At 43.4% G+C, this 57,671-nt stretch carries 51 protein-coding genes (1 of these 51 only partly in view); 39 read left to right on the forward strand and 12 right to left on the reverse strand.

Going from position 1 to position 57,671, the window contains the following annotated elements; genetic code table 11:
• The 8 genes from EV207_RS04595 to EV207_RS04630 all read left to right on the forward strand — a co-directional run.
• Positions 1-1,396 carry the 3' portion of an aldehyde dehydrogenase family protein gene (locus EV207_RS04595; RefSeq protein ID WP_132744123.1) on the forward strand. 77 nt of this gene lie to the left of the window's left edge, so 1,396 of the gene's 1,473 nt are visible here — the last part of the coding sequence; its start codon lies beyond the left edge, outside the window; the stop codon is at positions 1,394-1,396.
• Positions 1,397-1,417: 21 nt separating this feature from the next.
• Positions 1,418-2,797 carry an aminotransferase family protein gene (locus EV207_RS04600; protein ID WP_132744125.1) on the forward strand — a complete coding sequence of 460 codons (1,380 nt, stop codon included), beginning with the start codon at positions 1,418-1,420 and terminating at the stop codon, positions 2,795-2,797.
• Positions 2,798-2,889: 92 nt separating this feature from the next.
• Entirely contained in the window at positions 2,890-3,717 is an 828-nt protein-coding gene (locus EV207_RS04605) for a MoaF C-terminal domain-containing protein (protein ID WP_132744127.1), read from the forward strand.
• Between the two features lie 42 nt (positions 3,718-3,759).
• Positions 3,760-5,184, forward strand: coding sequence for an APC family permease (locus EV207_RS04610; protein WP_132744129.1), 1,425 nt, complete (start codon positions 3,760-3,762; stop codon positions 5,182-5,184).
• 5 nt (positions 5,185-5,189) lie between these two features.
• Entirely contained in the window at positions 5,190-5,714 is a 525-nt protein-coding gene (locus tag EV207_RS04615; RefSeq protein WP_165886832.1) for an SDR family NAD(P)-dependent oxidoreductase, read from the forward strand.
• Positions 5,715-5,952: 238 nt separating this feature from the next.
• Positions 5,953-7,104, forward strand: coding sequence for a M24 family metallopeptidase (locus EV207_RS04620; RefSeq protein ID WP_132744133.1), 1,152 nt, complete (start codon positions 5,953-5,955; stop codon positions 7,102-7,104).
• 23 nt (positions 7,105-7,127) lie between these two features.
• Complete coding sequence (locus tag EV207_RS04625; protein ID WP_132744135.1) at positions 7,128-8,693, forward strand: BCCT family transporter; 1,566 nt, start codon at positions 7,128-7,130, stop codon at positions 8,691-8,693.
• A gap of 18 nt (positions 8,694-8,711) precedes the next feature.
• Complete coding sequence (locus tag EV207_RS04630) at positions 8,712-9,407, forward strand: TetR family transcriptional regulator (protein ID WP_132744137.1); 696 nt, start codon at positions 8,712-8,714, stop codon at positions 9,405-9,407.
• A 148-nt stretch (positions 9,408-9,555) separates the two neighbouring features.
• Here EV207_RS04630 and EV207_RS04635 read toward each other — a convergent pair whose 3' ends face one another.
• A complete protein-coding gene (locus tag EV207_RS04635; RefSeq protein WP_341539791.1) occupies positions 9,556-10,446 on the reverse strand; it encodes a LysR family transcriptional regulator in 891 nt (296 codons plus the stop codon).
• Positions 10,447-10,613: 167 nt separating this feature from the next.
• On the opposite strand from EV207_RS04635, the gene EV207_RS04640 reads away from it, so the two are divergent.
• The 12 genes from EV207_RS04640 to EV207_RS04695 all read left to right on the forward strand — a co-directional run bounded on the left by EV207_RS04640 (position 10,614) and on the right by EV207_RS04695 (position 24,302).
• A complete protein-coding gene (locus EV207_RS04640; RefSeq protein ID WP_132744141.1) occupies positions 10,614-11,426 on the forward strand; it encodes a sulfite exporter TauE/SafE family protein in 813 nt (270 codons plus the stop codon).
• 242 nt (positions 11,427-11,668) lie between these two features.
• Positions 11,669-13,126 carry an NAD-dependent succinate-semialdehyde dehydrogenase gene (locus EV207_RS04645; RefSeq protein WP_132744143.1) on the forward strand — a complete coding sequence of 486 codons (1,458 nt, stop codon included), beginning with the start codon at positions 11,669-11,671 and terminating at the stop codon, positions 13,124-13,126.
• A 39-nt stretch (positions 13,127-13,165) separates the two neighbouring features.
• Positions 13,166-14,560, forward strand: coding sequence for an aminotransferase family protein (locus EV207_RS04650; RefSeq protein ID WP_207902917.1), 1,395 nt, complete (start codon positions 13,166-13,168; stop codon positions 14,558-14,560).
• Positions 14,561-14,601: 41 nt separating this feature from the next.
• On the forward strand, positions 14,602-15,954 hold the full coding sequence (locus tag EV207_RS04655; protein ID WP_132744145.1) for an APC family permease: 1,353 nt from the start codon (positions 14,602-14,604) through the stop codon (positions 15,952-15,954).
• Between the two features lie 18 nt (positions 15,955-15,972).
• Positions 15,973-17,337 carry an aspartate aminotransferase family protein gene (locus EV207_RS04660; protein ID WP_132744147.1) on the forward strand — a complete coding sequence of 455 codons (1,365 nt, stop codon included), beginning with the start codon at positions 15,973-15,975 and terminating at the stop codon, positions 17,335-17,337.
• 13 nt (positions 17,338-17,350) lie between these two features.
• Positions 17,351-18,211, forward strand: a complete 861-nt coding sequence (locus EV207_RS04665; protein WP_165886833.1) for an SDR family oxidoreductase — start codon at positions 17,351-17,353, stop codon at positions 18,209-18,211.
• 33 nt (positions 18,212-18,244) lie between these two features.
• Entirely contained in the window at positions 18,245-19,018 is a 774-nt protein-coding gene (locus EV207_RS04670; protein ID WP_132744151.1) for an SDR family NAD(P)-dependent oxidoreductase, read from the forward strand.
• Positions 19,019-19,112: 94 nt separating this feature from the next.
• Complete coding sequence (locus tag EV207_RS04675; protein WP_132744153.1) at positions 19,113-20,330, forward strand: ROK family transcriptional regulator; 1,218 nt, start codon at positions 19,113-19,115, stop codon at positions 20,328-20,330.
• A 130-nt stretch (positions 20,331-20,460) separates the two neighbouring features.
• Positions 20,461-21,150 carry a GntR family transcriptional regulator gene (locus tag EV207_RS04680; protein ID WP_132744155.1) on the forward strand — a complete coding sequence of 230 codons (690 nt, stop codon included), beginning with the start codon at positions 20,461-20,463 and terminating at the stop codon, positions 21,148-21,150.
• A gap of 41 nt (positions 21,151-21,191) precedes the next feature.
• Complete coding sequence (locus EV207_RS04685; protein ID WP_132744157.1) at positions 21,192-22,025, forward strand: MBL fold metallo-hydrolase; 834 nt, start codon at positions 21,192-21,194, stop codon at positions 22,023-22,025.
• Positions 22,026-22,118: 93 nt separating this feature from the next.
• Positions 22,119-22,961, forward strand: coding sequence for an MBL fold metallo-hydrolase (locus EV207_RS04690; RefSeq protein WP_132744159.1), 843 nt, complete (start codon positions 22,119-22,121; stop codon positions 22,959-22,961).
• Between the two features lie 30 nt (positions 22,962-22,991).
• A complete protein-coding gene (locus EV207_RS04695) occupies positions 22,992-24,302 on the forward strand; it encodes an MFS transporter (RefSeq protein WP_132744161.1) in 1,311 nt (436 codons plus the stop codon).
• 57 nt (positions 24,303-24,359) lie between these two features.
• Here the strand turns inward: EV207_RS04695 and EV207_RS04700 are convergent, their stop codons facing one another.
• From EV207_RS04700 to ggt, 9 genes are all read right to left on the reverse strand, one after another.
• Positions 24,360-24,800, reverse strand: a complete 441-nt coding sequence (locus EV207_RS04700; RefSeq protein ID WP_132744163.1) for a hypothetical protein — start codon at positions 24,798-24,800, stop codon at positions 24,360-24,362.
• Positions 24,797-25,618 (reverse strand): DUF3100 domain-containing protein, encoded by an 822-nt coding sequence (locus EV207_RS04705; RefSeq protein ID WP_132744165.1) that lies wholly within the window; start codon positions 25,616-25,618, stop codon positions 24,797-24,799. Before EV207_RS04705 ends, EV207_RS04700 begins: the two co-directional genes overlap by 4 nt.
• A gap of 96 nt (positions 25,619-25,714) precedes the next feature.
• The gene (locus tag EV207_RS04710) at positions 25,715-26,893 is read right to left on the reverse strand and encodes a M20 family metallopeptidase (RefSeq protein WP_132744167.1); all 1,179 of its coding nucleotides are present in this window, start codon (positions 26,891-26,893) and stop codon (positions 25,715-25,717) included.
• Positions 26,894-27,029: 136 nt separating this feature from the next.
• Positions 27,030-28,568, reverse strand: a complete 1,539-nt coding sequence (locus EV207_RS04715) for a solute symporter family protein (protein ID WP_132744169.1) — start codon at positions 28,566-28,568, stop codon at positions 27,030-27,032.
• Positions 28,565-28,900, reverse strand: a complete 336-nt coding sequence (locus EV207_RS04720; protein ID WP_132744171.1) for a DUF485 domain-containing protein — start codon at positions 28,898-28,900, stop codon at positions 28,565-28,567. Before EV207_RS04720 ends, EV207_RS04715 begins: the two co-directional genes overlap by 4 nt.
• Positions 28,901-29,092: 192 nt before the next feature.
• Positions 29,093-30,289, reverse strand: a complete 1,197-nt coding sequence (locus EV207_RS04725) for an MFS transporter (RefSeq protein WP_132744173.1) — start codon at positions 30,287-30,289, stop codon at positions 29,093-29,095.
• A gap of 164 nt (positions 30,290-30,453) precedes the next feature.
• Positions 30,454-30,747, reverse strand: a complete 294-nt coding sequence (locus tag EV207_RS04730; protein WP_132744175.1) for an antibiotic biosynthesis monooxygenase — start codon at positions 30,745-30,747, stop codon at positions 30,454-30,456.
• A gap of 129 nt (positions 30,748-30,876) precedes the next feature.
• Positions 30,877-31,455 carry a TetR/AcrR family transcriptional regulator gene (locus tag EV207_RS04735; protein WP_165886834.1) on the reverse strand — a complete coding sequence of 193 codons (579 nt, stop codon included), beginning with the start codon at positions 31,453-31,455 and terminating at the stop codon, positions 30,877-30,879.
• A 149-nt stretch (positions 31,456-31,604) separates the two neighbouring features.
• Positions 31,605-33,404, reverse strand: a complete 1,800-nt coding sequence (gene ggt, locus EV207_RS04740) for a gamma-glutamyltransferase (protein ID WP_132744179.1) — start codon at positions 33,402-33,404, stop codon at positions 31,605-31,607.
• A 181-nt stretch (positions 33,405-33,585) separates the two neighbouring features.
• Here ggt and EV207_RS04745 point away from each other — a divergent pair, with 181 nt between their 5' ends.
• The 15 genes from EV207_RS04745 to EV207_RS04815 all read left to right on the forward strand — a co-directional run bounded on the left by EV207_RS04745 (position 33,586) and on the right by EV207_RS04815 (position 49,624).
• On the forward strand, positions 33,586-34,893 hold the full coding sequence (locus EV207_RS04745; protein WP_132744181.1) for a hypothetical protein: 1,308 nt from the start codon (positions 33,586-33,588) through the stop codon (positions 34,891-34,893).
• Positions 34,894-35,060: 167 nt separating this feature from the next.
• Positions 35,061-35,252, forward strand: a complete 192-nt coding sequence (locus tag EV207_RS04750; RefSeq protein ID WP_132744183.1) for a DUF3311 domain-containing protein — start codon at positions 35,061-35,063, stop codon at positions 35,250-35,252.
• 8 nt (positions 35,253-35,260) lie between these two features.
• Positions 35,261-36,751, forward strand: coding sequence for a sodium:solute symporter family protein (locus EV207_RS04755; RefSeq protein ID WP_132744185.1), 1,491 nt, complete (start codon positions 35,261-35,263; stop codon positions 36,749-36,751).
• A gap of 47 nt (positions 36,752-36,798) precedes the next feature.
• Positions 36,799-37,980 carry a M20 family metallopeptidase gene (locus EV207_RS04760; RefSeq protein ID WP_132744187.1) on the forward strand — a complete coding sequence of 394 codons (1,182 nt, stop codon included), beginning with the start codon at positions 36,799-36,801 and terminating at the stop codon, positions 37,978-37,980.
• Between the two features lie 163 nt (positions 37,981-38,143).
• Positions 38,144-39,613, forward strand: a complete 1,470-nt coding sequence (locus EV207_RS04765) for an aminoacyl-histidine dipeptidase (RefSeq protein ID WP_132744189.1) — start codon at positions 38,144-38,146, stop codon at positions 39,611-39,613.
• Positions 39,614-39,940: 327 nt separating this feature from the next.
• Positions 39,941-40,468 carry a hypothetical protein gene (locus EV207_RS04770; protein WP_132744191.1) on the forward strand — a complete coding sequence of 176 codons (528 nt, stop codon included), beginning with the start codon at positions 39,941-39,943 and terminating at the stop codon, positions 40,466-40,468.
• Between the two features lie 524 nt (positions 40,469-40,992).
• Positions 40,993-41,178, forward strand: a complete 186-nt coding sequence (locus EV207_RS04775) for a hypothetical protein (protein WP_132744193.1) — start codon at positions 40,993-40,995, stop codon at positions 41,176-41,178.
• A 284-nt stretch (positions 41,179-41,462) separates the two neighbouring features.
• On the forward strand, positions 41,463-41,684 hold the full coding sequence (locus EV207_RS04780; RefSeq protein WP_132744195.1) for a hypothetical protein: 222 nt from the start codon (positions 41,463-41,465) through the stop codon (positions 41,682-41,684).
• Positions 41,685-41,869: 185 nt separating this feature from the next.
• The gene (locus EV207_RS04785) at positions 41,870-42,985 is read left to right on the forward strand and encodes an NAD(P)/FAD-dependent oxidoreductase (protein ID WP_132744197.1); all 1,116 of its coding nucleotides are present in this window, start codon (positions 41,870-41,872) and stop codon (positions 42,983-42,985) included.
• A gap of 45 nt (positions 42,986-43,030) precedes the next feature.
• Positions 43,031-44,050 (forward strand): potassium channel family protein, encoded by a 1,020-nt coding sequence (locus tag EV207_RS04790; RefSeq protein ID WP_132744199.1) that lies wholly within the window; start codon positions 43,031-43,033, stop codon positions 44,048-44,050.
• Positions 44,051-44,450: 400 nt separating this feature from the next.
• Positions 44,451-45,221 carry a C40 family peptidase gene (locus tag EV207_RS04795; RefSeq protein ID WP_132744201.1) on the forward strand — a complete coding sequence of 257 codons (771 nt, stop codon included), beginning with the start codon at positions 44,451-44,453 and terminating at the stop codon, positions 45,219-45,221.
• Positions 45,222-45,535: 314 nt separating this feature from the next.
• Positions 45,536-47,575: a molybdopterin-containing oxidoreductase family protein gene (locus tag EV207_RS04800; protein WP_132744357.1), complete on the forward strand. Its 2,040-nt coding sequence runs from the start codon at positions 45,536-45,538 to the stop codon at positions 47,573-47,575.
• An 863-nt stretch (positions 47,576-48,438) separates the two neighbouring features.
• A complete protein-coding gene (locus EV207_RS04805) occupies positions 48,439-48,750 on the forward strand; it encodes an ArsR/SmtB family transcription factor (protein ID WP_132744202.1) in 312 nt (103 codons plus the stop codon).
• A gap of 6 nt (positions 48,751-48,756) precedes the next feature.
• Positions 48,757-48,999 (forward strand): cation transporter, encoded by a 243-nt coding sequence (locus EV207_RS04810; RefSeq protein WP_132744204.1) that lies wholly within the window; start codon positions 48,757-48,759, stop codon positions 48,997-48,999.
• A 358-nt stretch (positions 49,000-49,357) separates the two neighbouring features.
• Positions 49,358-49,624 (forward strand): hypothetical protein, encoded by a 267-nt coding sequence (locus tag EV207_RS04815; RefSeq protein WP_132744206.1) that lies wholly within the window; start codon positions 49,358-49,360, stop codon positions 49,622-49,624.
• Positions 49,625-49,740: 116 nt separating this feature from the next.
• Here EV207_RS04815 and ald read toward each other — a convergent pair whose 3' ends face one another.
• Both ald and EV207_RS04825 read right to left on the reverse strand, forming a co-directional pair.
• Positions 49,741-50,871: an alanine dehydrogenase gene (gene ald, locus EV207_RS04820; RefSeq protein WP_132744208.1), complete on the reverse strand. Its 1,131-nt coding sequence runs from the start codon at positions 50,869-50,871 to the stop codon at positions 49,741-49,743.
• Between the two features lie 125 nt (positions 50,872-50,996).
• Positions 50,997-52,223, reverse strand: coding sequence for a PucR family transcriptional regulator (locus tag EV207_RS04825; RefSeq protein WP_132744210.1), 1,227 nt, complete (start codon positions 52,221-52,223; stop codon positions 50,997-50,999).
• Positions 52,224-52,643: 420 nt separating this feature from the next.
• On the opposite strand from EV207_RS04825, the gene mprF reads away from it, so the two are divergent.
• The 4 genes from mprF to EV207_RS04840 all read left to right on the forward strand — a co-directional run bounded on the left by mprF (position 52,644) and on the right by EV207_RS04840 (position 57,206).
• A complete protein-coding gene (mprF, locus tag EV207_RS04830) occupies positions 52,644-55,214 on the forward strand; it encodes a bifunctional lysylphosphatidylglycerol flippase/synthetase MprF (RefSeq protein WP_132744212.1) in 2,571 nt (856 codons plus the stop codon).
• Positions 55,215-55,443: 229 nt separating this feature from the next.
• Complete coding sequence (locus tag EV207_RS23660; protein ID WP_279389166.1) at positions 55,444-55,575, forward strand: hypothetical protein; 132 nt, start codon at positions 55,444-55,446, stop codon at positions 55,573-55,575.
• An 18-nt stretch (positions 55,576-55,593) separates the two neighbouring features.
• Positions 55,594-56,292 (forward strand): ABC transporter permease, encoded by a 699-nt coding sequence (locus tag EV207_RS04835; protein ID WP_132744214.1) that lies wholly within the window; start codon positions 55,594-55,596, stop codon positions 56,290-56,292.
• 2 nt (positions 56,293-56,294) lie between these two features.
• Positions 56,295-57,206 carry an ABC transporter ATP-binding protein gene (locus EV207_RS04840; RefSeq protein ID WP_132744216.1) on the forward strand — a complete coding sequence of 304 codons (912 nt, stop codon included), beginning with the start codon at positions 56,295-56,297 and terminating at the stop codon, positions 57,204-57,206.
• Positions 57,207-57,671 lie beyond the last annotated feature (465 nt).

The raw sequence follows: 57,671 nt of genomic DNA on the forward strand, positions 1-57,671 counted from the left end.
TCCCAGTACTGGAGAAAGCAATGGGTCGATTTCCGAAGGAGATAAGGAGGACATAGATCGGGCGGTAAAAGCTGCCCGCAAGGCATTTGAATCTGGGCCTTGGCGAGACATGGCTCCTAGTGACCGAGGCAGGCTGTTAAATCGGGCCGCTCAAAAAATGTGGGAGAATGCCGATTTTCTTGCTGAAGTGGAGTCAAGCGACAGCGGTTTGCTGATTAATGAAACAAAAAACATTGCGATACCCGGAACGATTGACGTCTTAGAGTTCTACGCCGGGCTGGCCAATAAAGTGCAAGGGGACACACTCGCCTCCCCCGGCAATCGCTTGAACTATACATTGAAGGAGCCAATAGGGGTTATTGGAGCGATCGTTCCATGGAATTTCCCGCTCATGTTGACGATGTGGAAGCTGGCTCCTGCGCTTGCTGCGGGGAATACGATCGTTATCAAGCCTGCTGAACAGACACCGATCAGTATTCTTGAATTAGTCAAGCTATTCCAAGAGGTTGGTATCCCTGATGGTGTCATTAATGTTGTCCCTGGCTTCGGACAAAAGGCGGGCAATGCCTTAGCCTCTCACCCGGGTGTTGATAAAATTGCCTTTACGGGTTCTACGAAAACAGGCCGATTGATTATGCAGTCAGCTGCCCAAAATTTAAAACCAGTGTCATTAGAACTCGGCGGAAAGTCGCCTAATATCGTATTTGAAGATGCAAATCTTGAGAGCGCGGTGAACGGGGCGATGTTTGGCATTTATTTCGCTCAAGGACAAGTATGTGCAGCCGGGTCTCGATTATTTGTCCAGGATGCCATCTATGACAAGTTTATGGATCTCTTCTTGAAGAAAGTCCAGTCACTGCGTGTCGGGTCTTCACTTGATAGCACGACACAAATGGGCCCGCAGGTTTCTGAACAACAATTAAAGACCATTGAACGTTACGTTGCGGCGGGCTTAGATGAAGGGGCGAGCTTATTGACAGGCGGCAAACGAAAAGAAGGAGCAGGCAACGGTTATTTTTACACACCGACCATTTTTGAAGACGTCACAAATCAAATGACCATCGCCCGTGAAGAAATTTTCGGACCCGTCGTCTCAGTCATTCGTTTTAGAGATGAAGAGGATGCTTTGGCTAAAGCCAATGATACGATTTACGGTTTAGCCTCAGGTGTTTGGACGAATGATATCAAGCGAGGTCACCGCATGGCACGGCACCTAAAGGCTGGCACAGTCTATATCAATACGTACAGTATGCTTGACAGCGCAGCACCCTTCGGGGGAACGAAGCAAAGCGGATTCGGAAGAGAGCTAGGTATTCAAGCAATGGATATGTACACACAAACGAAGCATGTATGGGTTGATCTGAGCGAACAAGGCTTGAACTGGTATGGATTATAAAAAAATAGGAGGATTTATATTATGAGTGAAAAGGTATCTATCAAAAAAACAAAAATGGAATCGCTGTCTGAGCTAGACAGAAAGCATTATTTGCATCCGACAACACCGGCAAAAATGCATTTTGAACAAGGCCCGTCAATTATTGTCTCGGAAGGTAAAGGAATAAATATAAAGGACGTGAAAGGCGATGAGTATATCGATGCCATGTCCATGCTTTGGAACGTGAATTTAGGCCATGGCCAAAAGGAATTGGCGGATGCCGCACAAGAACAGATGATGAAGCTGGCATACAGTTCGTCATTTTTCGGTAATTCACATGAAACAGCTATTCAATTGGCCGAAAAGTTGGCTTCACTGACACCTGATGATTTGAATGTTGTGTTCTACACCTCTGGCGGATCAGAATCAAACGACACGGCTTTTAAATTATCAAGGTATTACTGGCAAATTAAAGGTCAGCCCGAGCGGACAAAAATCATTGGATTAGAGCGGGCCTACCACGGTGTAACTATGGGTGCGACAAGTGCCACTGGCGTGCGTGAGTTCCAAAACTTTGTTAATGCCAAAGCGCCTGATTTCTTCCATGCCAAAGCCCATCAAACGAACTGTGAATTAGGCGATAAAAGCGACCCAAACTATGAAGGCTGTATAAGGGATATTGTTGAAAAAGAAGGGCCAGACACGATTGCGGCGGTCATCTTAGAACCCGTTCAAGGAGCGGGCGGGGTTCTCTTTCCGCCTGAAGGGTACATGCAAGCTGTAAGAAAACTTTGTGATGAATTTGGCATTTTGATGATAACGGATGAGGTTATAACCGGCTTTGGACGGACAGGAAAAATGTTCGGCGTCAATAATTGGGATGTTGTGCCTGACATGATGACCGTGGCAAAAGGGATAACAAGCGGCTACTCGCAATTAGGCGCTGTTATCATGAAAGAAAAAATCAGAGATGAAATTGTGAAAACAGACGATGTCTTGTTCCACGGCTTTACCTACAGCGGTCATCCTACCGCCTGCGCTGTTGCTTTGAAAAACCTTGAAATTCTTGAAAGGGATAACCTTGTTGTCAATGCCAAAAATATGGAGAAAGTACTGAAAGACGGAATGGCATTTCTAGAAGAAAAACATTCTATTGTGACAAAAACAAGAGCTTTAGGCCTTTTAGGTGCGTTTGAGCTTTATGAGGACCCTGCGAGCGGTAAGCCGTTCGATCCTTCCATTGCCGCTGCACATAAGGTTGTTGATGAATGCTTTAAGCGGAAACTCATCCTCCGAACAGCAGAATGGGATGGCGATAATATCGTTGCCATTGCGCCGGCACTTATTGTTAATAAGCAAGAGATTGAGAACATCATTAGTATTTTGGATGAATCGATCACTGCTTTTGAAATGACTTTATAATATAAAAGCTAGTATGTAAAAAAGGGTGGAGGAAGTAAAGGCTTCCTTTCCTCCTATTTTCAACATTAAAGGCGAGAGGAGAATGTGCCGTTATGGGAGTTAAAGATAAAGACTTTATTAGTGTTGGCGAGCTTTCTGTTGGATTCAGCGAAAATATGATGCAACCGACAAACAGACTAGTTGGCAAAGATTTCTCTCTTTATTCGGAAGGCGGCAAAAAGTATAGGTTATCTGTCGTTGATATCGAAACGCTGAAATGTGTGATTGAAGATGGGGACAATGAAGAGAAAGTCATTTGCGCCTATACAGCGGTTATGCCGAGGGAAGATATTTATTTTATTGATTTCATTGTTTCATATGGTGAGACGACTTCAATGTCTATTGTCCTTGATTACCGCAAAAAGATGGCTACTGTCATTTCTAGCATTCTTCCAGCAGCAGATGAGCTTTCCATCCCAATCATTGAACGGGCCAAACAGGGGAAGCCGCTGACATCAGTTAATGTTTCAATTGAACATGCGTCAATGGACAGTCCCTGGACTGAGTACACCCCCAAGCACGAGCCGACAAGCGATTTAATCGGAAAGACGATTGAATTTGTTTATAGTTCCAAGGATGCCTATCAGCACACTTATTTAAATGAGGATTCATATACTTGGCATTGCATAGCCGGGAATGAAAAAGGTTTGTGTGACACGGATCAGTGTTTCTATTATAAGCTTGATGATAAATTATATTTATTTATCTGGCTGGAAAAAGTTATTCCAACTGCAGGTATTGTTATTGAAGATCTTGATGTTATGCGTTCTTATGGGAAAATCTACGGCTATGAGAGCCATCAAGTTGGCCGTGTGTCAAACTTCCCCGTTGGATCATATGCGAAGATAATTAACAAAGTGAGCAGCAATCGTCAATTATAGGCAGATTGCTAAAAATTTTTTATCTGTTAGGGGTTTAAGAAAATGGATAATCAATTGAAACGAACGATAGGATTATGGCCTATGGTTGCAACTGCGGTGGGCATCGTTGTTTCCTCTTCAGCAATGGTTTCCTTGGGACAAGGCTTCGGTATAGCGGGACCGGGCTTTTTAATCCCAATGGTCATTGCGATGGTTTTAAACTTATTTGTTGCCTTTTCATTTGCAGAACTCGCATCCATTATTCCGCGGGCTGGCGGAATTAATCATTATACACTTCCTACAATGGGACCTTTCATCGGCATGGTTTCTGTCCTTAGCGGCTATGTTTTGGTTAATATGTTTGCCGGAAGTGCGGAAGCTCATATTGCTGGTACGGTTATTCACGGCATCTTTGCTCCTGATGTTTCTCCGCTTGTCATTTCAGCCATTTTCTTAATTATTTTGTCCATAATTAATATACGCGGGATAGAATTCTATAGCTGGTCACAAATGATTTTAACAGGGGGCATGATTGTCTCACTAGTTATTATTGGAATTATTGGACTGACAGGCACCGGCAGTGGCGAACCGTTGAAAACATCAATAGACTTTAACTCGATGGGATGGGGTGTCGTTGGTTTATTCGCACTAGCATTTTGGTTGTTTGTAGGTATCGAGTTTGTTTGCCCAATGGCGGAGGAAGTCAAAAAACCAAAGTTATACATCCCTTTATCTATGATTCTAGGTTTATTAATTATTTTAGTTGTGGATTTGATTTTTGGAAACGCTGCCATTAAATATGTGCCATTAAATATATTAGCGGGATCAGAGTCTCCGCATGTTAAAGCAGCAACAGCCATTTTAGGAAAGACAGGTCAAATCTGGATTGGAATTGTGACCGTTTTTGCAACAGGAAGTACGATCAATACGCTTATTTGTTCTATTCCGCGAATGCTCTACTCTATGGCACAAAAAGGGCAAATGCCGCAAATATTTGGCAAGCTGAATAGATGGGGAAGCCCTTGGGCAGGGATCGTATTTTTGTCAAGTCTTTTTCTGGTTTTTCTTATTGGGATTTCAGGATCCGCTTCGATTACGACCTTTATATTAGCGGGGGCATTTTGTTGGATGATCACCTATATTGTTGCTCATTTAAATGTCATTATCATGCGTGTCAAATATCCAAATGCAGCGAGAACTTTTAAATCACCTTTAGGACTCACCTTCCAAATTATTGGAATATTTGGGATTATATATATGATGTTTAATATATTCCCTGACCCAGCAGTTAAACAGCAAATTTATATGTATGCCGTGATATTTCTGTTGATCACGGTTGTATATTCCGCTATTTGGGTGAAGTTTGCAATGAAGAAGAAACTGTTTGAAACGACGCCTATAGAAGAGCTTTTAAAAGAAGGCTCTGATTCATCAGAGGGATATATAACCCTTGCCGAAAATAAAAACAAGACTGACGTTCAGGGGTGATTAAAGTGAATGGCAATCAGGACAATGAACAGCCTAGTCTTGAAAATTGGGAAAAGGTCATTCGCATTAATCTAACCTCGGGGTTTGTAGTCGCAAAAGCCGCATTGCCTCACTTGATGCAAACACAAGGATCGATCGTGACGGTCGCGTCTATTGCGGGAATAAGATCGGGACCAACACTTTCAGCTTATTGTGCATCAAAAGCAGGCGTCATTGCACTCACTCAGTCTATTGCAGTTGATTATGCCGAACAAAAAGTCAGAGCCAATGCAGTATGTCCCGGCTGGGTAAAAACAGAGATGGCCAATGAAGAAATGGCCAGTTTAGCTAAAGATACTGGTGAAACATTGGAACAAGCTTATAAGCGGGTGACGAAGTTAATACCAGCCCGTCGTCCATCGAACCCGGAGGAAATAGCAAACGCTATTGCATGGCTTATTTCACCCGAAGCCTCTTTTATTACAGGTGCAGTGGTTCCTGTTGATGGCGGATCGTTAACAGTTGATGTTGGCATGACTGCGTTCATGTAGGCAGCTGGTTAGAATAAAAAGTTTTCTATGGGGGATAGCGAAAGCCTCGGGCCCGATACACATTGGGTAAGAGGATTTCGCTTTTTAAGTATGCTCAAGCGATTAAAAAAAAGTTACGGCCATCTACGTAATTCATTTCAACTATTTCAATAGTTATGTTAGTATTATCATATTCATTATATGAACATGTTCATATAATCTGAAAAGGGAAAATCCTATCAAATGAAAGGGGCTAATCATGCAAACAGCAAAAAAAGAAACAGTGGAAAAGCGGTTGAAGGCTCTAAGACAGCGGATGGACAAAAAGGGGATTGATGTATCGTTATTTTGGGATCCGGATAATGAATATTATTTAAGCGGATTTCGGGCCATTTCGTATTCCCGGCCAATTGTATTGCTTGTATACAAGGATAAAACACAGTACATCATCCCTGCATTGGAGAATGACCATGCTCGTGAAAATGCGGCAGTTGATGAGTTCTTTGTTTACCACGAAAAAATTCAAAACAGTCATTTGGATACACAATACTTTCAGCCTCTTAACAGAATTCTGGACGATGTATCTAAGAATAATGTGTTGGGTATTGAAATGGGCATTGTGCCAGCATCTGTTTATCAATTTATACGAGAAAAGGGCTTTGAAATCAAAGACATAGGTCAAGATCTTATCGATATGCGCGCCATTAAAGACCAAGAGGAAATTTACTGGCTTGAACAGGCAGGTCTGCTTTCTGATATTGCATTAGAAGCATCCTTTGCAAATGTTAAGTCTGGCATGAGTGAGCTTGAATTTGATTCCTATGGGGATATGAAACTGTTGGAGACCGCCTCAAAAGATTATCCCGATCTAATTGTTGGCTATGAAAATTGGACATGCTCAGGCATTGAAAGGAGCGCCATGCCGCATTTATATTCGAGCACTCGAAAATTTGAACAAAATGATGTTGTCGTTCACAGCCGGCAGGTTTGGATAAATGGGTACCGTGCGGAAAACGAACGGACTTTCCTTATAGGAAATCCGACAGACGAACAAAGGAAATGTTTGCAGCTCGCTATTGACGCTCAAGAAGCAGGCATGAATGTTATCAAGCCGGGGGTCAAAGCAAAAGAAGTGGACATCGCCTCATTTAAAGTATTTGAAAAGGCTGGTTACGGCAATTTTGTTCAGCATCGAATCGGACACGGTCTTGGACTAACTGAACACGAAGAACCTTACCTTCGTTTTGACAATGATCTAGTGCTGGAAGAGGGTATGGTTTACACGATCGAACCGGGAATCTATATACCGGGAGTCGGCGGTTTCCGCCATTCTGACACGGTGATCTTAACTAAGGACGGCTGCCGCAGTATCACGAAATATCCGCGCCATATCGAAGCATTAAGCTTTTAACTATATAACCTAAGGAGAGTTAAATGAATCATAAAATTAATCATTCCATTTTTTGGCCTTCTATTATATTGGTGGTTGCTGTGACCTTTTTACTTGTGATCTTCAGAGATTCCGCGGCACCCATTTTGTCGGATATGATGTCTTCTATTAATAATGGGTTAGACTGGGCGTTTGAATTTCTGACGATCGGTTTATTTATCATTTTACTTTGGTTAATTTTTGGACGGTTTGGAAAGGTAAAGCTAGGCGGGCCAGATGATCAGCCGGAATTTTCCCGCTTTAGTTGGGGTGGCATGCTGTTCTGTGCCAGCATGGGTACAAGCATCATGTTCTGGTCGATTGTTGAACCGCTTTATTATTATACAGGGCCGCCTTTTGGAATAGAAGCAAGTTCGAAATCGGCAGCTGACATCGCATTAAGTTATGGCTTGTTTCATTGGGGCATTTCGGCCTGGGCGCTTTATGCCTTGCCAGCTGTTGTCATCGCTTACAGCTTCTTTGTACGAAAGAATCCATCATTGAAAATTAGTACGTCCTGTCAAGGTGTATTGGGCAAACATGCTGATGGATGGATAGGCAAAACAATTGATATTCTCGTCATTTGGAGTATGATTGGCGGATTAGGCACATCATTGGGGTTAGGAGTGCCAATGATTTCCGCTGTGATTGGCGATGTCCTTAATATTGAACCTTCCCTTGGGTTAAGTATCATTATTATCGTCGTATGGACGGTCATCTTCAGCTCAAGTGCTTATCTTGGATTATATAAAGGGATTAAGATATTGAGTGACTGGAATGTCTATTTGGCCCTCGGCCTCGCGCTTTTTGTCATTTTGGCTGGACCGACATTATTCATTTTGTCCTACTTCACGAACAGCCTTGGGATTATGCTTGATAAATTCATGAGGATGAGTTTATATACTGATCCAATTTTTAAAAGCGGTTTTCCGCAAACATGGACAGTTTTCTACTGGGCATGGTTTTCTGCAACCGCCCCGTTTATCGGACTTTTTGTCGCACGGATCTCAAAAGGCAGAACCATTCGCGAGCTTATAACAAACGTCTTATTGTGGGGGACATTTGGCAGCTGGTTATATTTTGCAGTATTTGGCGGTTACGGGATGAATCTAGAGTTGACAGGTAAATTGCCTCTCACCAAAATACTGAGTGAAGAGGGCGGTCCGGCTGTCATTGTAGCAGTCTTGAATTCCCTGCCTTTTGCCCCGGTCGTTTTAATATTCTTTGCGATTTTAGGCTTTATCTTTCTGTCGACCTCGCTTGATTCGGCGACCTATGTCATTGCCAGTATTGCAACAGCGGAATTAAAGGGGGGTGAGGAACCTGCCCGCTGGCACCGCTTGTTATGGGGGATCGTTCTCGCAGCTATGGCCATAGGCTTAACAGTTGTTGGCGGTTTAGACGTTGTCCAAACGTCATCTGTACTCGTATCCGTCCCCGTCCTGATAATGTACCTTCTCTTATCCGTCTCTCTCATTAAGTGGCTGAAGCAGGACGAGCATAAGCTAGTCTTTGTCAGAACAAATGATACAGTTTACAATGATAATAACCGTCATTACGGTAATGGATGAGTCGGGAAGTGACATTCAATGAGGGCAGGACGAAAAGAAATACAAAGGGAACGGATGTGGCGTTACTTTGTAGATGCAACGGTTGATGTGATTGAAAAAGAAGGAATCGAAAATGTGACGATAAGAAAAGTCGCTGACCTCGCAGGCTACACAAGTTCTACAGTGTACAATTATTTTCAGGAATTGTCACATCTCGTTTTTTTCGCAGCCATGCGTTTCACGAAAAATTATATTGATGATTTGCCAAGATATATAGACAAAGGTTCTAATACGATCGAAAAATGGCTGTACACCTGGGAGTGTTTTTGTAAGCATTCATTCGACAAACCCGAGATCTATGCCGTCATTTTTGTCAACAATCTGGGATCTGTCCCGGAAGACCTCTTGGAGCACTATTATAAAACCTACCGCAGCGATCTTATTGGCCTGCCAGAGCCCATTCAGTCGATCATTCTTGAACATGCTTTTTCTAGACGAAGTGCATTATATGTGCAGCAGGCTGTTGACGAAGGGTTGATCGAAGGGAAAGACGTGGCATTCATCTCAGAAACAACGATGCTGATTTGGCAGGGAATGTTGACAACGGTCTTAAATCAAAGAAGAAATGTCACAACTAAGGAAGCTGCGCGGCAAACACTGGATTATGTTTATGAAAGTGTCATGAAGGTCATCCCCACGGATAAACGGAAAGAAATAAACGTTCAATTCAAGTGATTAACATATACAGTCCAGAGCTAAGATGAGCTCGGGCTGTATTTTTGTACTTTAAGAATGTTTAAGTTCGCTAAAGCGAAAAAGTGGAAAAAAGTATAAGTGCAACTACGCCTCTGTCTTCGCCAATCGGCGAGTTTTCTTTATCGCGCTATGACTTAATAAACGCAATAAATTCAGTGACCCCAATTTTATTAAATCTCTGTGGTTTTTTGACCATCCATAGATCCCTTTTTAAATCGACGCCGGCCATTTTTATTTCGCCCAGGTGTCCTTCTTTTAGCTCTCTGGCTACGGTTAGTCTCGACAAGATACTGACACCGAGTCCCGCTTCCACAGCACTTTTTATGGCTTGCGTACTTCCAAGTTCCATATAGCTTTCAATTTTATCCAGCCCTCCATGATCTTTTAAGGCGTTTTCGACGATCAATCGCGTGCCTGAAGTGGCTTCACGCCAAATCATGTGTTCGTGGGTCAATTCTTTAGTGGAAATTTCTGTTCGATCCTTCCAAGGATGATCCGGCGAATGGACAAGAACAAGCTCATCATCAGCAAAATTTTCTTTCGTAAAACCCTTGTTCTCTACAATGCCTTCTACTAAGGCTAAATCGATCACATCATGTGAGAGATCCTCTAGGACACTCGGCGTATTTCCAATTGTTAAGGTCACCTTTATTTTTGGAAATTGCTTTTTGAACCGGCCAAGCAAACTCGGCAACAAATACTCACCGATTGTTAATGAGGCGCCTACTCTGAGGATCGCGTTGTGTTCGCCTGTCGCCTGTTGTACGGTTTCTTTAGAGCGATTAAAGTCGTCAACAATGGCTTTTGCGAAAGGATAAAGTGTTTTCCCGATATCCGTGACCGCGAGCCTTCCATCCACTCTGTCAAATAACAGCGCCCCGTAGAAATCTTCCAACTGATGAATTTGCCTGGTTACGGCGGGCTGGGAGACGTAGGCTAACCGTGCTGCCTGGCTGATACTCCCCTCATCAACAACTAGACAAAACATTTTCAAGCTTTCTATGTTCAATAGAAACACCCCCAGTATTAAAGGTTTATATTCCGATTTTACCATAAACAAAATTTAGAAAGCCTCCGCTAATGTATAACAATCCGTTATATACCCATGCATTTTTTGTAATTTACCTTTGCCTTTTTTCTTGCTAGCTTGGTAAATAAGAGGACTAACGGAGGAGGGGGAAACAAATGCTGTCGGGTATATTATTGTTTATCATTGCCTTACTATCTGGTGCATATGGGGTCATTGTTGGCGCCGGAGGAGGATTTATTTTTGTACCGGTTCTTCTCATCTTTTTTCATATGTCCCCGGTTACCGCTGCAGGTACAGGCCTCGTCGTCGTTATGTTAAATGCATTATCAGGAATCACCGGCTATGTCAAACAAAGGCGAATCGACTATAAAATCGGCATTATCCTTGCACTAGGGGCGCTTCCAGGGACATTAATTGGGACATGGCTCGGGCGATCCAGTTCCTCACAGCTGTTTTATTTGATATTTTCTAGTGTCATTGTTTTATTAGGCCTTTTCCTATTGATCAAAAAAGCCCCATCCAACAAAAATGTTGAAGATAAACAGCGGGATGAGACTGCTGTTGCATTGCATAAGCAAAATTCAACGGAGGAGACCATCAGCCATAAACCTAGTCAAAATTATTATTCATTATTGGCGATAGGTTTATTATTGGGCGTTGTTTCCAGTTATTTAGGAATCGGCGGGGGATGGCTGCTTGTGCCCATTTTGATTTATATATACCGTGTTGCGCCTCATTACGCAACAGCCACGTCGATTTTTTCTTTATGCTTATATTCCGCAATTGGCGTTATTACTCAAATATATTACGGCCACATTGATTGGTCCGTTGTTCTCTGGGGAGGATTGGGTGTTTTAGTCGGAGGGCAAGCAGGCGCTTATATGTCAAATAAGCTTTCCGGCAGGCTTATTATCAAAATGCTTTCCATCTTGCTGATTGGTGTCGGGGTTAAATTGTTTTTTAGTTAGATTGTCAAATGGTGAGAAAGATTTGAACCTTATAACCAAAATGGATTTTAATTTTAAGTATGGCCTTTAATGGTCATACTTTTTTTGCCGTTTTTATTATTTTTAAAAATCATTTGACCATTTTGGTTGTAAGTTTTATAATTAGCACAAAACACAATAAATTCAGAACACTTAGCATCAGTTTGTTAAAAACGTCAAGGAGGAAAGGTTACGCCATAACAAAATGAAAGGGAGCGAATGGCATGTCTATAGCAAAAACGGTCGAAACATTCAAACTATACATTGATGGGGAATGGAATGATCCGGCTACGGGTGAATATTTCGATGTCGTCAGTCCTGCAACTGGTGAGGTCCTATTTAAAGCAGCAAATGGAAATAGGCAGGATGTAAAAAAAGCAATTGAAGCAAGTTGCAGTGCTTTTCAACACTGGTCAAAAAAATCGGGGAAAGAACGATCAACGATTCTCTTTCGTTTATACCAATTGATGCTTGAAAATACGGAAGAGTTAGCAAAAACCATTTCCTCCGAAATGGGAAAACCAATCAAACAAGCCCGTGGTGAAGTCGCCAATAGCGCGGAGTATGTGCTATGGAATGCAGAAGAAGGAAAACGCGTGTATGGGCAAACGATTCAAGGCTTTGAAGCCAACAAACGCCTGCAAATGACCAAGCAGCCGGTAGGTCCAGTAGCGGCGATTACACCGTGGAACTTTCCGCTTGCGATGATAACAAGAAAATTGTCCCCTGCACTTGCCGCTGGTTGCACGGTGATATTGAAGCCTGCTGAACAAACACCGGGGACAGCCGTTAAATTCTTTGAATTGGCGGAAGAGGCGGGAATACCAAAGGGTGTTATCAACTTAGTTACAGGGCAGCCCGCTGAAATTGGCGATGCGCTTCTGTCTGATAAGCGTATTCGGAAAATAACGTTTACCGGATCAACAAAGGTCGGCAAACTGTTGCTGGAAAAAGCGGCCCATCAAGTAAAACGGGTGTCGATGGAGCTTGGAGGACATGCCCCATTTATCGTTTTTGAAGATGCTGATCTAGATAAGGCTGTTTCAAGTGTCATGAAAAGCAAATATTTTAACTGCGGACAAACGTGCATTTCTCCGAACCGGCTTTATGTCCAAGAGTCAATTAAAGAAACGTTTCTGGACAAATTAAAGGCAGCGGTGGAGGGCTTGACGGTTGGAAATGGTCTGAATGAAGAAGTTGGATTGGGTCCAGTTGTAAGCAAGGCCGGATTAGATAAGGTCAAAAGTCATGTGAAGGATGCCCAGGAAAAGGGAGCCCGGCTTGTTTGCGGAGGGGAAGAATACCAAGTAAGAGACTGTGAAGAAGGGTTTTTCTATACCCCGACAATTTTATCCGACGTGAATGAGAAGATGCGCATCTCTTATGAAGAAACATTTGGGCCTGTTGCTCCTATTTTCACATTTAAAAATGAGGATGAAGTGGTTAATAAGGCTAATGATACGGATTACGGGTTAGCAGCTTATATGTTCACAAAAGATCTCGCGCGCTCTGTTCGTGTCTCGGAATCACTTGAATACGGCATGGTAGGCATTAATGATACCGTTCTTTCACAAGTTCAGGGACCTTTTGGCGGCATTAAAGAAAGCGGTATGGGGCGTGAGGGCGGTCCAAACGGATTAGACGATTTCCTCGAAACCAAATTCATTTCTACTGTCATTTAACGTAAGCTCATCGGAAATATCATACGGAGGAGAATGATTATGACAAAAAACATAGCTTTAGAGAATACAACGATCAACGAATTGAAGGAATCTGACAAAAAGTATTTTTTGCACCCGACGACATCGATTAAGCAGCACCAGGCAAACGGTCCTTCCTTTATTTTTAAGGAAGGAAAGGGCATTTATTTAACAGACATTAATGGTGACCAATATATTGATGCAATGAGCTCCTTATGGAATGTGAACATAGGCCATGGACGAGAAGAAATCGCGGAAGCAGCAAAGGAACAAATGTCTACACTCGCATACAGTTCATGCTTTCAGGGCTTTTCCCATGAACCCGTCATTCGTTTATCTGAGAAGCTGGCTTCCATTACTCCTGGAGACTTGAATGTATCCTTCTTCACCTCCGGAGGATCAGAATCAAACGATACAGCTTTCAAACTCATTCGCCATTATTGGAAGCTAAAAGGTGAGGCAAAACGCACCAAAATTATTGGCGTTAAGCGGGGCTATCACGGCATTACAGTTGGTGCTACAAGTGCAACAGGCATTGACCAATTTCAAAATATGGCTACAGCCAAAGCTCCGGATTTCGTCCATGCAACAACAAGGTTCAAGACTAATTGTGAATTAGGCGATAAATCCGATCCGGATTATGCAGGCAGTATCCGCGGAACGATCGAGAAGGAAGGGACAGAAACTGTAGCTGCCATTATCGTGGAACCTGTTATGGGGGCAGGAGGCCTTTTTATTCCTCCAGCCGGCTATTTGCAAGCCCTTCGCAAATTGTGTGATGAATATGGCATTTTGATGATTGCTGATGAAGTCATTTGCGGTTTTGGAAGGACAGGGAAAATGTTCGGTGTCGATAATTGGGATGTTGTTCCTGATGTCATGACTGTTGCGAAAGGAATTACAAGCGCTTACATTCAGTTAGGAGCAGTTATTATCACAGAACGTCTAAGAAATGAACTGGCAGAGATATCACCAAATGATGTATTCTTCCATGGTTTCACCTACAGCGGACACACAACGGCGTGCGCGATCGCATTGAAAAATATCGAAATTATTGAAAGGGAAGATTTGGTCGGTAATGCCAAACGTATGGAAGCAGAACTTATGAAAGGCTTTAAGTATCTAGAAAATAACCATTCTATTGTCACGAAATCGAGAGCTATTGGGCTGTTAGCCGGTTTTGAATTACTTAAGGACCGTGAAAAGGGCGTACCTTTTGACCAGGCGATAATGGCTGCCCCTAAGGTTGTCGGCGAATGCCATAAAAGAAAATTAATCGTCCGTCCTGTTGTTTTTGAGGGGTCCAATTCGATAGTATTTGCCCCCCCGCTTATTACGAACAAGGAGCAGGTTGAAACAATTATAAACAAACTGTCTGACGCTATATCTGCGTTTGAGAGACAAGGCCATTTATAAACCTATATGTTAAAAGAGGGATACTGAAGGGGGCTTGAATCATGCTGAAAAACAACACTGATTCAAAGAATGGCAAGCAGGAATTAAAAAAGGTGTTAAAGACGAGGGACTTAGTCATATTTGGAATTATTTTCATCTCGCCGAATTCAGCACAGTCTTTATTCGGTGGGCTTACCACCTTATCACATGGTCATGGTGTACTAGCGATTTTTGTAGGGCTTATTGCGATGATTTTTACAGCATTCAGTTATGGCAAAATGGCAAGCGTGATCCCAAAAGCAGGTTCAACATATAGTTATGCCACTCACACACTGCATCCGACACTTGGTTTTATGGCAGGCTGGGCCATTCTTTTGGATTATTTGATCTTTCCGATGTTGGTGTATAAATTAAGTTCGAGTTTTGCGATAGAAATGATGCCATTTATGCCATTATGGCTGATGTTAATCATTTTTATCCTGCCGATGACACTGTTTAATTATGTTGGGATGAGGGTGTCTTCACACCTTAATCTTATCATGTTGTTGTTGAAACTAATAAGTGTCTTTTTGTTCGTTGGCTTTGCTATTCATGCCCTGACAAACGGGGTGGGTACTGGGAAGATTATTGATTTGCAAGGGGTTTTTGATTCCACAACATTTTCTATGAATGCCCTTATTTCTGGTTCATCTATTGCTGTCCTCTCCTACATTGGTTTTGATGCGATTACAGCCTTGTCGGAGGATGCAAAAGTCCCCGGTAAAACAGTAGGGCGTGCTGTCATTATCACCTGCCTTGTTAGTTCTGCCTTAATAGGTATTCAAATCTATTTCGCAACGTTGATTCATCCGAACTTTGCCACATTCAAAAACACGGATACTGCTTTCTATGAGGTAGCTATTGCAGCCGGTGGAAGCGGTTTAGCTGCTGCGACGACCATCCTTCTTGTTGTCACAGGGGCCGCTTCTGCACTGGCGGGCCAAGCATCTGGTTCCAGGGTTCTTTTTAGCATGGGACGGGATCAAGTATTGCCGGGATTTTTAAGCTATTTACATCCAAAGTATAAGACGCCCGTATATAGTATTTTGATTTTAGCGGTGCTTGGCTACGTCGGTGCCTTGCTTATCCCTATAAGCGTCTTCTTTTTGATAGTTGTCTTTGGCGCATTAATTGGATTCATTTTTGTTAACTTGTCTGTGGTTATTGAATTTTTTATCAAACGAAAAGAGCGAAAAGGAGCAAACTTTCTCTCAAATTTAATATCACCAATACTAGGAATCGTTGTTTGTATTTACATCTTGATAGGCATGGATTTGGTCGGGAAAATTGTGGGCATATGCTGGCTGCTCGTTGGCTTTCTATATTTAACGTTAAAAACAAAAGGATTCAAACAACAGGTGAAAATGGACATGTAAAGGGTATAGGAGGTTAGTATGAAAACAACATATGAAGTAAATAAGAAGCGATTAGCGAAATTGCTTGCTATGGAAGAAGAGAGGTTTATTAAGGCAAACCCGAAATCTGAAGAAATTTATAAGCGGGCACAGCGATCCCTTGTACGCGGCGTCCCAATGCATTGGATGGATAATTGGCCATCCCCGTTTCCGCTTCATTTAAAAAAGGCTTTTGGAGCCAGTTTGGCGGACGTTGACGGGCATGAGTACATTGATTTCTGCCTGGGAGACACCGGAGCGATGTTTGGGCATGGTAACGAAGAGGTTGCTGCTGCTGTTCAGAATCAGATTACTCAAGGCAGTACAACGATGCTGCCGACCGAAGATGCCTTTTGGGCCGGTGAGAATCTTCAACAGCGTTTCGGCTTGCCTTATTGGCAGCTTGCTACATCTGCGACAGATGCGAACCGTTTTGCGATTCGGATGAGCCGAATCATGACCGGCCGGGATAAGATTCTAGTATTTAATGGAAAGTACCACGGTTCACTAGATGAGACCCAGGTTTCCATTGAGGACGGAAAGATGGTTCCACAGCCGCGCATTTCATCGAATGCCGTTGACTTTGAACGGACGACCAAAGTCATTGAATTTAACGATCTGGAAGCTTTGGAGAAAGCGCTTGCGCCGGGTGATGTAGCCTGTGTTCTGACGGAACCAATAATGACGAACGTAGGCATGGTCCCTCCTGAACCGGGGTTCCATAAGGTGCTTCGAGACATTACTAGGCGAACCGGGACGCTTTTAATTATGGATGAAACGCATACGATCTCGACTAGTCCATCAGGCTACACAGGTGCTTACGGCCTTGAACCAGATTTCTTCGTCCTAGGAAAAGCAATTGCCGGGGGTATTCCCGCCGCAGTCTATGGCATGACAGAAGAAGTTGCTAGGGCCATGCGCAAGTATACGAAAAAAGACGGCTATAGCATCAATCATTGCGGGTTCGGCGGGACACTGGCAGGCAATGCTCTTACGGTCCATGCTCTTCGTGCAACACTTGAGAAAGTAATGACTGAAGAAAACTATAATCATATGACCATGATGGCTGAAAAGTTTGAACAAGGTGTGACAGCCGTAATACAAGAGAAACAGCTTCCTTGGCATGTTACTAGAATTGGCGCACGAGTCGAGTACATGTTTAGCAAGTCGGCGCCAACAAACGGCGGAGAAGCTAAAGCCATTCGTGAGCCGGAGTTAGAAGCGGCTATTCACCTTTATCTTCTTAACAGGGGTGTCCTTCTGACACCGTTTCATAGTATGGCGCTTATGTGTCCTTATACAGAAGAAGAAGATGTTAAACGGCATACTCAAGTTTTCCGTAATTGTATCGAGGAAATAGTCTAAAGGAGGGATATTTTTGAGAGTCGCACTTATAACTGGTTGCAGCAGCGGTTTTGGCCTTCTTAGTGCACTTGCCTTTGCCCGCCGGGGCAACAAGGTTTATGCCACAATGCGGGACCTTTCGAAGGATGGGGATCTTCAAAGTATAACGAACAGCGAACAGCTTCCTATTATAATATTAAAGCTTGACGTAACGGATGACCATTCTGTCAAGCAGGCGGTATCAAAGGTACTTGATAAAGAGGGGCGCATAGACGTTTTAGTCAATAATGCAGGGATGGGGTGTCTTGGGTCTGTTGAGTTTTTGAGCGACACGATGTTACGGACTGCTTTCGAGACTAACTTTTTCGGAGTCATACGTATGCTGAGAGCGGTGTTGCCGGCGATGCGGGCACAAGGATCCGGTACGATCGTTAATGTTTCATCAATTGACGGCCGTATCCCCGGAAAACCTATCAATTGGGGGTATGCCGCCTCAAAACATTCACTAGGGGTTTTAAGTGATGCACTTGCTCTGGAAGTTGAGCCGTTCGGGATTAAAGTACGGCAAATAGAACCAGGATTTTTCGCTACGAAAATACTTACTAACAGAAAATTGCTAGAGAAAGAAAATGCCGCGGCTAATGATGAAAGATCGGATGTAGATTCTCCGTATCGCAAGTTTGAGGAAGCTGTAAGGGGATTTGCGGAAGGAAATATGCAGCATTCTGACGATCCTCAGATAGTGGCAGAAGCAATCATTGAAGCGGTGAACACAGAAGCCTTTTTTCCTGTCCATTACCCGGTTGGTGAGGAAGCTAATGCAACATTAAAAGAAATTGCTACACTCGATGAAGAACAGCAGGCACTCTCTTGGAAAAAGATGATGGGGTTATAAGAGGGAAATTATTTATACAAGGGGAGAATCTCTATGCGATTTATGGATAAAGTCGTATTTGTGACAGGTGGTGCACAAGGGATCGGCAGAGCGATAGCCGAGATGTTTTATGCTGAAGGTGCAGCTGTTGCGGTCAATGACATTAATAATGAAGAACTTAGTCACTTCGTTATTAATTTAAGTAATGCTGAGAACAACAAAGGCCAAATTATTGCAGTTCCAGGTGATATATCTGAGGAAAATGCGGTGGCAGACATGATACAGACAGTGACGGATCAGCTCGGTTCCGTAGATATTTTAGTGAATAACGCCGGCATTTCACCAAGGAACAATGGAAAAAAGAGTACGGTAGAAGAAATGACATTAGAAGAATGGGAGCGGGTTTTTGCGGTGAATCTCCGCAGCCAATTTCTAACAAGCCGAGCAGTCATATCTAAAATGAAGGAACGTGGATGGGGACGGATTATTAATGTTTCCTCTGAAGCCGCCAGAAAGCGGCCAAGTCCCATTGTCGGGGCTAATTATGTCGCCTCAAAAACAGGTGTATTAGGATTGACCCGCTGTTTAGCCATTGAGCTTGCGCCTTTTGGGGTTACAGTAAATGCAATATGCCCAGGATTAGTTGCGTCAGACATGTTAGCTGATGTAGAAAGCAATGAAACAAAACAGCATGTCGGGGACATCCCAGTCGGAAGATTAGGCGACCCTAAGGATCTGGCCAATGGGATTCGGTTTCTGGCCGATCCCTCTTCTGAGTACATTACTGGTGCTGTACTGGATGTTAATGGAGGGCATTTCATGCCTTAAATGAACACAATGGACATCAATTAATTGGTTAATGGGTCCGCAGACAAGTATAATGAATAAAAATGACACTCTTTTTCGTATTTGAGGGATAAACGTGATCAAACAATTTATTGGGCCATTGTCAGAAAAAGAAAAGCGGATAAAGCAATTATACCGTTTTATTCGGGAACAGGGACCCGTTTCCAAAGGGGAATTAATAGAGGAAATGGGATTGAGTCAAACGACATGCACCAGGTTGATTGATGAACTTCATCAAAAGAAGCTAATCATTGAAAGCGGATTAGGTGAATCGAGCGGCGGTCGCAAGCCTATCACCTACCAAATCACTCCTGATCTTTATTATCTTATTGGAATAGATATATCCCGTACCCATACAAAAGTAATATTAATGGATCTCTCTTTAAATGTTATGGAACAGGTCAAACTTACAATGAACAAAGAAACGACACCTGAGGTTACAATCCAGTTCATAGAGGCACAAATAGAAGATATGCTTAATAAGCGGCAGACTAATTTATCGAAAGTTTTAGGTATTGGTATAGGAGCAATAGGACCGTTAGACAGGGAAAAAGGTATGATCTTAAGTCCGATTGATTTTCTTGCTCCGGGTTGGGGAAATGTCCGAATATGTGATACTTTAAGTGAAAAATTCAACCTGCCGATTTTATTAGATATTGGCGTTAACACCGCATTGCTTGCCGAATACCAAAATGGCCTCTGGAAAAAATACAACGATATTGCTTATGTCATACAAGGGGTCGGAACACGGTTAGGCGTTATCACCGATGGCCATCTATCCCGGGGGGCTGCAGATCGGTTAGGCATGTTCGGGCAAGGGCATATGGTTGTTGAGGCACATGGCCGGAAATGTGTCTGCGGAGGCTATGGCTGTATTCAAGCTTATGCTTCCATTTCGGCAATAAAGAAGGAAGTCATTCAAAGCGTAAAGCGGGGGCATGATTCTATATTGCGTGATCAAGTTCATGATATCGAAAAAATAGAGTTCAACGACATTTGCCAAGCGGTGAACAATCATGATCCCCTCTGCAGTCATCTTGTGAAAGACGCTGCCTATTATGATGCCATCTCACTTTCTAATCTAATCAATGTCCTGTTACCCGAAATGATGATACTTGCCGGTCCGGTTTATACGGAAATGGATTTGTTTTATGAGACTGTGATAAAAGCTACAAAAGAAAGGTACAGCGTTATTTATCCGGGTCATAAGATTGAATTCAATAGGGGGATCCTCGGTGAAAATGCCGTTGCCATCGGTGCTGGAAGTATAGTGTTTGATTATTACCTTAAATAGCCGTTATTTCTGTTAACTTGCATGGGTGCTTCCCATGCAAGTTTGTTATACCCCATTAACAAAATCATATATGATTTTATATAGAATATTCATTGAAATCATATATGATTAGCTATATGATATGAGCATCATGAATAATAAAAACGAAAGTAAACAGCAGAAAGCTTATAATGTGATGAAATCGCGAATCATCAAAGGTGTCTACGCTCCAGGCCAGAGAATTATTATCAATCAACTGGCTAAAGAACTCCACACGAGTGCCATTCCGATTCGGGAGGCGATTCGCCAGCTCGAGGCGGAAGGTTTAATTGAGTATCATCAGCATATTGGGGCAGTTGTTACGCCGATTGATGAAAGCGAATACTTGGATACGCTTTCCGTGCTGGCAGTCATGGAGGGCTACGCCACGGCAATAAGCCGTGATTTTTTTCCTAAAGAAAAGATATTCTCACTGCAAGAATTGAATGAACACATGAAGGGGGCTTTGGAGGATTTCGATTTCGTTGAATTTGGCAGATTAAATCGTGAGTTTCATGAACTCACCTGTCATTATTGCACCAATGATTACCTTGTGGAGACTATTAGAAAAACGTGGAGGCGCCTTGACTCAATAAGGGTTGAAGGCTCAGCATTAACTCCCAAAAGAGTGCAAGAATCTATTCAGGAGCACGAAAAGATTATTGAATTAATGGGGAAAAGCGATGCCTCCTTCCAGGAAGTTGAAACAGCCGTAAGAACGCACAAATTAAATACGGTTATAGCCTTCGAAAAGCAAAAAGATAAGGGGCAAAGCAACCATTTTTTGAATCGATTTATCTGAATATTTACTAAAGGTTAAATAGTTAAAAGGAGTGGCTGTAAATGGATAAACTTTCTGTAACGATGTTAGGGACAGGCAGTCCCCGGCCTGATTTGGAACGCTCAGGATCAGCGCAAGTTTTAACGATAAATGACACGGCGATACTGATTGACTGCGGGGAAGGAACGACATCACAGCTTATGAAAGCGGGAATTGCTCCTGAGGATGTGAACCATCTTTGGCTGACACATCTTCATTCTGACCATGTCTTGGGATATGGGCAATTCCTACTGGGCGGTTGGGCAAGGGGCCGTCGCAAGCTGACCGTCGTAGGACCAGTCGGTACAAAGGCATTTCATGAAACGATTATTAACATGTTTAAAGAAGATATCGAATATCGCGTGTCGCTCGGCCGTCCTTCCAATGGCGTGTTAGACGTTGAGGTGATTGAGGTTGAAAAGGCGGGAGAGATAGAGACTGATATTCCGGCAAAGGTTACGGCAGATTTCGTTGTCCACAATGTCATAACGTTAGCCTACCGCTTCGATGTGAATGGAAAAGCCGTTGTCTTTTCTGGAGATACAGCACCGGTTGACCGTTTGGTAGAGTTATCACGCGGAGCTCATACATTGATACATGATGCCTGCCTTTCAACGAATGTGACTTATGATAACCCAACTGACCCCGAACTGCAGAAAATTTGGGCTGAATTGCAAAAAGAACATTCCACGCCGGCACAGGCAGCGGGTACAGCCAAGCAAGCAGGTGTCAAGCAGCTTATTTTAACCCACTTTTTGCCGAATACAAATGGTGAAAAAGCCCATCGCGAGGCCTCTGAGGAATTTTCGGGGAAAGTTATTGTCGGCAAAGATTTAGAAGTCATAGACATCGTTTGATTGTAATTAGATTGGGGCTTGTTTCACCTCAATCTATTCTTTCTCCATTTGACAGCGGTTACATCTGGCTTTTACAACAAAGGAGGCTATATAATGACAAATTTAACATTAACAATGCTTGGAACGGGAAGTCCAAAACCTAATCTTGAAAGGTCTGGTCCGGCACAAGTTATAACAATAGATAATACACCGATTTTAATCGATTGCGGTGAGGGGACGGTCAGACAATTAATGAAAATGGAAATTAATCCGGCTGATATCAACTATTTATGTTTTACACACTTGCATTCGGATCATGTCTTTGGTTATGAGCACTTCCTGCTGGGAGGGTGGTCATTGGGAAGACGTAAATTGACCATCATTGGTCCTAAAGGAACGAGACGTTTCCATGAAAGGGTCTTGGAAATGTTTGAGGAGGATATCGATTACCGGCTTTCGCTTGGTATCCCAGGGCAAGGATTAATGGATGTGACTATCATTGAGTTAGAAGATGAAGGCGGCCTTGTGGACACTGAAATGCCTGCGAAAATAACAACAACACCGGTCATTCATAATGTCAAAACGTTTGCTTTCCGCTTTGATATCGGTGCCAAAGCAATTACAATTTCCGGTGATACGGCTCCGGTTGATTCGCTTGTAAAGCTAGCAAAAGGCTCGGATATTCTTGTCCAAGATGCGGCGATTAACACCTCCTCAATTAACAGTCAAACGAGCGACGACGGCAACCTTAAGAACATCTGGAAGCGGCTCGAGAATGAACACTGTACGCCTGCTCAGGCTGGTGCTCTTGCCAAAGAGGCTGATGTAAAAAAACTCGTGATGACACACTTTTTGCCGAACGTTGATGCTGAACTAGCCAGCAAAGAGGCTTCAGAAGTTTTTGACGGCGAGGTGATAGCGGGCAGCGATTTTGACGTTTTTATATTAAATGATTGATTACCAGCTTCTTAGGAAGGGACCGGTTCAATGAAATATAGATGGTTTATCTTAGGGTTGTTGTTCGTTGTCTATTTTATTCAATTTATTGACCGCACTGTTATTTCATTAGCGACAGAACCAATTATGAAAGAATTTCATTTTAGCGCTTCCGAATGGGGAATGATTCTTAGCGCCTTTTTTTGGGGGGTTGTCCCTTTTTCTATTATAGCGGGGATTGCTTCAGATAAATGGGGGGCTAAAAGGATCCTTTTAGCCGGAGCTACCATTTGGTCTCTATTTACTGCATTAACGGCGCTATCATTTAATTATATTTCATTTCTTATCGCAAGAGCCATTTTTGGTGCCGGGGAATCACCTTCCGCATCAATGGGCATTCGAATTGCTACAACATGGTACAGTCCCAAAGAGTATTCCACAGCCTTAGGAGTTGCCTTTTCCGGTGTTTACATTGCACCAGCCATCGCTTCGCCGGTTGTTGTCTGGTTAATCGGTGAGTTTGGCTGGCGGATGCCGTTTTATGTCATGGGGATACTTGGTATCATTTGGGTGCTTTTTTGGTACAAGTACTTTACTGATCGACCCGAAAATAATCCATTTATGGGTCAAAAGGAGAAAGGTTGGCTCCTTGCAGAACAGGATCATATATTGCGAAAAAGCAAGGCAGGCAAGAAGAAGTCTATTAAAGAGCTGTTAGGTTTGCCCAGGCATATAAGAGGGACGATATTAGCGAATTTATGGAGTGTGTTTTGTGTAGGTTATGCCCTATATTTTCTATTAACTTGGCTCCCGGGGTATTTTAGCATTGCAAGAGGACTAAGTCTAAAATCAATGGGTTTTGCTTTGGTCATACCATTTTTGGCAGCTGCGTGCGGTGAAGCATTTGGCGGAAGACTAAGCGATAAAATTTATGTAAAAACAGGCAGTAAGCGTTTCGCGAGAGCCTATTGGATTGTCGGTTGCTTCTTTATTCTAGCTGTATGCTTATCCTTGACCGTTATTATTGATTCAACTATCCTAGCCATTATGATTCTAGCCATTGGCGCGTTTTGCCTCGCTTCAAGTTCAGTTGTCTGCCATACCATTGTGGCAGAAACCGTTCCGGAACAGGCTGGTTCACAGGGAGGGCTGCTTCAGCTTATCAAGACCATTCCCGGGATCATAGCACCGATCATTACCGGTTATATTGTTGATTCAACAGGCAGTTTCGCCGCTGCATTCTACCTGACGGCCCTTATTATATTCTCAGGGGTGTTAGCGACATTTATATTCCTTCGTCCCCCGGAGGATGCTTCAAGAAAGATTGTGTCAAAGGATGTGGTTGAAGAGGCAGAACTATAAATAAAAAATAAAAAGGAAAAATCCCGTGACATTGAACCACACGGGATTTTTTTAAGGTTAAATTTTTCCGAACAACCTTAACGAAAATTCAGATAAAATAGCTGCGAATAAAAATGTACCTGTGAAAACAACAAGTGAAACAACGACAATACGCCAGCTTAATTTTTTAAATACACCAATGTCTTTCCCAAAAGAGAGGCCGGCATAGGCAAGGATTGGCGTTGCTAAAGCAAGAATATTGACTTCATCAGTCAGCTTTGTGAAAAAAGCGTGACCGGGGAATATCGGTGAGCTTATTAAAATGGCCAGCAGTGCAACCCAGAAAACGGCCGGAAGCTTGATAGGAATGATTTTACTTAACAAATAACCGATGATTGCAATAAGAGCAATAACAACCATGCCTGGGAATGCTTTTATTGGCGAAACGCCATATCCGACCCAATTGCCGACAAGTGTAATCAACCCAACTACTGAAAAAACAATGATTTTGTCTTTCATAACCCGGTTTCCTCCTTTTTCACGGCGGCCTTTTTACGACCCAAAAGAGGCTCTAACCAGGTATACATGCGAGCGGTAAAAGGCAAAGAGAAGAAGATACAAACATAAATGCCAATGGCGCCGGCCATAAGGTTGGCCGCACCCGCATAAACAATTAAATCATCCTTTAAGTCTGGGTAAATAACGGATAAAGCGCCTGTAGCTGCCGCCATCATGCTGTTCGAACCAACACCTGCTGCCATCGCCAGTGAAATAGGATGGAAAATTCCCCAGCCGCCTATGATGCTTGCCAGGAAAGCTACGTAAATAGCACCGAAAACCGTGCCGCAAATATAAACGCCTAGGGCTCCTCTTCCTTCGGGTGAATCAGCACCATATTTTTCAGCAATTATAGCGAGATTCGGTTCGCGGTCAATCGAATAGGTGGCACCAATCGCTTCCCGCTTCATGCCGATCAGTAATGCTACGGGAAGCCCTATGATAATCGTCCCCAGCACATGACCTGCCTCTTGAATGAGCAAAGGGATGCCGACATCAAAAATTTTCGGCAAGGATGGCCCAATAGCCGTTGCCACCTTTATAACAAACAGCATAAAACAAATGCCGAGAAAATGTGCTGCTTTATTCATTTCTTTTGTGTTCAAAAATTTAATGGAAGGCAAGCTGATGATTCCGCCCAAAACCATCGCATAAAGCATTGGGAATAAGGCAATAACACCAATCCCTACATTCAACGTTTTCGTTCCGATGATTTCTGATATGATGACTATGATCAAGACAAGAAAATGTATTTTTGCATTCTTCAGTATATTATTCATGATGTCCTCCTCGCCTGTGTAAAAACCTAAGGTGTAAAAAGCCGAATATGTCAACCGGCATATTCGGCAAAGTATTTCCATTCCTTTTTCCAAGCGTTATTTTGTGCCATTTAAATAATTGATTGTTGCTGTTCCCAACACCTTAGCAGCAATCAACAATGCCTTTTCATCAATATCGAATTTCGGATGATGGTGGGGATAGCTTTGTTCCCAATTCGGATTTTCAGCTCCCGTATAGAATATCGTTCCTTTCACATGCTGCAAGTAATAGGCAAAATCTTCGCCGCCCATTATCGGCTCACATTCTTCCACACTTGCCACACCCGGAACTGACTTGGCGAGCTCCGCAACAAATTCTGTTTCCTCCTGATGATTAACAGTCGGCGGATAGCCTCTAGTATATTCGTAACTATAATCCGCACCGGAAACAAGGCAAGTGCCTTTGACTACCTGTTCAATTTCTTTTTCAATCGCTTGCCGCACATTCTCTTTAAATGTCCTTACCGTACCGGTTAATTTGGCGGTATCAGCGATAATATTGTAAGGGTTCTTTGCTTCAAAAGAACAAACCGATACGACAGCTAAATCAAGAGGATTTAACCTTCTGCTGACAATTTGCTGCAAGTTGCCGATCAGCTGCCCGCCAATCACAATGCTGTCCCTTGTCTCATGGGGCTGGGCGCCGTGTCCGCCTTTGCCTTGTATTTTAATATCGAAACGATCTGGAGCAGCTTGAATCGCACCTGAACGATATTGGATTTTGCCGACAGGGACGTTCGCCTGCAGGTGTGTCGCAAAGATAACATCCACACCTTCAAGGCAGCCATCTTCAATCATCGCCTTTGCTCCGCCGGGAGGGAGTTCCTCCGCGTGTTGATGAACAAAGACTACCGTCCCAGCCAAATCATCTTTTAGACGATTTAAAGCCTTTGCCAATCCCAACAATGTTGCCGTATGACCATCGTGGCCACAGGCGTGCATCACACCATCAACGCTTGATTTAAAAGGGACATTTGTCTCTTCTTGGAGAGGCAGTGCATCGAAATCAGCTCGAAGTGCCACTGTAGGCCCAGGCTTGTCCCCCTTTAGAAATGCCAGGACACCGTTCCCGCCGACACCCGTCTTGACGTCATGCCCCAATTCCCTATGGTAATTGGCAATATATTTTGCCGTTTCCACTTCTTCAAATGATAGTTCCGGATTTTGATGAAGATGACGCCTTATGCTTATGATTTCGTCGTTAAATTCATCTAATAATTCATACAATTTCTCCAACACGTGTCTCTCCTTTTTCTAAGCTGCAGCTAAAATAGTGATTAGTAAAACTAGCATTATATAGTCTGAATAAAATTAATTGTCACCATAATACTATTAATCTTTTAACTTGTAAATGTACAAAAAAAGGAATACCTTATGCATCTTTCCCTAGATTGGACTGGACGAGAATCTTATCATAGGCTTCATTTCTCGCTTTGCTGTCATCCTTCTTCCGTGATAAGACGGTGCCTAAATATCCGGCGATAAAGCCAAGCGGTATTGAGACAATTCCTGGAGATGAAAGCGGGAAGAGGGCTTTGCCGACAAATATGGCATGGCCTTCGGGGTCCCACACGTTAGGGCTTAAAAATACTAAAATAATCGTCCCAAACAAGCCGACGATCATACTTGTTACTGCCCCCGTGGTGTTAAACTTTCTCCAGTAAATCGTATACAGGATGACTGGCAAGTTGGCGCTTGCTGCCAGTGTCAGGGCGAGCGCACCAAGAAAGGCGACATTCAAATCCTTCACAAACAAGGCAATAATAATCGAAATAACCGAAACGGAAATGGCAGCGATCCTGGCAGCTCGAACTTGCTCTTTTTCCGTTGCTTTGCCGCCGCGCAGGATTTCATTGTAAAAGTCGTGGGCAAAGGCTGAAGCTCCCGAGAGAACGATACCGGCCACAACAGCTAAAATAGTGGCAAAGGCGACAGCGGAAATGAAGGCAAACATGAAATTCCCACCCAAAGTCTTTGCCAATAACGGCGCCGTCATGTTTCCGGCTGGATTAGCATCAATAATCGTTCCAGTACCGACTAAGACCGTCGCCCCCAGGCCCAAAAAGATGGCCATAACATAAAAAATACTAATGACCCATGTGGCTACTGTGACTGATTTTCGCGCCACTTTGGCATCTTGGACAGTAAAAAAACGGATGAGGACATGCGGCAAGCCGGCCGCACCAAGCAAAAGCCCTATATTTAAGGAGATGGCATCAAGCCCGGAATGTCTGAGCCCCGGATTCAAAAAGGCGTCCCCAAGCGGTGAAGCTTGTTTTGCTTGTTCAAATATCGTCATGATATTGAAATTAAATTTTGACAAGACAAGGATAAAAAGCACGAAAGTCCCGGCGATAAGCAAGCCGGCTTTAATAATCTGCACCCAGCTTGTTGCTGTCATGCCGCCAAACAGAACATATACCGTCATTAAAACACCGACAATGATTAAAGAGGTCGTAAATTCGAAACCAAGCAATAGCTTAATTAGGACACCGGCGCCTACCAATTGGGCAAGCATATAAAAAATGGAGATCGTAAGTGTGTTCAGCGCGGCGAATCCCCGGACCTTCTTCCGATCAAACCGTGCTGTGATCATATCTGCCAGCGTATATTTCCCGAGGTTTCTGAGCGGTTCAGCAACTAGATACATCACGACTAGATACGAGACAAGGGCGCCAAGCAGCAAATATAGCCCGTCAAAGCCAGTTAACGCCACACCGCCGACGATCCCCAAAAATGACGATGCTGACATAAAGTCGCCTGAAATAGCGAGGCCGTTTTGCCAGCCCGTCAACCCGCCGCCTGCGGTATAAAATTGATTGGCGTTCTTCGTTCGTTTGGCAGCGAAGTAGGTGATGAAAAGCGTAGCAATAACAATGAGTAAAAATAATGAGAAAGCAGTCCCATTCATAAATCATTCACTTCCTTAGCTCCATCATGTTTACCGGGCCGTTTCGTTTTGATTTGATCAGATAAATGATCAAATTTCGCCGCCTTATTTGAGTAAAGGCCGGCCATTGTCCAGGTCATAATGAATTGTAAAAATGCCAAGAACCAAGCCCAAGTAATCGGACCAATCAATGGTTTGTTAAGTACGGTTGAATAGGTTGTCATGATTGGAAGGAAAATGAAAAATGCAGCGATGAAAATAATGGCTGGAACAATGAACCTTTTTTTTGCTTTAAGAAGCTGTTGAAATTCTACCGTTTGCACAATTTGACTATACTTCTTATTGTCATCCATCTTTTTGCCCCTTTCTGTAATTAAGCGCTTTCAGATTTTGCTGCCTGAACGCATAAATAAATGGAATAATCTGATATATAGCGCTGTTATCAGCGTATCACTTTAAGCAGGAAAAGGGGAATATTCTTTTCGTTGGAAACCGATATGAAAAAAGTATGGTGAGAAGGTATGATAGGGGCCAGGCCCGGGCCTTTAGCCCTGTGCCTGGCCCTTGTTTATCAAATTGCCATTCGTCTTTTTCCTATGGTCTAGCCTCAAAAACTGAACAAGCAATAGAATTTCTGCAAGTGACAGGAAGCCGCCGATGAGAAAAGGGAGGTGGATATTGAAAGCAAAAACGGACGTTCCAAGTATGGGGCCGACGATTCGTCCCAAACTTCCCATCGAAGAGTTGAGGCCTGTGGTCATGCCTTGGCCAACCGAGGTTTTCTTAGTCAATAGCGACAGGACACATGGGCGGATTAAGGCGTTCCCGGCACTGAAAATCGCCAAGTAAAGCATCGCCGTTCCTATATTTTCGGATAAAAGGATCAAAAAGAATCCGGCTGATGAAGCCACGAGACCGATGGCGATCCCTTTGGTTTCACCGCCTTGCTTAGTGAACAGGCGAATGACGCCGCCTTGCATGATCGCTTCGACGACACCGACAACCGCGAACATGATGCCAATCTCAAATACTGTTGCCCCGATTTTTTCCATCTCAAAAAATTGAAAGGTGGACTCCAAACCGGCCAAAGCGAAGGCGACAGAAAAGGAAAGCACATAAAGGTATTTCGTGGAACCTGTGAAAGCTTTAAGCCTTGATGGTTTTCCATGAATGTTATGTGTCTCCCCAAGATTCTGCAGGGATTCCTTTAGTGTTCCGGCTGCGACAAACATCATAATTAGGGTCAGAACCGCTGCAGCGTAAAAAGGAACATACGGACCCCAAAAGTTGAATAGTCCGCCAATAGCCGGACCGAGAATAAATCCGATCCCGATCATCATACCAACAATGCCCATGCTTTTTGCACGTTCTTCCTCACCGGTAATATCAGCAACATAAGCCATCGCACAGGCGGAAAGTGCACCTGCCGAAAGGCCGCCTAAGATACGCGAGAGATACATTAACCAGAGTTGACCCCCGGAAATCGCAAAAAGGAAAAAGCTGATGCTGAAACCGAGTAATCCCCAAATAATAACGGGGCGCCTGCCGACGCGGTCAGAATATGAGCCCCAAATCGGTGCCGTGATAAAGGAAACAATTGAATAGACTGAAAGGAGCAGGCCGAGATGAACCGGCGGCGCGCCGATGCTTTTAATGATTTTCGGCAGAATAGGAATAATCATTCCAAATCCAGTGTAGACCGCGAGTTGTATGGCAGCGATCATCAATAGTGGCTTTTTCATAAAAAGCCCCCTTTCTTAACGTGTTTTACGTATAAAGAAAACTTGGCTTATCGCCAAGCTTTAATGGCGAAAGCCTTAGTTGCACTTATGTGCGTCAGAAAGTTATACTTTCTGGTTAACCAAAAAAGGCTGGAGCGCGTCTCCAACCTTGTCTCACCCATCATCTAGGCGATGACTTCACCTTCATAGTAGCTTGCTTGTGAGTTTTGCGTTTGGGATGTCTGTTTTTCCGCTTTGCGGGAGTGGGAATGATGCTGATGAAACATGTCACTGTTCACATATGCTTCGAAATCCTCTTTTGTTTCCCATCGAGAAATTGCTTCTATTTTATTGTCTGCTTTCCATAGCTCCATATTGACGAATCCGTTGCATTCTTTTAACTGAGGTGCGGACATACGAAATCGTTCAGCGATCTTTTCTGGATCTTCCGTGGTAATTGTATTGACAACAACGTACATGATTAAGGTCCTCCTTTAATTAGACTTATTTTGACACAAGTGTCGGTTAACGATAAAAAATCAATATTTAATTACTAAAGCCATCATCTCAAATCCCGACACATCTGTCAATAAGGCCGTTTTGAATCTCTATGACCTTTTTGTGCCGCTCATTCCTTCATATAGGACTTGAAAGATCAACTCACTCCAATCCCGATGGTTCATTGCGTCATCATTTGGAATCTCGATCGCTGTGAAATAGACACGGGCTAGAACTGAACTTGGGATGTCCGAGCGGATCTCGTCTGTCTGTTTTGCCTTTTCAATTAAATCCGTTATTGTTTGATAAAGCCTTGTATGTTCTTCGGAAAGCCTGTCAATCGACGATTTAACAGCGGGTGAGCTGTCACGGTTAATCAGCGGAATCATTTGTGTGATTTGATGAATCTGAGAATATTTTATGAAAATTTGCATCAGCTCTTTTAGATGCATCAGCGGGGAAGCCAGCGGTTTTAAAGCTTCACTTTCGGCCGTAAGCCTGTTCATAATATTTATCATATAGGCGGTGACAAGCTCCTCTTTGCTCGCATAATATTCATATATTGTGCTTCTCGCCACATTCAGCCGGTTTGCCAGCAATTTAAAGTGAAAGCCGTCATATCCTTTTTCCAGAAGCAGCCGCTCTGTCTCTGCCATAAGATCTTGAAAATCAATTTTCCGTTTCGCCATAATGTTCATCCTCATCATTGAAAATACCGAAGTCTAAATTGCTTCTAGCCTTTAATTTAATGTAAAATCGGCTAAAACTCAAGCTGCCCAAGCAAAAAACGCCTCAGCTTCCAAATAGGGAAGCCTGAGGCGTTCATTAAATACGTTATTTATTTATCATTGTGCCTGTTATGGTGATCATGGCGCGCGCCTTTAACATGGTCTATTCCTTGAGCGCGTCCTTGCCTGGTTGAGTCGGCGGCCCCTAGATAAAAGTTAGGGTAAATCCTGATCATTTGAACATTGCCGATATCTCTTGGCACCTTATCAAATTTATAACCTAACTGTTCTAATTGTCCCCGAACATTCTCCGGAACGCCTTGTTCCCAGCGGATATCAGGATAATCCGGGCTGTAAATCCGCTGTTCCTCGATCGCCTGTTTTGGCGCCATGCCGTAATCAATCACATTTATGATTGTCTGAGCAACGGATGTGATGATGGTCTTGCCGCCGGGAGATCCGACCGTCATGAAGGGATTGCCGTCTTTATCGAAGACAATCGTCGGACTCATGCTGCTCATCGGACGCTTGCCCGCTTTAACCTGGTTAGCGCCACCTGGGACCGCATCAAAGTCGGTCATTTCATTATTCAGCATGAACCCATACCCAGGAACCATAATGCCTGTTCCAAATTCCTGCTCAATCGTTGTCGTGTACGAAACAAGATTACCCCATTGGTCTGCCACAGTAAAATGGGTTGTTTCTCCAGTCTTTTTGTCATTTGGCTGCTCAACATAGCCGTGGTTTTCACCATCTTGATAGGCCCATGGATCACCAGGCTTGATACTTTTGTTTGCTTTTCCGAGCTCAATAAGCTGTCTTCGCTTAGCAATGTAATCATCATCGAGCATGCCTTTCATCGGCACATCGACGAATTTTGGGTCACCGATGTAGGCGCCGCGATCGGCGTAGGCGACATGCATCGCTTCGGCTAAAAGATTATATTTTTCAGGTGAGCGGGGGCCATATTGCTTCATATCATAGCCCTCAAGCAGCTTTAAGATTTGCAGCACTGTCAAACCGCCTGAGCTTGGCGGGGGCATCGTTGCCAGCTTATAACCGCGATAAGTGCCCATTAACGGCTTATCCACAGTGACATCATAATTGGACAAGTCTTTTTCTGTCATAGTACCGCCGAATTTTTGGACGGTGGAGGCCAGGGCTTTGGTAATCGGGCCGTGGTAAAGGGCAGCCGACCCGCGCTTTTCAATCATATTTAATGTCTTCGCCAGATCCTTTTGGACGAGTTTATCGCCTTTTTGCAGCGGTTCCCCATTAGGTAAAAAGATATTTTTGGCAGCGCTTCTTGACAGTTTTTCCTGGTTATCCTTAACTGCGTCAGCAAGCACCCAATTGACTTTTACGCCATGTTTGGCCAGCTTTTCGGCTGGCGTCACAAGTTTTTTCCAGTCTACCGTTCCCCATTTGTCATAGGCTGTCTCAAGTCCTTTTAATGTGCCGGGAACACCGACGGCATCACCCATCATGACCCGTTCGTCGAAGGGTATGGGTTTTCCATCTTTATCGAGGAACATATCAGGCTTTGACCCGGCTGACGCTTTTTCGCGGCTGTCGATTATGGTTGTCTTGTCCTTCTTAGCGTCATACACCATCATGAAACCGCCGCCGCCAATACCGGACATCATCGGTTCGCTGACATTTAAGGCAAATTGAATGGCGATGGCAGCATCGACCGCATTGCCGCCGTGCCTTAAGACATCAGCGCCTATTTTTGTCGCTTCTGGATGAGCTGTTGCAACCATGCCTTTTGTCCCAACATCAACCTGATATTTAGGCAAATCACCTTTTGGCGTCTTGCCATGCTCGTCCGCGTGAACGGCGGGCAGATTAATTCCGAGCAGCAAGCACAAGGTCAACAACACAGAAACGACTTTTACAACATTACGCATCACTAATCCCTCCCATTGTTTTCGACATATAATAACAGAATAGTATAAATTATTTAAGTGCCTTTTGATCTAAATGACAGTAAAACGAGTTTTGTTGAATCATGGTTTCCCGAACGATAAAATTAAGATGTGCAAAACTTTGGATTCAAAACAATTGAACATTGTTTGGGAGTGGAAAGTGATGGTCTTTAAAATCGGAGTGATCGGTCCGCAATTGTCAGTGGAACGTATTCTAGATATAGCGAAAGAATTTGAACTTGAGATGGCATTTAACTCTTATCCCTACACAAAACCAACTGAAACGGAAGAGCTTATAAAGCAGAATAAGCACGGAATAGATGCCTGGTTATTTTCAGGACCAATTCCTTATGAAATTGCAAAGAACTCCTTAGGTGAGGAAGAGGATTTGGATTTGGTGCTTATCTCCCCGACCGAAACAGGAATTTACAAAGGGCTGGTGGATCTTGCCTATCAAACTGGGAGTTTACTCGAATCAATAAGCATTGATATCCCATTTTCAGTTGACTTGGTCGATCATGCACTAAACCAATTGGAGAAACCGCCAAGTCATGTTTATATGAAAACCTTCGATGTTCATATTAACCCGGAAGAATTGTTTCAAACCCATCTAAAGTTATGGGAGGAAGGAAAGGTACAAGGTGTATTAACTACCTATTCATCGGTAAACGAGGATTTGAAAAAAATGGGCATTCCATCCCACTGGATTACGACAAGCCGTTTGGAAACGAGACAAACCTTACAAATTCTAGCGGAAAAAGTCCGCGCTTCGTACTTTAAGGATACGCAAATTGGTGTTGAAATCATTGAAGTCGAGCAATTTGACCGGATTATAGAAAAGGCAAAAAGCCCTTACCATTTACAATATCTTGAACTCCGTTTAAAGGAAATGCTGCTTCAATTCTGTGAAAGGATGGACGGGTCGTTATTAGAAAAGGGGAATGGGCGTTATGTGATCATTTGTTCTCGGGGGGCGGTTGAACGTGAAATGGGTGTCCTGCAAAGTACTGTGGATCAGTTGTCGTTAGAAACCGATAGTCCTGTTAGTGTAGGAATAGGATTCGGGGAAACTGTTTTTTCAGCTGAAAGCAATGCCCGCCGTGCCATACAACAATCAAAAGAAAAGCCGGAGCGTGGTACAGTTATCGTTGAAGATGACGGTAAGATTATCGAATCACTGGAACAAGGAAGAAGATTAGCCTATTCTCCACGGATAGATGACAGGAATTTGTTAAATAAATTGAAAAAGGGAAATATCAGCGTTAAAACCTATAACAAAATCAATGCCCTTATAACAAGAATGGGCTGGCAAGATTTTTCGACAAAAGATTTAGCTGTTCAACTTCATATGACTAATCGCAATGCCCAACGAATTATTGCGGATCTGTGTGAAGCAGGATTAGCAGAATCCATCGGGGAAGAAGCGCGTTACAGCCGTGGAAGACCAAATAAAATTTATCGATTAAAATAGACATCCAAAAATTGGATGTCTATTTTTTATAGTTTATTTCAAAAAACCATTGAATTCTAAAAATTGTTTACATAAAATAAATATATAACGAAATTATCGCTTTATATTCGCTAATTAAATATAAAGCGTTTTCCATTACACTTGTTTGCGGAAGGGGAGTGGATTTGGTGAAGCTAAAGCATATCGTGTCAATCCTGCCTGTCATTGGGCTGCTTGTCGGAATACCGTTTGTTAACCGGGCGGAACCTTATATTTTGGGAATGCCGCCCATGATGTTTTGGGTAGCATTATGGACCGTGTTGACTTCGGTCACCATGTTTATTGTTTACAAACTAGAAAAAAAACAAGAAAGCGGGTGAAATAAAAAATGAATATAGCGCTTATTATTATCTTTTTCTTTCTGCTTATCAGCATCTATCTAGGCATACGTTCCCGTAAAGGCAAGGATATGGAATTGGAACAATGGAGCGTTGGCGGACGCGGCTTTGGTACCGTATTTGTCTTCTTGTTAATGGCCGGGGAAACATTTACGACATTCACATTTCTTGGCGGAAGCGGCTGGGCTTATGGCAACGGCATTGCGGCACTTTACATTATTTGTTATGGCTGTCTAATGTTCATTCTATCTTACTGGATCCTTCCAGTTATATGGAAGTATGGAAAAGATAAAAGTCTTGTTTCTCAAGCAGATTTCTTTGCTCACAAATATAAAAGCACAGGGATAGGCGTCGTTGTTTCACTTGTCGGTATCATCGCGTTAATTCCTTATCTCACCCTCCAACTCAAAGGGTTAGGATTAATAGTCTCAGTTGCTTCCAATGGAAGTATTTCTTATAACACAGCGATATGGATTGGGTTAATTAGCGTCATTGTATATGTCACGCTATCGGGGGTTCATGGGTCGGCTTGGACATCCGTGATAAAAGATATTTTGATCCTTCTAGTGGTCGTTTTCCTGGGTGTGTATTTGCCAATTCATTATTACGGCGGCTTTGAGTCTATGTTTAAAGCGATTGAAACGGCAGACCCAGGGTTTTTAACGCTTAAAGGCAATGGGCTAAGTGTTTCTTGGTTCATTTCATCTGCTCTAGTATCAGCATTGGGGGCTTATATGTGGCCGCATTCATTTGGCGCTGCATATACGGCGAAGAACCCCGACGTATTCAAGAAAAATGCTATTGTATTGCCTCTGTATGAATTAATTTTGCTGTTTGCCTTTATGGTTGGCTTCGCGGCAATATTGCAAATTCCCAATCTAAAGGATACGGATATGGCCTTGCTAGCATTATCGAAAGCATCCTTTCCGCCTTGGTTTTTGGGAGTCATTGGCGGTGCAGGATTATTAACAGCCCTTGTCCCAGGTTCATTGATCCTTATGTCGACAGCAACATTGATTTCGAAAAATTTGTACAAACCTTTCAAAAAATCCGCTTCTGACCGTGAGATCAATATCGTAGCCAAGAGTCTGGTTCCGATTGTAGGGCTGATTGCTGCTTATTTTACATTTAACGGAGGCGGTGCCATCGTTCAATTGTTATTGATGGGATATGGGTTGATTACACAAGTCTTCCCATCATTTGTTTTCAGCCTAATGAAACGGAATCCAGTAACAAAGGTTGGTGCAGGAGCGGGGATCTTGGTTGGGGTGTTGATCATTGCTTATACAACAATTACTGGGATAACAATCGGACAGATTTTTCCTGCTATCCCCCAAGCTATAAAAGATATTAATGTTGGCATATATGCTTTATTGGCAAATGTGGTCGTTACGCTGATTGTTAGTGCATTAACCAAACGAGTAAACCAAAATGGTCTATCTCAAAAAACAGAAAGCACAGGAAAAACAGCAATTAAATAGTTGGGCGGGGACAATTCCCTAAGTTTATCGGAAAGGATGTATTTGAAATGACTGTAGAAGTACAATCTCAAGCAACTTTAATTGATAATGTAAAAGAAGATGTTATTAAATGGCGGCGATATTTGCATCAACATCCCGAATTATCCTTTCAAGAAATTGAAACGTCACAATTTGTTTATGATACACTGTCATCATTTGGCGGTCTTGAACTTTCACGGCCGACAAAAACAAGTGTCGTTGCACGCTTAACCGGGTCACAGCCTGGTAAAACGCTTGCCATCCGTGCAGATATGGATGCGCTGCCTATTACTGAAGAAACAGATTACGAATTTAAATCCCAAAATCCCGGGATCATGCATGCATGCGGCCATGATGGCCACACAGCAATCCTATTAGGAACAGCAAAAGTTTTAACTCGTTTGCGTGATAAAATTAACGGTGAAGTTCGATTTATTTTCCAACATGCTGAAGAACAACCTCCCGGCGGTGCCATTGAAATGGTTAGGGCAGGTGTCATGGACGGTGTTGACATGGTGATCGGTTTGCATCTGATGACAACCGTAGAATCCGGCCAAATTGGCATCACTTCGGGCCCGACATCGAGCAATTCGGACACTTTCGAGATAACCGTTCTCGGAAAGGGCGGACATGGCGCAATGCCCCAAGATGCAGTGGACAGCGTGGCGATTGCCGGTCAAGTTTTAACCAACTTGCAACATATTGTATCAAGAAACACAGACCCGCTTGATTCACTTGTTGTTTCCGCTACGAAAATCCATGGCGGCAGCGCGAATAATGTCATCCCCGACAAGGTTGAAATTGGAGGAACGGTACGCTCATTTAACCCAGAAACACGGGATAAGGCACCGAAATTAATGGAGCGCCTGATTAAAAACATAACCGAAGCCCATGGCGCAAACTACGAATTTAAATATAATAAGGGGTACAGTTCAGTTTATAATGATGAACTTGTAACAAGCAATGTTAGGGAAGCTTTGGTTGAGGCATTTGGTGAAGAGGTCGTCCAACATACTAAGCCATTCTCGGGAAGTGAAGACTTTTCAGGATTTCTTACAAAAGCACCCGGGACCTATTTTTGGGTAGGAACCGGGAATCAAGAAAAGAATTCGACTTACCCTCATCACCATCCAAAATTCGCTCTGGATGAAGACAGCATGGAAATGGGCGTAAAAGCGTTCGTCCATTCAGTATTCAAGTTATTAAACTAGTTCCTTTTCAAACAAAGGTGAGGATCCCTTATGGGGTTCTCATCTTTTTTCCTTCGCCAAGGGCGGAAGTGATACCTCATGGCTTCAAGTCTTCCGCTGATCTTTGTTATAATTGCCGTAGCTAGTAAATATGATTATCATTCAAGGCGAAAGGATGATCAGCATGTACGGTAGTTTGGAAGAATTAACACAGCATCCAGTCTTTCATTATTTTTCTGAGATCTCAAAGATTCCAAGAGGATCCGGCAATGAGAAAGCGATCAGTGATTTTTTGGTTCGTTTCGGCAAAGAGCGCGATTTAGTGACGATACAAGATGAGGCTTTAAATGTCATCATCAAAAAGCCTGCCACGCCTGGATATGAGCAGGCGCCTACTATCATTATCCAAGGTCATATGGATATGGTTTGTGAAAAGAATGAAGGGACGGTCCATGATTTCCAAAAGGATCCGATTCGGCTAAAAATTAAGGGGGACATGCTGTATGCGTCAGGAACGACACTTGGGGCCGACAATGGCGTTGCGGTTGCTTACGCCTTGGCATTGCTCGCTGCGGACGATATTCCGCATCCTGCGCTTGAAGTGGTAATTACAACGGAAGAAGAGACAAGCATGGGCGGCGCCTTAGCGGTGGACCCGGGGCACTTTGACGGCAGGATTTTTATTAATCTTGACTCAGAAGAGGATGGCAAGCTGTTAGTCAGCAGTGCCGGAGGGTCAAAGGCCGTTCATCGCGTGCCGATTGTCCGGGAAGAGGCTCCTGAGGATACGGCAGATTACAGGATCAGTATTCGCGGGCTAAAGGGAGGGCATTCAGGCATGTCGATCCAGGAAGGACGCGGCAATGCCAATAAACTTATGGGCCGGTTGTTATACGGACTAGCGGCCGGTTTACCGTATGGTATTCAACAACTTAATGGCGGATTAGCATCCAATGCTATCCCGCGCGAAGCGGATGCTGTTATTTTGCTGCATGGGGATGACGCCAAGGAATGTGAAGTAAAAGTTGAAGAATGGCGTAACATTTTAAAAAATGAGCTGCGGGCGTCCGACCCGGATGTCACTATTAAATTTGAAAAAGTGACCGCTGCTTCTGCGGGCATTTTTTCCGAAGGATCCAAGCATAAAGCTATTTCATCTCTAATGATGATTCCGAACGGTATTCAAAGCATGAGCATGGAGATCGAAGGGCTGGTTGAGAGCTCGACCAATTTAGGTGTCGCCAGAACATTAGATACGGAATTGGTGCTTGAAAGCGATGTAAGAAGTTCAGTGAAAAGCCTAAAGGATGATATAGTGAACAGGTCCAAGCTTGTGGCGGATGTATTAGGGTGCGAATTTACCGCAGACTTCGATTATCCAGAATGGCCATACAATCCGGACTCTGAGATTCGACAGCTATTTGAAAAGGTATACACAAAGGAGCATGGGACGGATATAGAAGTCATCGCCGTCCATGCCGGGATTGAATGCGGCATTTTTGCAGAAAAGCTTCCGGGGTTAGATGCGATCTCACTCGGTCCCGATATGTACAATGTCCACACACCTGATGAACATCTGAATATCCCTTCTACAATAAAGACATGGGAGTTTTTCCTTGCCGCATTAAAAGAAATGAAAACACTGGATGATTAAAAGATGAGATAGAACCTAGAACTGGGTTAAATAGACCTAAGGAAGATATAGAGGAATTAATACATAAAGGTGTCCTGAAGGTTTGACTTCCTTGGGGCACCTTTTTGAATGGTGAAAATTGGGAAGGGGGGCGGGTAGGCACCAATGGGAGTGATTCGTGCCCGTGGAGCGGGAAAAATGGCCCGGACGGTCATCCCCAAGCATGGCCTCCCTTAATACGTATTTAAACCCCATTAGCTATTTTGTTTATTGCATCGGCATAAAAGTTCCAGGGATGGATATTATGATAGAAAAAGATATCCGATTTTCAGAAATGGGTGAATGAAAATGAAAAAGGGCTTGTTTGCATTAACTTCAATTGTAATGTCAAGTGCTGTGCTAGCGGGCTGCAGTATGGAGCAAACGTCGGAGATAAAAGCCAATAAATTCTTCGATGGCAAAATAGCGCTGGCTGCAGAGGGGAAAATTACAGATAATAAAAAGCAGCCGAAAAAGGACGAGCAGCTGGTACTGAAGTTCTCCAAAGAATACAATAGTAAAGACAAAGAGACCCAGAAAAAGGCTGCGAACGTTCTGCTTGCGACTGGGGCGCCGGCAAATGATAAGCTGTCAGATTTTAAGGTGGTTGGGTCGATTCACAAGGAAAAGGATGGCAGGCAAGGCACGCTTGTTTTACTGCAAAGCAGGGATGAAAACAATCAGCTTCATGAATCTATTTTTGCCGTGTTGAACCACCATGTGTTCTTTGCCTATTCACCTGATTCCAGTGACCCGGAAATTAGAAAGCAATACAAGACGATTAGATCCCACTTTAAAGCACCTGTTCCAAAGTCGATAAAAAAAGAGATGAAATAGTCAGTTCTGATGGAGGTGTAAGTCACTTTCTGCCTTTTATTGCGATAAATCAGGAAGGTACTGCGTCCTCAAAAGCGATGACTGCGTCTAGTTCGCCAACTATTGCGTCGTTATTGCAAGATATTGCGTCCTGACCATAGGTACTGCGTCCTCAAGAGCGATGACTGCGTCTAGTTCACCGAGTTTTGCGTCGTTTTCACGGGATATTGCGTCCTGACCATAGGTACTGCGTCCTCAAGAGCGATGACTGCGTCTAGTTCGCCAACTATTGCGTCGTTATTGCAAGATATTGCGTCCTGACCATAGGTACTGCGTCCTCAAAAGCGATGACTGCATCGATTTCGCCATGCATTGAAAGTCTATTATGTCTATTGAAACATGTTTATACTTATATCCGTATTCAATATAGTGAATAGCCAGCTCCTTTAAAATCAGGATATTTTTTACATCTTGCCTTGCACAGGTTTGCTAGTGGAATTGAACAGTGAGGTGGTATAATTGTTAAAAAGTGCGGGGGTTAGGAAATGGAAGAAAAATTAAATGCCATTCTGGAATCTCTGGAAACCCTAAAAAATGGCCAGATTCGTTTAGATGAGAAAATCGGGAATTTTTCTACCGAGACAAGAAGTAGCTTTAAGCATGTTGAATCAATTTTTGGGGAGCACCAAGAATTTTTCAGAACAGTGTCTGACCAAATGAAGAAGGTATAAATTGACGTTGATTACCTAAGTGAAAAAACGGGAAAGCACGATACAAAGATAAATAGTATAGAGAGGAGGATGCAGTCTTAATGACTGTGTCTTTTTTTGTATGCCCCTGAATCGAAATCTAAAGCTAAGACAAGACCCGCCGAATCGGTATCGGCGGGTTGGTTTCTATTTAAAGAATGACATCATCGATCCCATTTGTTTTAGCGTGTTATAGCCTTTCATTACATTTCCCATAGTGTTTGTCAAATTGTCAAAGCCGAAGCTGCCATCTTTGTTTGTGAAAAATGGCGGGAACTGACCTTGCGGGTATTGCCCCTGAGGAAATTGCTGCTGCGGGTATTGCTGTTGATGATAAAATGGAGACGGTTGCTGGTAAAAGGGTGGAAACCCCTGCTGCGGACCTTGATATGGCGGGTAAAATGGCGGCTGGCCTTGGGGCGGATAGCCGCCGTGCATATTATATGGGAACTGTCTGTTATATGGGTTCGGTTGGTTATAATACATGATTGCTACGCTCCTTTATCGTTCATTTTCAGGATCTGTTAATAGGGTATGTAACCTATTTAAAAAAGGGCAGGGCACATGCCTTAATTTCCAATATGGGCAAAGGCAAAGTCTTGCCAACAGGCAAGCTTTCTATATAAAATAACGGAGAGTGCAAAAGAAATTGGAACGAAAAAAGGTGTTTGTTATGCAAAGATACATAATAGTCGGTGCAGGTATTCTTGGTGCCTCTGCAGCTTTTCATCTTGCAAAGGAGGGAGCCAAAGTCACATTAGTTGATCGTTTGGATCCTGGGCAGGCAACGGATGCCGCGGCGGGGATTGTGTGCCCTTGGCTGTCGCAACGGCGCAACAAGGCCTGGTACAAATTAGCAAAAGGCGGGGCAAGATACTATCCCGCTTTGATAAAGGAACTTGAAGCAAACGGTGAAACTGACACAGGCTATGACCGGGTTGGGGCAATCAGTCTTCATACAGATGAGGAAAAGTTAGAAAAAGTGGCCGAGCGGGCGCGAAAACGCCGCGAGGATGCACCAGAAATTGGTGACATCACTCGCTTATCGTCCGCTGAAACTCGTGGGATATTTCCTCTATTAGCTGAAGGGTATGGTTCTGTTCATGTCAGCGGAGCGGCTCGTGTCAACGGAAGGGCGTTGCGACAATCCTTGGTTAATGCCGCCAAAAAGCATGGCGCCACCCTTGTTCATGGGGATGCAGCTATTGTCCATCATAATAAAAAGGTGACAGGCGTCACGGTGAATGGAGAAGTTCTTCCTGCGGATCAGGTCATTGTCACGACGGGTGCCTGGGCGAAGGAAGTTCTACAGCCACTGGGAATTACTTTCCTCGTAACGACACAAAAAGCACAAATCATTCATCTCGAGATGCCTGGCGCAGACTCAAACAAGTGGCCTGTCGTCATGCCGCCGAACGACCAATACCTTCTTGCTTTTAATGGGGGCCATGTTGTTGTTGGCGCAACACATGAGAACGAGGCTGGGCTGGACAACCGAGTCACTGCCGGCGGAATGCATGAAATTTTTGAAAAGGCCTTTGCGATTGCTCCGGGTTTGGCCCATAGTACCGTGCTTGAAACAAGGGTTGGCTTTCGGCCGTTTACACCGGGCTTTCTGCCTGTTATCGGGGCAATTCCCGGCTTTGATGGACTGCTTGTTGCAAATGGCCTGGGAGCTTCGGGGCTTACTGTTGGCCCTTATTTGGGATCCGAGCTTGCGAAGCTTGCCCTCGGCCGGCAAATGGAGATAGATGTTCGGGACTATGATGTTGCTAAAGCTATTGGATAAGGTTATAAATTAAAAAGACGAAAAAACCGGAAAGGGGGCAGTCCCATGTGGATCATCAGGTTAATTATCCAAAAGGCGCTAGGGATCAGCAATTGGCTGATCATATTCGCAAGTTTTGTCGTGGTTTTCGGCGCAACAAGTGCCGCTTATTTGCTGGAACCGGAGACATTTAAGACACCTTTTGATGCCTTTTGGTGGGTGATGGTTACGGTGACGACGGTGGGTTACGGTGATGTTTATCCCCACAGCATCGCTGGCCGGATTGTCGGTATTTTCCTATTTGTATTCGGCATCGGTTTTGTCGGTGTGTTAATTGGGAAAATCGTAGATTCATTTAGTGCTTTTAATAGGAGAAGGGAGGAAGGGAAGTTGGCATATAAAGGAAGGGGTCATATCGTTATCATTGGCTGGTCGAAAAAGGCTGAACACGCGGCTGAAGAAATTTTGGCTTCAAATGCCAAAGTGGATGTCGTCATCATTGATACACTAGAGCGGGCGCCTATAGCAAAGGAAAGGATTCATTTTGTATCTGGGGAGGCTTCAGAAGACAACACCCTAGAACAGGCAAATTTGAAAAAAGCAAAATCAGTCCTTGTTTTTGCCGACGATAACATCAGCGAGCCGCAAATTTGTGATGGAAAGTCGCTGATTATTGTCACAACGGTAGAACAATTCGCTCCCGGTGTACATACCGTGGTTGAAATCATGGATGAAAGGCATATCAAAAACTTCCATTTTGTCCATGTTAATGAATTTATCCTTATGAATCAAACGATTTCCCGCCTTGCCGTCAGGTCCGCGTTCATGGCTGGAGTTTCTGAGGTATACCAGCAGCTGATTAGCCGAAAAAAAGGCGAAAATTTATACCGAATTCCAAAGCACCCGCACTGGAATACGTATGGGGAAGCCTTTCATGCTTTACTTGAGCAAGGAGCTACGCTTGTGGCTGATGGAAACGAATTGGACATCAACCGCCGTCTCCAGGAAGAGATTCCGGATAATGCCGAGCTTTATATGATTTGTGACCCCAAAACCTACCATAAGCTATTAGAGCAAGCAAAATAGCCAGCCAGCCATTTTGAAATTAGTAGATTTTAATGCAACCCGGGACATTTATGTTTCCGGGCTTTTCTTTATTAGGAAAGATAAAAGTTGTGAGGGCTTTGTCTAGCTTCAGCGAGGCCGCTGCATCAATATTCTTCTTTGCTGCCTTGCGACAAAGCATTAGCGGAGGAGCATTTCCAGTCCCCTCGAGTCACTTCGGTCCCCCTGCGGCGGCGACAGCCTCCTCGGAGGCCCTCCAGTGCTTTTCGGGTCTGACCAAGACGCTTACGCTTTTCTTTATGTAACAAAAAGTAATAGAAAGTAATTTGCCTATTATCCTATTGTTACATCAAACTTGTATACTGAATTTTGTCGGAAATTGTAGAGAGATAGAGATTAATAAAAATAGGGGGAAGCCATTTTGCTTAAACCAAAGAAAAATAACATTAAAAGATTTGTTGCCACAACCGCTGTTATTGGGTCGCTAACGATGTCATCATTCGCTTTTCATTCCGGGAAAGCATCCGCGCATGCACCATCACTTTCGGACCACAGTCAGCAGTCGGAGCAAACAGCATCTGGGCCAGTACATAGTGATAGCTCTAAATTATTGAAAGCCGGTGACAGGGGTGACGCTGTCAGTGACGTCCAATCAAAATTAGATGCTAAAGGTTATGGCCTTGCTGTAGATGGGATATTTGGTCCAAATACTGAAGATGCTGTCCGGCAGTTTCAAGGTGATAAGGGATTAGCCGTGGATGGGATTGTCGGCCCTGATACTAGAGAAGCGCTTGGAACGAGTGATCAGGGTTCAGGTCACACTACATCCGATGTTGTATCGATAGCTGAAGGCTTGGTAGGCTCACCTTATAAGTGGGGAGGCACGACGCCTAACGGCTTTGACTGCAGCGGATTCCTTGATTATGTTTATCAGAAGGTCGGTATTGATCTGCCGCGGACCACAAATGATATTTATAAAGCAGGCACCAAAGTTTCAAGCCCAAGTCCTGGCGATATAGTCTTTTTTGATAACACCTACGGAAATTATGGATCCGGCTATGCGACACATGCGGGCGTTTATGTCGGTAACGGAAAAATTGTCCATGCAGGCAGTGACGGCGTTGTCGAAAGCGATTTGAGTATTGACTACTGGCAAAACCATTTGCTGGGTTATCGTTCATACCAAAAATAAATACAGAATTTAACCGCCAGGGATTCCCGGCGGTTTTTTTAGTTAATAAGAAAGTATAAACTTTCTTACGCACATAAGGGCAACTAAGGCTTCGCCATTAAAGGCGCAGGCGTAAACCAAGTTTTCTTTAGTTAATCAGAAAGTATAACTTTCTGACGCACATAAGTGCAACTACGCCTCTGTCTTCGCCAAAGGCTCGCCAATCGGCGAGTTTTCTTTATACTCACTTATTGATGAGCATCTCATTGGTTGTGTTATCATAACAGTTAATAAGTCAGAACCACGAGAGAGGGAGTACGGTGCGCGGAAAAAGCATGGCATCCGATGGTGTTTTTCAATCTGTCTGTTCGCTTGATTGTCCTGATCAATGCGGATTGCTCGTACATAAAAAGAATGGGAAAATCGTAAAGGTTGAGGGTGACCCTGACCATCCGGTTACACAAGGAAACATTTGCAATAAAGTGCGGAAGATGGCTGGCCGAATCTATGACCCTAAGCGGTTAAAGTATCCGATGAGGCGGGTCGGCAAGAAGGGTGAAGGGAAGTTCGAACGGATCAGCTGGGAAGAGGCCATTCAGGAGATCACTGATAACTGGAAGACGCTTATAAAACAAGCCGGGCCTGAAAGTATCCTTCCGTACAGTTTTTACGGGAACATGGGGCGGCTTAATTCGGAGGGGATGGATCGCCGTTTTTTCAATCGTCTCGGTGCCAGCAGACTTGACCAAACCATTTGTAACTCTGCAGGGTCAGAAGGATACAAGTATACGATGGGAGGAAGCATTGGCACTGATCCCGAGGACACTGTACACACGAAGCTATTTATAATGTGGGGGATCAATGCTGCAAGCACCAATATGCACCAGGTTGTGTTGGCTCAGAAAGCCCGCAAAAATGGAGCGAAAATCGTTGTGATCGATGTCCACAAAAATCAGACAGGACGCTGGGCGGATTGGTACATTCCTGTTCTTCCTGGTACAGACAGCGCCCTTGCCCTTGGCATGATGCACATTTTATTTGCCGAAAATATGACAGATGAAGCCTTTCTTGAAGATTATACAGTTGGCCACAAAGCCCTCCGAGAACATGTTAAGCAATATGATCCGGCCACTGTGTCAGCGATTACCGGTGTACCCGTTCAGGATATCTATCGTTTGGCTAGAATGTATGGGGAGGCGTCCCCTGCCTTTATCCGTATTGGAAATGGCCCGCAGCATCATGATAATGGCGGGATGTGCATCCGAACCATTTCCTGTCTTCCGGCACTCACAGGCCAGTGGCTTGTCAGGGGAGGCGGAGCGATCAAAGGGAATTCTCACTATTTGCGTTTCAATAAGAACGCCCTGCAACGGCCTGATTTGCGAAAGGATAAAAAAAACCGTGTGATTAATATGAATCTACTTGGCCAAGCATTGCTTGAAAGCAACCCGCCGATTCGTGCTTTATACGTTTATAACAGTAATCCGGCCTTGGTTGCACCGGATAGTCATAAAGTAAGGCGAGGTCTGATGCGCGATGGTGTTTTCACGGTCGTTCATGATTTGTTTCTTACTGAAACAGCCAAGTACGCTGATATCGTTCTGCCGGCGGCATCATCCTTTGAAAACACAGACTTTTACACCTCGTACTGGCACCACTACATCCAGAAGCATAATCCGGTGACCCAGCCATATGAGGAAAGCAAGTCAAACATGGCTGTTTTCAAGTTGTTGGCCGAAGCGATGGGTTTCGATGAACAGGCCTTCAAAGATAATGAAGAAGAAATGATCCGCCAAGCCTTTGATCAGACTAATAATCCTAATTTAGAGGGCATCACCTCTGACTCTTTTAATGAGAAACTATATATTAAAGCGGATATTAAGCTGCCATTTCAAGGGGAACTGCCGACGCCGAGCGGTAAAATTGAGCTATATTCGGAAACCATGGAGAAGAAAGGCTATCCGCCGCTGCCGACTTATGCACCTCTAGTTAAAGATAGTAATTTACCATTTTTGTTCGTGCCAGGACCAAACCATAACTTTTTGAACAGCACCTTTTCACATAATGATGTCCATATCAAGCTGGAGAAAATGCCCCGGCTTTATATGAATAAGGCGGATGCCAGTGAATTGGGGATCGAAAATGGCGATCCCGTCCGGATATGGAATGACCGCGGCGAATGTAGGCTTACCGTCTCCGTTGGCGATAGTGTTTTGCCGGGGGTTGTCGTCAGCCAAGGCTTATGGGCTGATTCACCTGAATCAGGGATAAAACAGCTTGTCAACGCCTTAACGCCAGACCGAATTGCCGACATGGGCGGCGGTGCCACATTTTTTTCCGGCAGGGTGAACGTAGAAAAAATAGCCGATAGGTAAGCAAGCCACTCGTTGACATTCAGGCGGTTGTACGCAAAAATTGGTAATTGTGTCGTTAATTATAAAGGAGGCCGATTTCTTGGCTTGGATAAAATAATTTCCGTTGTGAAAATAAGGGGAAATGCCATTGAAAAGGAATTTTAAGGGCATTCTTGCCTAGAAAAAGCGGGATGAACGACAAAAAACAGTAAAATGAATGGAGAAATGTCTTTCATAAGCGGGATGAACGACAAAAGACAACAAAATGAGAGGTGAAATGTCTTTCATAAGCGGGATGAACGACAAAAGACAACAAAGTGAGAGGCGAAATGTCTTTCATAAGCGGGATGAACGACAAAAGACAGCAAAATGAGAGGTGAAATGTCTTTCATAAGCGGGATGAACGACAAAAGACAACAAAGTGATAGGCGAAATGTCTTTCATAAGCGGGATGAACGACAAAAGACAACAAAGTGATAGGCGAAATGTCTTTCATAGGCGGGATGAACGACAAAAGACAGTAAAATGAATGGAGAAATGTCTTTCATAAGCGGGATGAACGACAAAAGACAACAAAATGAGAGGTGAAATGTCTTTCATAGGCGGGATGAACGACAAAAGACAGCAAAATGAGAGGTGAAATGTCTTTCATAAGCGGGGTGAACGACAAAAACCGGAGAAAAAGAGGGAGAATTGTCTTTCATAAGCGGGATGAACGCCCGAAATCGATAAAAAGACCGGATAGAGGTTGTTCATCGGGACGACGAAGACACCAAAGTCGCCAGCGCCTTCTTTAGGAAACGGGCAGGCCAAGATATGTCATTTTATTCTTTTCATCATAACTGGTATGATAATATAACGATATAACAAAGTAAGGTGAGATTATGGAGGAACTCGAACGTAATGAACCCCTTCAAGAGGAAACGCTGAACACGGTATCCCAAATTTTTAAAGCGTTGTCAGAGCCGACTCGGATAAAGATTTTGCATTTACTTTTTCAAAAGGAATGCTCGGTTAATGAAATAGCAAACACTCTTGGTATGCTGCAATCAACAGTTTCCCATCAGCTTCGCTTTTTAAAAAGCATCCGTTTGGTCAAATCGCGGCGGGCGGGCACTTCGATTTACTATTCCCCAGATGATGATCATGTAATGAATATTTTGGAGCAAACGCTGAGACATGCCAAGCATGATTAATATTGGGTGAAACTGGTAGATGGAAAACGGACATTTGGTTATCACCGTGCCGGCGTCCTTGCTGCATTTATCAATGGTGTCACACTTATTGTTATTACATTTGTCATTTTATGGGGGGTTATCATACCAACAGTGACCAAGGTCGGGAACGCTGTACTTGGTAAGATTCAGTACAAACATCCCGAACCCCCTTCCCCAAGAAACCTTCATTTTTTTCTGAGGTCATTTCATAATTGCCTTTTGGATTAAAGGTTGGAACCCTCCATCTATGCTAAAGGCGAGAAGTTACGGAACAAAACCCGATTCTTACGGAAAAATTGAAATTCTTACGGACGATCACCAGAAACTTACGGATGCTTATGGAAATCATACATGATGGGCCCAAATAGCTTATGTATGACCTAATGATTGTGGTCGCTGGGATAGTTTTTGGTTATATCCTTTTAGATAGTATAAAAGAATGAAAGGGAACTGACCCTAAAAATCTCTCGATTAAAGAGAGATTTTTGTTTTCGTATACTTCCCCTGCCCATGTGGAAGAATGGATTCATATATTTAGATCGATCTTAATATATTTATCATAGTCATTGCAGGGTAGGTGAAAAGGATGATTAAAGCGGCCTTTAATGATGAAAGATGGGCTGAGATTCGACGTAAAGGAAAGTATCGTTTTATTTATGATTATGGCATGTTGTATTTTGGATTACTAACCTCTGTATGTTCAATACTTGTTATCAATTTACTTGACGGTGTATTTTTGGAAAAAGCAGTGTCTGATCTCTTATTTGTTATTCTATTTACAACTATCGGCGGTGTTATATGGGGAATCGGCATGTGGCGCTGGATGGAATATTACTATCATCGGAAAGGCTAATTTCCCGACCTGTTGTAGCAATTATCGTCATTATTTTCCGGGAAATAATGACGGGGTTCGACTTGAATAAAAAAAACGAAGCAGGGTCTATTCCTGCTCCGTTTGGTGTATTAAGATTAGTTAACTTCTACAAGTCCGTCTAATGCAACATCAGCTGGGACATAGGTATAGCCTAGGTCACGAGCAACAGCTTCAAAGGTGACTTCACCTTTAGCCGTATTAAGACCTGCTTTAAGTGCTGGGTTCTCAGCGATCGCTTTGGTTACCCCTTTATTGGCAATTTGCAGACCGTATGGCACTGTAACGTTTGTCAAGCCAATAGTGGATGTACGCGGAACGGCACCAGGCATGTTGGCAACAGCATAGTGAACGACACCGTGCTTTTCATATGTTGGGTTATCATGTGTTGTGATATGGTCGCTCGTTTCAACGATACCGCCTTGGTCAATCGCAACATCGACAATGACAGAACCAGGTTTCATTGTTTTGACCATGTCTTCAGTAACAAGCTTCGGTGCTTTAGCACCAGGAATTAGGACGGCACCGATTAGTAAGTCAGCTTCCGAAACAGCTTGCGCAATATTAAGCGGGCTGGACATGAGCGTCTTAATTTGATTGCCGAAAATGTCATCCAACTGGCGAAGACGTTCAGCGCTTAGGTCTAGAATTGTGACATCAGCACCTAAGCCAATCGCTAATTTTGCAGCATTGGTTCCAACGACACCGCCGCCGATGATCGTTACTTTACCGCGGTTAACCCCAGGAATACCAGATAGGAGAATACCTTGTCCGCCTGTTGGTTTTTGTAAGAATTGAGCACCGATTTGGGCTGCCATACGACCGGCAACCTCACTCATTGGTGTAAGAAGCGGCAATGTGCGGCCTTCAGTTACAGTTTCATAGGCAATGGCTGTAACACCTTTTTCTGTTAAAGCTTTAGTCAATGCAGGCTCTGCGGCAAGGTGAAGATAAGTGAAAAGCACAAGACCTTCGCGGAAATGACCGTATTCTTCGGCGATCGGTTCTTTCACCTTCATGACCATCTCTGCTTCCCAAATCTTAGCAGCACTCTCAATGATTTCTGCACCTGCAGCTTGATAATCTTCGTTCGTGAAGCCGCTTCCAATTCCAGCGTCTTTTTCAATTAATACGCGATGACCAGCACCAGCAAAAGATACGACGCCAGCAGGTGTTAAGGCAACACGGTTTTCATTATTTTTTAGTTCGCGAGGTACACCAATAATCATGGAAACATTCCTCCTTAATTTTTTTAAGTTTAATCTATATTAATCTCTTAATATTATTGTAAGATTTTCTGCAGACAAATTCTTCGTGAAAAAAGGAGAAAATAAAAAAATGAATTTGTGAAAAATCACAAATTCATCTCATCAATCTTTAAATCCAGATAGATGGTCATTTTCTGTTTGGCGTTGTGCAAGTCAATTTCCGCAATGTCAGCCATCCGCTTAAGCCTATAGCTAAGGGTATTGATGTGGACATTGAGGGCTTTTGCAGCGGTGTTTACATTGCTGTCCTTTTCCAAGAACACCTTTAATGATTCGGTCAAATTGGTATGATGCTTTTGGTCGTATTCTTTAAGCTTCCTTAGTGAATAATTCACAAAGCCATCTTTTTTGCGTTGCTCGCGGTAGATATCCAAATATTGATAAAGGCCGAGCTCTGAGATCGTGTCCAACTGGTTAGTCTCCTGTGGAAACCTCTTTTTTATCAAGAGAACCGATAGTGCTTGTCTGTAGCTCTTTTCTATATCAAGAAGATTGGTGTAAAGTCCACCGACGCCTGAGCGTGCGCTGTGTATATTAAACCTTTCGCTCAATTGGGCGAGAAGCCATCCCATGAACGTTTTGGCATCGTATAACGGCCTGTCACCTTTTGGTTCAATTAACATAATAAATTGATCATAATCAATGGTCGAAAGGACGATTTGGACATGATGTGATGTGTTAAGCAGGTATAGCAGTTGCTTTTCGGCTGCATCTGCAATTTCATCATTGAATTTTAAAATGGCGATAGCATATTGTGAAGGCGGTGTGAGATGCCTTTTTTGGAACCCTTCTTTCATTTCATGGCTCGATGAGAAATTATCTGTTAATATTTTCCAAAAAAACTCCTGATTCCTCTCTACCTTCTCGGATTCATGAACATGCATTTTTAACAGCTTGCTTTTGACGGCTTGTGCTGCCTTTTTCAAAAGCTCTAAATCCTGATCAGACAGTTTTTTATTAATTTCCAGTGCCCAGATAAAACCTAAGACCTCATTATTGCGCCATATGGAAATGGCTACCCGATCGCCTAAGCCGACCTCATCAATACTTTTCACCCGCACCGGTTCATCAGAGGCCAACAACTTTGGAATCGTGCCGTCTTTCCACAAATTATTAATCACTTTACCAGGTACGCGCCTGCCGATAATCGTGGAAATGCGGGCCGGGTCCGTGCAATTGTCATGGGTGCTGTATGCCAGAAGCCTGTGATTGACATCCTCGATTGTAATAGGGCACTCAAGGACTTCGCTGATCCGCTCCGCCATATCCTCAGCCCGATCAAAACCATATTTGAATGGGTCCTTCATAGGCATGATCCTCTCTTTTCGATTCAACATATATATGCTGATTATAGTACATTTTGTGATTCCTCACAAAAAGAGGAGAGTAGTGGAAAAATGGGGTAGCAATCTAGGTATTATATGGTAAAGTAGTTAAATGGCGGGGTGGTCTTTTTGAGAAAAGTGATGATGTGGAATTGCTTTTTGTTAATTCCGGATTTTTTATAGGATGGTATAACATATTTTCGGATGGATTACTCAATGCATAAATTAGTTGCATTATCTTTACAGCCGTTTACGTTGGGATAAGCTATAAAAAAGAGAAAAAGTCTTCTGTACATTAATTAGAAAACAGCTATGGCTAATTTGTGGAACTTTAAGCCCATGTCGTTCGTCATAATAAGGCATGTCATTTTACCGCTGTAATCGAATTTTAAAAGGAGTCAAAGACCCATGCCGCCGGATATTAAGAAAAAGCTGCTTATGGTTGGGAAGGTTCTCTTTCCAATATTATTGATCATCTTCATTTACATACAAGGGCGCCGTGAGCTTTCGGGTCTTTCCTTAAGGGATTCGATGAAAGCGATTCTAGCCCTGCCGACCGGCGGGTTTGTCGTAATCATCATATGCGGACTTCTCGCCATTTCATTCATGTTCTTTTATGATTTAGTCATGATCCGCTCAATAAAGTTGCCGGTTCCGTTTCTTAAAATTTTTCGTGTTTCTTGGATAGCCAACTCATTTAATGGGTTGATTGGCTTTGGGGGTTTGGCGGGGGCGGGTATGCGTGCCATTTTATATAAAGAACATACTGAGCAAAAAAAGAACCTTTTAAAAAGTATTGGCTGGATGACGCCAGCGATGCTCAATGGATTATCGATATTATCATTCCTTGCTATTATCGGTATCATTCCCATTCACGCTTTATTGGCTAGTGAAAAATGGCTGTGGCCAGTCATTATTGGCGTCATCCTTTTTGCACCTGCCTATGCGCTTTATCCTAAATTTAAACAGTCAGATACAGCTTCGCTAAAGCTGACCCTGAAGTATTCTGTCGTATCCCTGGCAGAGTGGCTTGCTGCGGCTGGTGTGTTATTTGTTATTCTGAAGCTGATCGGGCTGCCCTTAACACTCTCGCAGGTGCTCGGTGTTTTTGTTGTGGCTGCGGTCACCGGATTGATTAGCTTGGTGCCCGGGGGTTTTGGCTCTTTTGATCTCATGTTCCTTATTGGCATGCAAGCATATGATGTTGAAAAAGGCATGGTTTTAACGGCACTTCTAATGTACCGGATTGTCTACTATTTCATTCCGTTCGTCATAGGATTGGTCTTTGCGGCGACTGAAATGACCGGAACGGTAATGAAAAAAATTGAAGAAAACAGGGTGTTTACACCTGCGATTGAAACAACAAATGTGATGTGGTCGCTTCAACGTCAATTATTTCAAAGGCTTGGCTATCTGTTGTTTTCGCTAATAACGATTAGCATCAGTCTGTGGATTTTCCTGAATGTTACCCTGGAAATCGTCCTCTTTAAGGTAAATGATGAAGGGTTCATGATCCTTTCAAGGCCATTAATGTTTTTGTGTTATGCCTTGCTACTAGGGGTAAGTCTTACGCTTTTTTTCCGTGCAAAGGAAATGTATTTTCGAACCAAACGTGCGCTTTATATGGTTAATACCCTATTAATCATTTCCTTTGTCCTGGGGATTCTGGTTCTTTCACTATGGATTAGTGTTGTGTCATTCATTGCCTTTATCTTTCTTTTTGTGATGAGAAAACAATTTGTCAGAGTGAGCAGCCCTTTTACACTATATCATTTCATCAAGATCTTTATCTTGTCGATTCTTGCCATGTGGCTCTATTCTGTTTTAATCCATAGCTTTCTGTCGCTAGTGAATGGTGACCAGCATTTGCTTGTCTATTTTTATGAAATTGCCGCTGTTGCCTTGATCTTTGCTTTCTTTTTTACGCTATTATTCGTCTTTATATTTAATAAATCACAGCAAGGCATCCCAGGTGAGCCGCCTGACTTTGACAAGTTGAAGACATTCCTTGAGGAGCATGGCGGGCATGTATTAAGTCATCTTGGCTTTTTGGGGGATAAACGCTTTTTCTTCAGCAGTGACGGGAAGGCCTTATTGCAATTTGCCAAAATCGGAAACCGGCTGGTTGTTTTAGGTGACCCATCCGGTGACAGGAGATCGTTATCTAAAGTTGTTCAGGAATTTAACAGTGAAGCCGATCTTTACGGTTATCAGTGTATTTATTATCAAATTAACGGTGAGAATCTGGCGGTGTACCATGACCTGGGCTACCAATTTTTCAAGCTGGGGGAAGAAGCGCTTGTGTCGCTTGACGATTTTACTACAGCGGGAAAAAAGAATGCTGGCTTAAGGGCAACCTTAAATCGTTTTGCCAGGGAGGGCTACACATTCGACATCGTAACCCCGCCGTTTTCAGATGACTTTATCCATGGGGTGAAAAAGGTCTCAGATGAATGGCTCGGACGGAAAAGAGAAAAAGGGTTTTCACTTGGTTACTTTGATAAAACTTACTTATCACAGGCCCCAATTGCGACCCTTTCAGATAAGGATGGGAATATGATTGCCTTCATGAGTCTTATGCCGGTTTATCAAGCAGGTGAGCTGTCGATTGACCTGATGCGGTATGTTCCTCATGCGCCAAGCGGCATAATGGACGCCCTCTTCATCCAACTTTTTCAATGGGCTAAAGAAGAGGGGTACAACACCTTCAATATGGGCATGGCGCCATTATCAAATGTCGGGCAGCACCAATACTCCTTTGTATCTGAAAGGATAGCCGCCGCCATTTTCAATAATGTCAATTATATGTACAGCTTCAGCGGTCTGCGTCGTTTCAAGCAAAAATATCATCCGGTTTGGAAGGGCAAGTATTTGGCTTACCGCAGCACCCGGTCGCTCCCCGGGACGATGTGGTTTGTCACCCATTTGATTAGTAAAGAGAATAAAAAAGCGGTTGAAACCGAGCAAAAGGTAAATTAAAGTATGAATAGGTAAATCTCGTCTATTTGTGGCAAAATGCTGTATTTTATGAGCGGATCTGACTGTGGTTCCGTTATTCGGTCATTCAAGAGGCTATTTGAGTTAATTTTTCACAAATAACGGAACCTGAGTCCTATAAGAATGCGTGAAGCTTCTTTTCCAGTTTGTAAGTTTTTCCGCGCTCTTTCCATTTACTATGACTAGGATTTTCCTGCAGGCCGGTTTTAGAATGGCAATCACGCTCCTAGCTCTTTTAGCCGGGTCGGCTATTTTACTTGGTGAATGGGACAAAGGAAGAAAATCTTTAAAGAAGAAACGAAAAAAAGAATTAGAAAAAATAGAGCTGCATGATCTCAATTAAAAGCCAGGGAGGATTCAAATGATACATATATTAAAAAGGGAATTTACTGATTCGATAAAAAGCATTCGCGCAATCTTGATCATTCTGTTCATTACGTTTGTATCGTATAAATCGGCTCTGTTTTTAAAAGAAAATCCGTTTCTCATTAGCGAACTTGGTAAAGAGGGGATAAAAGCAGGTGATGTATACAGCGCAGGTCTAAGTCTGATCGTATTCATCTTCGGCTTTCTGTTTGTCTTTGCCATCTCACATGACATCGTCAACAGTGAAACGGAAATGAAAACCATGAGGCTGCTTGTCACCAAGACATCCCGGCCTCAAGTAATGTTTGGGAAATTGCTTGGAGCCACGTTATTTTGGGTGGTCACGATATCCGTATCCTATGCAATTATCAGCTTGATTTCCCAGGTCTGGAATGGTGAGGAGTACCTAAGGACACTCATTTTTCTGTTTTATATTATTTGTCTCGCAGTATTTATTTCAACGATTGTGCCGAAGACGAAGTTAACCATGTTTTTGGGCATTCTTCTTGGCATTGCCCTGCCGATACTAGGTTCTGTATCAATGATTATTGATAAATGGTACCTGGTGCCATTTAAATACATTTTGCCTTTTTATTATTTGGACCAGTCCTTTGGTTATGTCCTTATACCGCTCGCGATCGGGATCATTTTCTTCCTTATGTCTGTTTTAATCATGGAAAGAAGGGACTTATAAACATGAAAGCTATCGAAGTAGAAAATTTGATAAAGCGCTATGGTTCAGCAAATGTGCTAAATGGGATTAATTTGACGGTTGAAAAAGGCGAAGTGTTCGGTTTTGTCGGACATAATGGGGCTGGGAAATCAACTTTTATACATACGTTAACCGGAATTACCAGGAAAAGCTCGGGGTCATTCAGCATTCTCGGTACACCAGGTGGTGAGCTTGACAGGGTCAAGAAAAAGATCGGTGTCATGCCTGATATTGCTAATTTATATCAACATATGCGAGGCATCGATTTTCTAAGGTATATGGGGAACCTTGCAGGGGATATGCGGACAAAAAGAAGTTACGAGGAACTTTTGGAGGAAGTCGGTTTGAAGGGAGCGGGCGGTAAGAAGATCAAATCCTATTCCTTCGGGATGAAAAAGAAGATTAGTATTGCTCAAGCTCTGCTGGGCGATCCTGAACTGATTATTCTGGATGAACCGACGTCAGGGCTTGATCCTGAATCAGCGATTGTGGTCCGGAAGATGGTCACAAGACTGCAGGAGGAAGGAAAGACGATTTTCCTGACATCACACAACCTTGACGAAATAGAAAAGGTAAGTGACAGAGTGGGGATTCTAACGGACGGTGTCATAAAAAAACTAGGGACACCAAGGGAATTAAAGGCACAGGCTGAAGGCGGCGTGCAGTTAGCAGTTAGAACCAAGCCCGTACTTACAGCTGAGGTGGTCAACGAACTGAAGGAAAAAAGCGGCTTGAATTTGGCATTTGTTGAGACAAAAAGGGAGTTTACTCTATTACAATTACCCTCGGATGACGAGCTTCCTAGATTGACAAGAGCTTTGTTAGATGGGGGCGTAGATCTCTACGAAGTAAAGGTAGAGGAGCGGTCGCTCGAGGATGTGTTTATGAACGCGTGATGGCAAAAGGTAATCGGGGCGAGGGCCCCGATTTATTTTCAAGCGAAATGGTTTTCTCCAAATTAATCGTAAACAATACAAGAACCGCGGCAACGGATAACCCGCTCTTGATCGGGCGAAACTTCAAGATTCCCATAATGAACGGCTTTCCACCCTATACCAACAATGATAGAAAGAATCAAAAGTAAGATGAAAATGGCTCTGAGGTTATTTAACTAAAAGATATGGTGAAATGGGTCTTAAAAATGCCAAAATGGTTTAACATTTTCGAGTTTGTTGTATAATGAATACAGAGACATATTTAACCGTAAAATAAATTGACCGTAGGTGCTGTGAACATCCGCGGTCAGCAATAGACGTACCCTTCAAAGGGCAGCGTCGATGTAAAAATAGACCTCACCTAGCTGTCAAACTCAGGGGGTCTATTTTTGTCTTGGTTTATCTATGATAACAGGCCGATAATAA

Source organism: Scopulibacillus darangshiensis, assembly GCF_004341035.1.
Classification (GTDB): Bacteria; Bacillota; Bacilli; order Bacillales; family Sporolactobacillaceae; genus Scopulibacillus; species Scopulibacillus darangshiensis.

Excerpts from the sequence above, each read along its gene's own strand:
- EV207_RS04600 (WP_132744125.1), top strand. The coding sequence starts at position 1,418 with ATGAGTGAAAAGGTATCTATCAAAAAAACAAAAATGGAATCGCTGTCT.
- EV207_RS04605 (WP_132744127.1), top strand. The coding sequence starts at position 2,890 with ATGGGAGTTAAAGATAAAGACTTTATTAGTGTTGGCGAGCTTTCTGTT.
- EV207_RS04610 (WP_132744129.1), top strand. The coding sequence starts at position 3,760 with ATGGATAATCAATTGAAACGAACGATAGGATTATGGCCTATGGTTGCA.
- EV207_RS04620 (WP_132744133.1), top strand. The coding sequence starts at position 5,953 with ATGCAAACAGCAAAAAAAGAAACAGTGGAAAAGCGGTTGAAGGCTCTA.
- EV207_RS04625 (WP_132744135.1), top strand. The coding sequence starts at position 7,128 with ATGAATCATAAAATTAATCATTCCATTTTTTGGCCTTCTATTATATTG.
- EV207_RS04630 (WP_132744137.1), top strand. The coding sequence starts at position 8,712 with ATGAGGGCAGGACGAAAAGAAATACAAAGGGAACGGATGTGGCGTTAC.
- EV207_RS04640 (WP_132744141.1), top strand. The coding sequence starts at position 10,614 with ATGCTGTCGGGTATATTATTGTTTATCATTGCCTTACTATCTGGTGCA.
- EV207_RS04645 (WP_132744143.1), top strand. The coding sequence starts at position 11,669 with ATGTCTATAGCAAAAACGGTCGAAACATTCAAACTATACATTGATGGG.
- EV207_RS04650 (WP_207902917.1), top strand. The coding sequence starts at position 13,166 with ATGACAAAAAACATAGCTTTAGAGAATACAACGATCAACGAATTGAAG.
- EV207_RS04655 (WP_132744145.1), top strand. The coding sequence starts at position 14,602 with ATGCTGAAAAACAACACTGATTCAAAGAATGGCAAGCAGGAATTAAAA.
- EV207_RS04660 (WP_132744147.1), top strand. The coding sequence starts at position 15,973 with ATGAAAACAACATATGAAGTAAATAAGAAGCGATTAGCGAAATTGCTT.
- EV207_RS04670 (WP_132744151.1), top strand. The coding sequence starts at position 18,245 with ATGCGATTTATGGATAAAGTCGTATTTGTGACAGGTGGTGCACAAGGG.
- EV207_RS04680 (WP_132744155.1), top strand. The coding sequence starts at position 20,461 with ATGAATAATAAAAACGAAAGTAAACAGCAGAAAGCTTATAATGTGATG.
- EV207_RS04685 (WP_132744157.1), top strand. The coding sequence starts at position 21,192 with ATGGATAAACTTTCTGTAACGATGTTAGGGACAGGCAGTCCCCGGCCT.
- EV207_RS04690 (WP_132744159.1), top strand. The coding sequence starts at position 22,119 with ATGACAAATTTAACATTAACAATGCTTGGAACGGGAAGTCCAAAACCT.
- EV207_RS04695 (WP_132744161.1), top strand. The coding sequence starts at position 22,992 with ATGAAATATAGATGGTTTATCTTAGGGTTGTTGTTCGTTGTCTATTTT.
- EV207_RS04700 (WP_132744163.1), bottom strand. The coding sequence starts at position 24,800 with ATGAAAGACAAAATCATTGTTTTTTCAGTAGTTGGGTTGATTACACTT.
- EV207_RS04705 (WP_132744165.1), bottom strand. The coding sequence starts at position 25,618 with ATGAATAATATACTGAAGAATGCAAAAATACATTTTCTTGTCTTGATC.
- EV207_RS04715 (WP_132744169.1), bottom strand. The coding sequence starts at position 28,568 with ATGAATGGGACTGCTTTCTCATTATTTTTACTCATTGTTATTGCTACG.
- EV207_RS04720 (WP_132744171.1), bottom strand. The coding sequence starts at position 28,900 with ATGGATGACAATAAGAAGTATAGTCAAATTGTGCAAACGGTAGAATTT.
- EV207_RS04725 (WP_132744173.1), bottom strand. The coding sequence starts at position 30,289 with ATGAAAAAGCCACTATTGATGATCGCTGCCATACAACTCGCGGTCTAC.
- EV207_RS04730 (WP_132744175.1), bottom strand. The coding sequence starts at position 30,747 with ATGTACGTTGTTGTCAATACAATTACCACGGAAGATCCAGAAAAGATC.
- EV207_RS04735 (WP_165886834.1), bottom strand. The coding sequence starts at position 31,455 with ATGGCGAAACGGAAAATTGATTTTCAAGATCTTATGGCAGAGACAGAG.
- ggt (WP_132744179.1), bottom strand. The coding sequence starts at position 33,404 with ATGCGTAATGTTGTAAAAGTCGTTTCTGTGTTGTTGACCTTGTGCTTG.
- EV207_RS04745 (WP_132744181.1), top strand. The coding sequence starts at position 33,586 with ATGGTCTTTAAAATCGGAGTGATCGGTCCGCAATTGTCAGTGGAACGT.
- EV207_RS04755 (WP_132744185.1), top strand. The coding sequence starts at position 35,261 with ATGAATATAGCGCTTATTATTATCTTTTTCTTTCTGCTTATCAGCATC.
- EV207_RS04760 (WP_132744187.1), top strand. The coding sequence starts at position 36,799 with ATGACTGTAGAAGTACAATCTCAAGCAACTTTAATTGATAATGTAAAA.
- EV207_RS04765 (WP_132744189.1), top strand. The coding sequence starts at position 38,144 with ATGTACGGTAGTTTGGAAGAATTAACACAGCATCCAGTCTTTCATTAT.
- EV207_RS04770 (WP_132744191.1), top strand. The coding sequence starts at position 39,941 with ATGAAAAAGGGCTTGTTTGCATTAACTTCAATTGTAATGTCAAGTGCT.
- EV207_RS04775 (WP_132744193.1), top strand. The coding sequence starts at position 40,993 with ATGGAAGAAAAATTAAATGCCATTCTGGAATCTCTGGAAACCCTAAAA.
- EV207_RS04780 (WP_132744195.1), top strand. The coding sequence starts at position 41,463 with ATGGCGGGAACTGACCTTGCGGGTATTGCCCCTGAGGAAATTGCTGCT.
- EV207_RS04785 (WP_132744197.1), top strand. The coding sequence starts at position 41,870 with ATGCAAAGATACATAATAGTCGGTGCAGGTATTCTTGGTGCCTCTGCA.
- EV207_RS04790 (WP_132744199.1), top strand. The coding sequence starts at position 43,031 with ATGTGGATCATCAGGTTAATTATCCAAAAGGCGCTAGGGATCAGCAAT.
- EV207_RS04800 (WP_132744357.1), top strand. The coding sequence starts at position 45,536 with ATGGCATCCGATGGTGTTTTTCAATCTGTCTGTTCGCTTGATTGTCCT.
- EV207_RS04805 (WP_132744202.1), top strand. The coding sequence starts at position 48,439 with ATGGAGGAACTCGAACGTAATGAACCCCTTCAAGAGGAAACGCTGAAC.
- EV207_RS04815 (WP_132744206.1), top strand. The coding sequence starts at position 49,358 with ATGATTAAAGCGGCCTTTAATGATGAAAGATGGGCTGAGATTCGACGT.
- ald (WP_132744208.1), bottom strand. The coding sequence starts at position 50,871 with ATGATTATTGGTGTACCTCGCGAACTAAAAAATAATGAAAACCGTGTT.
- EV207_RS04825 (WP_132744210.1), bottom strand. The coding sequence starts at position 52,223 with ATGCCTATGAAGGACCCATTCAAATATGGTTTTGATCGGGCTGAGGAT.
- mprF (WP_132744212.1), top strand. The coding sequence starts at position 52,644 with ATGCCGCCGGATATTAAGAAAAAGCTGCTTATGGTTGGGAAGGTTCTC.
- EV207_RS23660 (WP_279389166.1), top strand. The coding sequence starts at position 55,444 with ATGGCAATCACGCTCCTAGCTCTTTTAGCCGGGTCGGCTATTTTACTT.
- EV207_RS04835 (WP_132744214.1), top strand. The coding sequence starts at position 55,594 with ATGATACATATATTAAAAAGGGAATTTACTGATTCGATAAAAAGCATT.
- EV207_RS04840 (WP_132744216.1), top strand. The coding sequence starts at position 56,295 with ATGAAAGCTATCGAAGTAGAAAATTTGATAAAGCGCTATGGTTCAGCA.